Genomic DNA, 56,233 nt, shown 5'->3' on the forward strand with positions numbered 1-56,233 from the left:
CCCTGGCGCTGCACCGCCCTCCCACCTGCCAAGCTCCCGCCCTGGGCCCCGCGGTTCGCGCCAGCGATGACCCCGCACAAGGTGTATTCCTGCGTCCCCCGGGCACGGAGCCCGGATCGTTCGCATGGAGGCCCGCATGCCCAACCCCCTGTCTACCCACCTGCTCGCCCTGGCCCTTTGCCTGCCCGGCCTCGCCCTCGCCGCCGGCGCGTGCCCACCCTGGAGCGATGCCCACGCCAAGCGCGAGCTGCACGCCCTGCATGAACGGCTGTCGGGCTGGGAGCACAGCTACCACCGCGACCGCCTCTCGCCGGTCCCCGACGAGATCTACGACCAGGTGCGCTCGCGCTTCGCCGAACTGCGCCAGTGCTTCCCCCAGGCCGAGGCGCAGGAAACGCAGCCCCTGTCGACGGTGGGCGGCAAGCACCCGCACCCCGTCGCCCAGACCGGCCTCGACAAGCTGGAGGACGCCAAGGCGCTGCGCACCTGGATGCGCGGCCGCGACGACCTCTGGGTGCAGCCCAAGGTGGACGGCGTGGCGGTGACCCTGGTCTACCGTGGCGGCCGCCTGCAGCAAGCCATCAGCCGCGGCGATGGCGAGCGCGGCGAAGACTGGACGGCCAACGCCCGGCGCATCCCGGCCATCCCCGAGCGCCTCGCCGAACCGGGGGACCTGGTGCTGCAGGGCGAGCTCTACTGGTCGCTGCCCGGGCACGTGCAGGCGCAGGCCGGAGGACGCGGCGCCCGGGGCAGGGTCGCCGGGCTGATGGCCCGGCAACGCCTGGGGGATGAGGAGGCACGCGGCATCGGCCTGTTCGTCTGGGACTGGCCGGGCGGCCCCGGCGGCATGCTGCAACGCCTGGACGGACTGACCCGCCTGGGCTTCGCCGACACCCAGCGCCATACCCTGCCGGTGCGAAGCGCCGACCAGGTGGCGCACTGTCGCGAGCACTGGTACCGCAGCGGCCTGCCTTTCGCCAGCGACGGCGTGGTGGTCCGCCAGGGCGTGGTGCCCGCCGCGCGCAACTGGGAAGCACGGCCGCCGCACTGGGCCATCGCCTGGAAGTATCCCTTCGCCCAGGCCCTGGCCGAGGTGCGGCGGGTGGAATTCCTCGTCGGTCGCACCGGGCGCATCACCCCGCGCCTGCTGCTCTCGCCCGTGACCCTGGAGGACCGGCGCATCCAGCGGGTCAGCCTGGGTTCCCTGGAGCACTGGCGCGAACTGGACATCCGCCCCGGCGACCAGGTCGCCGTCGCCCTGGCCGGTCTGACCATCCCGCGCCTGGAGTCGGTGGTGCTGCGAGCAGGCGAGCGCGTGGAGCTGGAGGTGCCGGACCCGGCCGCCCTGCACGCCCTGAGCTGCTGGCACCCGACGCCCGGCTGCGAGGCGCAGTTCCGTGCACGCCTGGAGTGGCTGTCCGGGAGCGGTGGCCTGGCGATGCGCGGCGTCGGCCCCGGCACCTGGGAGCGACTGCTGGCGGCCGGCAGGATGGACGGCCTGCTGGACTGGCTGGAGCTGGAAGAAGAAGAGTTGGCCAGGCTACCGGGCTTCGCCCAACGCAATGCCCGGCGCTTCAGGGAGGCGACAGCCGAAGCCAGGCGCCAGCCCTTCGCCCGCTGGCTCAAGGCCCTCGGCCTGCCGCCCAGCGGCAAGGCCGACCTGGAAGACGGCTGGGAGGTCCTGGCCGCACGCAGCGAAGCGGACTGGCGAGCGACCCCGGGGCTGGGGGCCGAGCGGGCGCGTCAATTGCGGGCGTTCTTCGAACACCCCGAGGTGCAGGCGCTGCGCGAGCGCCTGGCCGAAGCGCAGGTGGACGGCTTCGCGGGCGCGCCTCAGTAGGCGCGGAATTCCTTGTGACAGGCCTCGCAGGCGTCCTCGGCCTTCTGCACCAGCGGTGCCATGGCGTCCGGGGCCAGGGGGCGCTTCGTCGTGGCGGCAGCCAGCTGGCCGGTAGCGGCCTCCAGTTCGCGGGCCAGGCTCTGGAAGCGCTCCTGCCGCTGCCAGACGTCGTCACGGGCGTCGCTGTCGCCTTCGTCACGCACCTTGGGGAAGTGCTGCCAGGGCTCATGGGACAGCTGGTCGAGCTTCACCGCGTTCTCGGCGAACTTCTGCTCGTTGAACTCGACGCGGCCACGCAGCATGCCGCCGAGGTCCTCGCTGGTGTGCAGCATCTGCTTGAAGATCGCCTGGCGCTTGCCCAGCGGCGAGTTGGGGTCGACGCCACCGCAGGCGGCGAGAGTCAGGCAGGCGCAAAGCAGGGTCAGGGCGGTCGTTCTTTTCATGGCGGATCACGGGGTACTGCGACGGGCGGGGCGCACAGTATCGATAGATGCCCGGCAAATACCAAGGGTGGCGACAGTTTGTCGCAGATCATGGAAAGCCCGATCAGCCATGTGGGACGGCGCATCCGCGGTCACAATGCAGGCAACCGACACCATCCAAGCGAGGTAGATCCATGCGCCATTCCACTGCATTCCTGCTAACCGCCGGCCTGGCCCTGGCGGGCATCGCCCACGCGGCCGAGGCGCCGCTCACCGGCTGCGCGGCGAAGCGCCAGGCCCTCGAAGCCCGCATCGAACAGGCGCGCGCCCATGGCAACGAGGCCCAGGTGGCCGGCCTGCAGAGGGCCCTGGCGCGCGTCCGGACCTACTGCACCGATGACGGCCTGCGCCGGGACCGCGAAGCCGCCGTCGAGAAGCGCCGCGCCGAGGTGCGCGAGCGCGAGGCCGAGCTCCGCGAAGCCCGGGCCAAGGGCGATGCCGGCAAGATCGCCAAGCGCGAGGCCAAGCTGGCCGAGGCTCGTCGCGAATTGAACGCCGCCGAGGCGCAGCTGCAACGCTGAGCCCCGGCGCGACCGATCAGGCGGCGACGAAGAAGAAGCTGGCGATCAGCCCCATGCCGGCGAACCAGACCAGCGAGCGCAACGCCGCCCAGTCGGCCAGGTAGCAGATGAAGTAGGCGATGCGGCTGGCCACGAAGGCGATGGCCAGGGCATCCAGCGTTCCCTGCTCGGCGCCCCCGGCGAGATGACCGATGACGACGGCGATGGCGAACGCCGGGGTGACCTCGAAGGCATTGAGCTGGGCGTTGTGGGCACGCTTGCGCCAGCCTTCGAGCCCGGCGAGGAAGGTACGCGGATCATGGTTCTGCCGAGGGCCGAAATCGCCTCCGGTGAACTTCGCCGCGGCGGTGGACAGGTAGGGCAGGAACAGCGCGATCAGCACGCACCAGTAGGCGATGGTCATGTGGACTCCAGGAACGAAGGGTGAGCGTAGAGCCTGGTGATTCCGACGGTCGGCGTCCATGGCTGCGGAAAACGTGGCGATCGGCACATCGGCCAATGGCCACGATTGTCCGCAGGGCGCATCGCCTGTACTAATGCGTGTTTTTCACGGACGAGAACCCCCCCATGCCTCGATTCGCCATCCTCCTGATGTCCCTGCTGCTGCTCAGCGGCTGTGGCTACAACGCCATGCAGAGCGCCGACGAGCAGGTCAAGGCCGACTGGGCCGAAGTGCTCAACCAGTACCAGCGCCGCGCCGACCTGATCCCCAACCTGGTCAGCACCGTGCAGGGCTACGCGACCCACGAACAGGCCGTGCTCGCCCAGGTCAGCGAGGCCCGCGCGCGGGTCGGCAGCGTCCACCTCGAAGCCGGCCAGCTCACGGATGAGCAGGCGGTGAAGAACTTCCAGAACGCCCAGGGCCAACTCAGCTCCGCGCTCTCGCGCCTGCTCGCGGTGAGCGAGAACTACCCGCAGCTGAAGGCCGACGGGCTGTTCCAGGACCTGCTGGCGCAGCTGGAGGGCACCGAGAACCGCATCACCGTGGCGCGCTCGCGCTACGTCAAGGCCGTGCAGGCCTACAACGTGCTGGTGCGCCAGTTCCCCGGCAACCTGACCGCGATGGCGTTCGGCTACGAGCCCAAGGCCAACTTCAGCGTCGCCAACGAGGCGGAGGTCTCGGTCGCACCCAAGGTCGACTTCGCCACGCCGCATCGCGAGGGCTGACCATGCGCGCCTCACTGTTCAGCCTGCTGCTGGTGCTGGTCAGCCTCGGCGCCGGCGCCGCGCAGCCGGTGCCGGCCCTCACGCAGCGGGTCACCGACCTCACCGCCACCCTGGACGCCGGCCAGAGTGCCGCCCTCGAACACCAGCTCGCTGCCCTGGAGAAGGAGAAAGGTGCCCAGCTCGCGGTGCTGATCATCCCCAGCACCGGCGAGGAAAGCATCGAGGCCTATGCCATCCGCGTGTTCGAGCAGTGGAAGCTGGGGCGCAAGGGCGTGGACGACGGCATCCTGCTGCTGGTGGCCAAGGACGACCGCGCGCTGCGCATCGAGGTGGGTTACGGGCTGGAGGGCGCGGTGTCCGACGTGCTGGCCTCGCGCATCATCCGCGAGCGCATCACCCCGGCCTTCCGCGAGGGCGATTTCTTTGGCGGCATCCAGGCTGGCACCGATGCCCTATCGGCCCTGGTGCGCGGCGAGGCGCTGCCGGAACCGGTTGGCGGCAACCGCCAGGCGGACAGCATCAACCTGTTCAGCCTGATTCTGTTCTTCGCCCAGTTTTTCATCGCACCGGCCCTGGTCAAACGCATTCCCAGGCCCTGGGCGCGGCAGCACAGCGGGCAGCGCTACTTCGCCTGCGTCGGCCTGGTGACGGTGGCGACCCTGGCGTATTGCCTGGTCACCCTAACGCCCACCGACCTGCTGCTGTTCTTCACCCTCACGGCGGGCTTCATCGGCCTGTTCGCGTTCATCTTCATCATCGCGCCGCTGTCGACCTGGCAGTTCGGCAGCGGCTCGGGCTCCTCCGGCAGCTCGTCGGACAGCAGCTCGGGCAGCTCGTCCGGCAGCTCCGGCGGCGGCTTCAGTGGTGGCGGTGGTTCCAGCGGCGGTGGCGGTGCCTCCGGCCGCTGGTAGCCGTCAATCCTTGAACTGGTCGCGGATGTAGGTGATTTCCGTCTTGCCGTGGGGGGCGGGCTTGCCGTCCTCGCCCAGGTTGACGAAGACCATGCGGTCGATGGTGAGGATGCTCTTGCGGGTGATCTTGTTGCGCACCTCGCATCGCATGGTCATGGAGGTGCGGCCGAACTCGGTGGCGGTGATGCCCAGTTCGATGATGTCGCTCTGGCGGGCCGAGCTGAGGAAGTTGATCTCCGACATCATCTTGGTCACCACGCGCTGGCTGCCGAGCTGGATGATGGCGTAGATCGCCGCCTCCTCGTCGATCCACTTCAGCAGGCTGCCGCCGAAGAGGGTGCCGTTGGGGTTGAGGTCCTCGGGCTTGACCCATTTGCGCGTATGGAAATTCATGCGTCCTTCTCCTTGCGTCGATGACGCCGGGGATCATGGCAGAGGCCCGACGCGCTGTCCCGGCAACGAAATCGATCGCCCTGATAGTTCGTTCGCCGGACGACGGAAAACCTTGGGCAGATCGCCTCGCGCAGCTATAATCCCCCGGCTTCACGCGGCCATCGGCCGCGCCCGCCACCTGTCCGAGGGGCGCTGCAGCAGGCCTGTTCTCCAAGGGGTCTGTCAGGCTCGGATGGGGCGTTATCCAAACGCATCAACGGCGCCCATTCGCACACAACGAATGGAGAGTACGCATGAGCGCTGTCATCACGCCTGCCGATTTCAACGACTACAAGGTCGCCGACATTTCCCTGGCCGCCTGGGGCCGTCGCGAGCTGATCATCGCCGAGTCCGAAATGCCCGCCCTGATGGGCCTGCGTCGCAAGTACGCGGCCAGCCAACCGCTCAAGGGCGCGAAGATCCTCGGCTGCATCCACATGACCATCCAGACCGGCGTGCTGATCGAGACGCTGACCGCCCTGGGCGCCGAAGTGCGCTGGTCGTCCTGCAACATCTTCTCCACCCAGGACCAGGCCGCTGCCGCCATCGCCGCCGCCGGCATCCCGGTGTTCGCCTGGAAGGGCGAGACCGAGCAGGAGTACGAGTGGTGCATCGAGCAGACCATCCTCAAGGACGGCCAGCCCTGGGACGCCAACATGGTGCTGGACGACGGCGGTGACCTGACCGAGATCCTGCACAAGAAGTACCCGCAGATGCTCGAGCGCATCCACGGCGTCACCGAAGAGACCACCACCGGTGTGCACCGCCTGCTCGACATGCTCAAGGCCGGCACCCTGAAAGTCCCGGCGATCAACGTCAACGACGCCGTGACCAAGAGCAAGAACGACAACAAGTACGGCTGCCGCCACAGCCTGAACGACGCCATCAAGCGCGGCACCGACCACCTGCTGTCGGGCAAGCAGGCCCTGGTGATCGGCTACGGCGACGTGGGCAAGGGCTCCGCCCAGTCCCTGCGCCAGGAAGGCATGATCGTCAAGGTTTCCGAAATCGACCCGATCTGCGCCATGCAGGCCTGCATGGACGGCTTCGAGCTGGTCTCCCCCTACAAGGACGGCATCAATGACGGCACCGAAGCCAGCGTCGACGCAGCCCTGCTGGGCAAGATCGACCTGATCGTCACCACCACCGGCAACGTCAACGTCTGCGACGCCGGCATGCTCAAGGCGCTGAAGAAGCGTGCCGTGGTGTGCAACATCGGTCACTTCGACAACGAGATCGACACCGCCTTCATGCGCAAGAACTGGGCCTGGGAAGAGGTCAAGCCGCAGGTGCACAAGGTCCACCGCACCGGCGCCGGTTCCTTCGACCCGGCCAACGACGACTACCTGATCCTGCTGGCCGAAGGCCGCCTGGTGAACCTGGGCAACGCCACCGGCCACCCGAGCCGCATCATGGACGGCTCCTTCGCCAACCAGGTGCTGGCGCAGATCTTCCTGTTCGAGCAGAAGTTCGCCGACCTCTCCGCCGAGAAGAAAGCCGAGCGCCTGACCGTGGAAGTCCTGCCGAAGAAACTGGACGAGGAAGTGGCGCTGGAAATGGTCAAGGGCTTCGGTGGCGTCGTCACCCAGCTGACCAAGCAGCAGGCCGACTACATCGGCGTCGACGCCTCCGGCCCGTTCAAGCCGGACAGCTATCGCTACTAACCAATAAAGCCAGAAGCTGGAAGCTGGAAGCCAAGCACGCAGGTGCTCCCACTTCCGGCTTCGAGCTTACGGCTTCAAGCTTGGAACTCTCCATGTCTCAAGAACGCCGCTACAGCTTCGAGTTCTTCCCCACCAAGACCGAAGCCGGGCATGAAAAACTGCTGAACACTGCGCGTCAGCTGGCCTCCTACAAGCCGGACTTCTTCTCCTGCACCTACGGTGCCGGTGGCTCGACCCGCGACCGTACCCTCAACACCGTGCTGCAGCTCGATGGCGACGTGAAGGTGCCGACCGCGCCGCACCTCTCCTGCGTCGGCGACAGCAAGGCCGACCTGCGCAGCCTGCTTGAGCAGTACAAGGCCGCCGGCATCAAGCGCATCGTCGCGCTGCGTGGCGACCTGCCCTCGGGCATGGGCATGGCCAGCGGCGAGCTGCGCCACGCCAACGAACTGGTCGAGTTCATCCGCGCCGAAACGGGCGACCATTTCCACATCGAAGTCGCCGCCTACCCGGAAGTGCACCCCCAGGCACGCAACTTCGAAGACGACCTGGCCAACTTCGCCCGCAAGGCTAAAGCCGGTGCCGACAGCGCCATCACCCAGTACTTCTTCAGCGCCGACTGCTACTTCTACTTCGTCGACCGCGTACGCAAGCTGGGCGTGGACCTGCCGATCGTCCCGGGCATCATGCCCATCACCAACTACAGCAAGCTGGCCCGCTTCTCCGATGCCTGCGGCGCCGAGATCCCGCGCTGGGTCCGCAAGCAGCTGGAAGCCTACGGCGACGACCTGGAGAGCATCCAGGCCTTCGGCGAACAGGTGGTCAGCGAGATGTGCGAGCGCCTGCTCCAGGGTGGCGCACCAGGGCTGCACTTCTACACCCTGAACCAGGCCGAACCCAGCCTGGCCATCTGGAACAACCTCAAACTGCCACGTTGAGGCGAAGGGCCGGCGGCAGGATGCGCCGGCTCCTTCACTCAAGGAAGAGACCATGAAGACCACCCTCCGCCTTGCCCCGCTCGCCCTCCTGATCGGCTGCGCCAGCCCCGGCGCCTTCGCCAGCTTCGACTTCGTCTGCAGCCCTACCTGGGCCATCGCCGGCGACCAGTTGCAGGGGTGCAGCAACCTGCCCTTCCTCAGCCCCGGCAACGACAGCCGCGCCAACCTGCAACTGCTGCTGGCCGACGCCGGCCGCCTGCGCCTGCCGGAGACGCTGAAGTCCACCAGCGGCTACGAGGATGGCTACGCCCAGGTGCCCTTCACCCTGGAAATGCTCGACCCGGCCGTGGCCGAGGCGGCCGAGCGTGAAAAGGCCAGCGAAGGCCAGGAGAACGACACCGAGAGCACCGAGACCGAACAGGAAGACCCGCGCAAGGAAAACCTGTCCCTGGCGCTCGAGCAGTTGGGGGTCGAACTGGGTGATACCGACCTGGCCGAGCACTACTTCGCCGAAGGCGAAGGCAATCGCTGCCGCAGCAACGACTTCGACAGCGCCCATGCCTTCGTCGACCAACTGGCCGGCACCGAGGCACTTTCGGCCGGCGAGCGCAAGGCGCTGGCCGACAGCCGCGTCAACCTGCTCACCGTCTGCGGCGAGGGCGACCCGCAACCCGACGAGGTGCTGCCCGCCGCGACCCTGCTCACCTCCCCCGTCGCCCAGGCCTTCGCCACCTACCTGGCCGGTGCCGACGCGTTCTACCGGGGCGACTTCGCCGGCGCCCGCCAGCAGTTCACCAGCCTCGCCAGCAGCGAGCAGCCCTGGCTCAGGGAAACCGCCCTGTACATGCAGGCGCGCGTCGCGCTGAACCAGGCCCAGCAGGACGCCTTCGACGAGTACGGCATCCCCGACCTGGCCAGGATCGACCGCAACGCCATGGCCAGCGCCGAGTCCGGCCTCAGGGTCTACCTGCAGGCCTACCCCGAAGGGCTCTACCACGCCTCCGCGCGCGGCCTGCTGCGCAAGGTCTACTGGCTGCTGGACGACCCGCGCAAGTTCGCCGCCGAGTACGCCTGGCAGTTCGCCCAGGACGAGGACAGCGCCCAGCGCAACATGAGCGGCCGCGCGCTGATCGAGGAGCTCGACGTCAAGCTGCTGCCGGCGCTCAAGCCCGAGGACGTGCAGGACCCGACCCTGCTCGCGGTGATGGACCTGATCCGCCTGCGCAAGCCCGGCAGCGAGCTCAGCCCGAGCATCAGCCTGGAGCAGTTGCAGGCGCAGAAGCAGCGCTTCGCCAGCCAACCCGGCCTGCACGACTACCTCGTCGCCGCCTGGCACTTCTACCGCGGCGGCGATGCCGCCAAGGCCCTGGCGGCCCTGCCCGCCGGCGACACCCAGGCGCCCATGAGCCTGCTGGTGTTCAGCCAGGAAACCCTGCGCGGCCTGGCACTGGAAGCGACCGGCAAACCCGACGCGGCACGCGAGCTCTGGCTGCAGCTGCTGTCCCGCCAGCCTTCCGCGCTGCAGCGTGGCCAGCTCGAACTGGCCCTGGCACTGAACCTCTCGCGCAATGGCAAGGTGGCCGAGATCTTCGCCGCCGACTCACCGATCCGCACCGCGCCGATCCGCGAGATCGTCCTGCGCAACCTCGCCTCCGCCGACCTGCTGCGCCAGCAGGCCAAGGACGGCGCCGCGCCTGCCACCGAGCGTGACACCGCCCTGTTCACCCTGCTCTACAAGGAGCTGGTGTTCGGCGACTACGCCCACTTCCAGCAAGACCTCGCCCTGCTGCCGAGCCCGGCGCCCAAGGTAGAGGAAGGTGCCACCTGGGCCCTCGGCCGCTTCGCCTGGGCCGGCCAGTCCGGTGCCGGCGAGTACGCCTGTCCATCGCTGGCCAAGGTCGCCGAGCGGCTGCAGGAGAACGACGGCGACGGCCTGGCACTCAACTGCCTGGGCGATTTCATCCGCACCAACGGCCTGGACGGTTTCAGCCTCAACGACCAGCCGCCGAAAGACGAGCTGGGCGGCTCGACCACCGACTTCCCCGGCTCGCCCTGGTCGCGCCTTGCCGGCTACCAGCGGACCATCGACGACCCCCACGCCAGCGCCGACGAAATGGCCTATGCGCTATTTCGCGCGGTGAACTGCTTCGCCCCCGCCGGCTACAACACCTGCGACGGCCAGGACATCGCCAAGTCCCAGCGCAAGCAGTGGTTCCAGGACCTGAAGAAGAACTACCCGGGCAACCCCTGGGCGCAGAAGCTCAAGTACTACTGGTAAGCGACGCGTGATCGCCAGGGCGCTGGCCCTGCTGCTGGCCCTGGCGAGCCTTCCCGGCTTCGCCGGGGAGCGGGTGGATGCCGCCGACTACGACGCCTTCTGGGTCTGGAGCGGCGTGCGTTCCCAGGCGGTACTGGCCGAGGCGCGCACGCTCTACATCCTCCAGGGCCAGATCGACGGGCCGCGCCAGAGTGGCGACCCGCAGGCGCGCTTCATCGCCCAGGGCATGGCGGTGCCGCGCCTGTCGCGGGGCCAGGTCTGGGTGGTGTACCGCGCCCATACCCTGCGCTGGACCGAGCCCGTCTACGCCACCCTCCTCGCCCAGCTCGAACGCTGGCGCCGTGCGGGCAACCCGGTGGTCGGCGTGCAGATCGACTTCGACGCCCGCACCCTGCACCTGGACGGCTACGCCGATTTCCTCGAGCAGCTGCGCCAGCGCCTGCCCCGCCAGTACCGCCTCGGCATCACCGGGCTGCTCGACTGGGGCAGCAACGGCGACCCGGCGGTGCTCAACCGCCTGGGCAAGGTGCTCGACGAGGTGGTGGTGCAGACCTACCAGGGCCGCCACAGCATCCCCGACAACGCCCGCTACCTGCCCCGCGTCGCCAGGCTGCAGCTGCCCTTCCGCATCGGCCTGGTCCAGGGCGGCGAATGGGAGGCCCCGGACCACCTGGAAGACAGCCCCTGGTTCCGCGGCTACGTGGTGTTCCTGCTCAATCGCTGAGCCATCGAGGAGCCGCTACGCTCACTTCCCAGCCTGGAGGGCGCCGCGTATTCTGGCCTTATGCCAGCATTCCGTCGCCTCCTCGCCCTGCTGCTGATCGCCTGCCTCGGCCCCCTTGCCCAGGCGGGGCCGCTGCGCATCGTCACGGATCCCTGGGCGCCCTATGTGTTCGAGGAGGACGGCCAGGCACGTGGCCTGGACCACGGCGCCGCCGAGGAGGTATTCCGCCGCCTGGGCGTGCAGGTGCAGTGGCAGTTCATGCCCTGGAAGCGCTGCCTTACCGAGATGGAGAACGGCCAGGCCGACGCGATCCTGGACATCTTCATGACCGCCGAACGCCGCACGCGCATGCATTTCGCCGAAGAGCCGCTGTCGCATACCGAGTTCGTGCTCTTCTACGACCGCTCGCGGCCCTACCCCTTCACCGGCCTGGAGGATCTCCAGGGCCTGAAGGTCGGGGTCTCACCCGGCTACTGGTATGGCGATACGGCCTTCCGCACCTCGCCGCTGTTCATCCGCGAGCCCGCGCCCAGCCATGAGGCCAACTTCGGCAAACTGGTGCGCGACCGCGTCGACCTGGTGGTCAACGACCGCCGCGCCGGGCTCTACCTCGCCGAACGGCTGGGGCTGTCGCGGCAGATCGCCCACCATCCCCTGCCCGTGGGTGAGGACGCCCTCTACATCGCCTTCCGCCAGGCACCGGAACTGCAGGAACTGGCCCGGCGCTTCGCCGAGGAATTGCGCCGTTTCAAGCAGGAGCCGGGCTACGCCGCGCTGCAGGCCCGCTACCTCGCACCCGGTCGGGCCGTCGCGGCGCGAACGCCGTTGAGCAGTCGATAGGCTGCACGCCGGAAATGCTCTGTTATACTCCCGGCTCCCGCCAGGCATACGCCCGGATGTTGGCCCCCCAGGCCAGCAGGACCGGACGGGAATCGCGCCTCCCCGCTGCGATTTTCTAGCCAGGCAGACACTCCCCCGGGCCAAGCCCTAACTAGACAGGATCTCCCATGTCCTTTGCCTCCCTCGGTCTCTCCGAGGCTTTAGTCGGTGCTGTGGAAGCAGCCGGCTACAACCAGCCCACTCCGGTGCAACAGCGGGCCATCCCCGCCGTGTTGCAAGGTCGCGACCTGATGGTTGCGGCACAGACTGGCACTGGCAAGACCGGCGGCTTCGCCCTTCCGGTTCTCGAGCGCCTCTTCCCCAACGGCCACCCGGACAAGTCGCACCGCCATGGCCCGCGCCAGGCCCGCGTACTGGTCCTGACCCCGACGCGCGAACTCGCCGCCCAGGTGCACGACAGCTTCAAGGTCTATGCACGCGACCTGCCGCTGGCCAGCGCCTGCATCTTCGGCGGTGTCGGCATGAACCCGCAGGTCCAGGCCGTAGCCAAGGGCGTCGACGTTCTCGTCGCCTGCCCCGGGCGCCTGCTGGACCTCGTGGGCCAGGGCAGCATCGACCTCTCCCACGTGGAAATCCTCGTGCTGGACGAAGCCGACCGCATGCTCGACATGGGCTTCATCCACGATGTGAAGAAGGTCCTCGCGCGCCTCCCGGCCAAGCGCCAGAACCTGCTGTTCTCGGCGACCTTCTCCAAGGACATCACCGACCTCGCCGGCAAGCTCCTGCACAACCCCGAGCGCATCGAAGTGACGCCGCCGAACACCACGGTCGAGCGCATCGAGCAGCGGGTGTTCCGCCTCCCGGCCAACCACAAGCGCGCGTTGCTGGCCCACCTGGTCACCGTCGGTGCCTGGGAACAGGTGCTGGTGTTCACCCGTACCAAGCACGGTGCCAACCGCCTGGCCGAGTACCTCGACAAGCATGGCCTGCCGGCTGCCGCGATCCACGGCAACAAGAGCCAGAACGCGCGCACCAAGGCCCTGGCCGACTTCAAGGCCAACAACGTGCGCATCCTGGTGGCCACCGACATCGCCGCCCGCGGCCTGGACATCGACCAGTTGCCCCACGTGGTCAACTACGAGCTGCCCAACGTCGAGGAAGACTACGTTCACCGCATCGGCCGCACCGGTCGTGCAGGCCGTAGCGGCGAAGCCATCTCCCTGGTCGCCCCCGACGAAGAGAAGCTGCTCAAGGGCATCGAGCGCCTGACCAAGCAGCGCATTCCCGATGGCGACATGCAGGGCTTCGACGCCTCCACCGTGGAAGCCGAACGCCCCGACGTGCGCCCGCCGCAACCGGCGCGCCAGCCGCGTGCCGACCGTCCGAAGCGCGAAGGGGCCACCCCGCCCGCTGCCGACGGCGAAGGCAAGCCGCGCAAGAGCCGCAACCGCCGTGGCAAGGGCAAAGGCAAGGAAGGCGAGAACGCCCAACCGGCCGCCGGCAACAACAGCCAGCCACAGCAGGCGCGTCCGGCACGCCCGCCACAGCCCACGCGTGATCGCGACCCGGAAGAGTTCCTCGACGACGACGTGGACAACTTCGGCAACCGCGCCGACTACGTCAGCCCCTACCCGGACAAGACCCAGAGCCGCAACCGCCGTGGCGGCCAAGGGCAGGGCCAGGTTCAAGGCCAGACCCCGGGCAGAAGCCAGGGCCAGGGCGCCGGTGCGCGCAGCCAGGGCGCAGGCCAGGGCAAGGCCCGCAGCGGCGGCGGTGGTTCCGGCCAGGGCGCCGGCAACGGCCAGCGCCGCAATGGCCAGGGCCAAGGCCGTGGTACCGGTGGTGGCCAGGGTCGTCGCGACGAGCAACGCAGCTCCCGCACCCGTGAAGAACCCGCCGTCCAGGAGCCGCGCAAGCCGCAGCCGAAGATCATCCACAAGGAATCCAAGGGTGATCGCTTCCCCACTGCGGAACAGCTGGACCAACTCTCCAGCAGCAACCGCCCCCGTGGCGAGAAGCCGGCGCTGCTGACCCGCAACCGCTGAGCTGCAACGCCATGGAAAACGCCGGCCCCTGGGCCGGCGTTTTCATTTGTGGCTCGGAGCGCCGTATCGTGGCCCGGGCTTCAGCCCGGGATGGGCGTTCAGTCCGACACGGCGCTGCGTGGTGCCGGAAATGAAAAACGCCGGCATCAGCCGGCGTTCTTCGTTATCCGCGCAGTCTTACTTGCGCACACCCTCGAAGGAGATGATCAGCTCGACTTCCTGGGAAGCCGGGCCGAGGTCCTTCTGGATGTCGAAGTCCTTCAGCTTCAGGGTGGTGGTGCCCTCGAAGCCGGCGCGGTAGCCGCCCCACGGGTCATCGCCTTCACCGATGAACTTGGCCTTGACCACGACCGGCTTGGTCACGCCGTTCAGGGTCAGGTTGCCGGTCACGTCGGCGGTGCCGTTGCCGGTGGATTTCACGCCAGTGGACTCGAAGGTGGCGGTCGGGTTCTTGCTCACATTGAGGAAGTCGCCGCTCTTGATGTGCTTGTCGCGTTCGGCGTGGTTGGTGTCGACGCTGGCGGTCTGCAGGGTGACCTTGATCTTGCTCGCTTCCGGCGCCTTGGCGTCGAAGCTGAAGGAGCCGTCGAAGTCCTTGAAGGTGCCGTACAGCCAGCTGTAGCCCAGGTGGCTGATCTTGAAGTTGACGAAGGCGTGCTGGCCTTGCTTGTCGATGGCGTAGTCGGCGGCCATGGCCTGGCCGGCGAACAGGGCGGCACCGAGGGTCAGCGCAGCGATGGATTTCTTCAGCATCGGTATTTCTCCTTGTGAGGGTGCAGCTTATTTGGCGGCGCGCCCGAACATGCGGGTCAGGGTGGCGTCGCGATCGATGAAGTGGTGCTTGAGCGCAGCGAGCGCATGGATGCCGGCGAAGATCACCAGGCACCAGGCAAGGTATTCGTGAATGACGCCGGCGACGTCTTCCTGGTCGGGAATGCTGGTCAGGGTGGCCGGCACCTCGAACAGGCCGAAGACGGCGATGCCGCGACCGTCGGCGGTGGAGATCAGGTAGCCCGAGACCATGATGGCGAACAGGCCCAGGTAGAGCGCCAGGTGGCCCAGCTTGGAGCCCAGGCGGGTGAGCTGGCCGTGGTTGGGCAGGGCCGGCGGCGGCGGGCTGACGAAGCGCCAGAGCACACGGGCGAGCATCACCAGGAACAGCAGGATGCCGATGCCCTTGTGGATGTCCGGGGCGGTCTTGTACCAGCCGCTGTAGTAGTCGAGGCCAACCATCCACAGCCCCAGGCCGAACAGGCCGAAGACGACCAGGGCGACGCCCCAGTGCAGGACGATGCTGACGAGGCCGAAGCGGTTGGGAGTATTGCGCCACTGCATCAGGAGGGTTCCTTGAAAAACGGATGGGCAAAGCCTAGCGGCAAAAATATCGAAGAAAAGTAGAAAATGTCGCTTTGAAATATCGGGCAATACGATAGGTAGGACGAATTGGCCCGGGCGGGAATTAGGCGTGGGAAGGTGCTTTAAGTTCTGTCCGAGGTGCACGAACGGCACCCCGGAGGCGACTGGAGGTCAGGGGCGTTGCGCCCGCGTCCCCGTCAGTTGAACAGGCGGGAGAAGAAGCCTTTCTTTTCTTCCTTGCCGTCGGCCTTGGCCGGGGCCGTCGGCGCGGCGGTGGCGACCTGCTCCACCGGCTCCAGGGTCTTGCCGGCGAACAGGTCACGGGCCTGGCCGGCGGCGCGCTGGCCGCTGCGCAGGGCGCCTTCGAGGGTGCCCGGGTACAGGGCGTCGGTGTGCTCGCCGGCGAAGATCACCCGCCCCAGGGGTTTCTCCCACATGCGCCAGTAGAGGCTGATCTCGCCGGGGCCGTAGGCCAGGTAGGCGCCGCCCACCAGGGAGTCCTTGCCGTAGCGGCGCAGCTCGTAGCCGGTGAACTGCTCGCGGGCACCGGGGAACAGCTTGTCGAAACGGATCAGCACCTGGTCGACCATCTGCCGATCGCCGAAGGCCTGCAGCAGGCGGGCGTTGTCGCCGGAGATGTTGACCAGCAGGTTGGCGCCGCCCTTGAGCGCGGGCTCGACCCACATCATGCCCAGGCCCTGGTCGCTGTAGACCTCGCCGGAGAGGCGCGATTTGCCCCACACGGGCTTCTTGAACTTGAGCAGCATCTGGTCGCGCCAGCCGTAGTTGATGTCCTTCAGCGAGCGCAGCTGCAGGGCCGACAGGGACGGTGTCAGGCTGATCTTGTCCAGCGCCGGCAGCGGCACGGCGAGCACCACGTAGTCGGCGCTGTAGCCGGCGCCGCCCACTTTCACGGTGACGCTGTCCTTGTCCTGGACGATGGCGGAGACCCGCGCATTGGTCTTGATGGTCTTGATCTTCTTGGCGAAGGCCTGGGCCAGGGCCGCACTGCCACCCGGCAGGCGGGCAGCGCGCAGGTCGCCTTCCGGCAGGCCGCGATAGACCCGGCCCTGCTGGGCGAGGTAGAGCAGCGACAGGCGCGAAGGCTCGTCGTAGCGCGAGCGGATGCGCTGGTCCACCAGCGCGCGGGCGGTCGGCGGCAGCGCCAGCTTGTCCAGCCAGCGTGCCACGCTGATGGAGTCGAGGGTCTTCAGGGTGGTGTTGACCAGCGGCTGCAGCGGGTCCTCGATGGAGGCCGCGAGGTCGTCCAGGCTCTTGTCGAATCGCTTGAGCCCCTCGATCGTGGTGGGTGCTTCCTTGAGCAGGTCGGCCTCGTTGAAATAGCGACCGGCGATCAGGTAGCCGGGGGCGCGCACGTATTCGGGCGCGGCCACGGTCGCCAGCTTGAAGTCCTTGAGGTAGGCATGCAGGGTCGGTTGCAGCTTGCCGGAGCCGATCCATTCGGTACTGGCCAGGCCCGAACGCCCGCCGATGCTCGGCTTGGCTTCCAGCAGGGTCACCTGCCAGCCCTGCTGCTGCAGTTCGTAGGCGGCGGTGAGGCCGGCCATGCCACCACCGACCACGATGGCGGCCGGTTGCTTTTCCTTGCCCTGCGCAACGGCACTGAGCACTCCCAACAGAATCAGCGCGCAGGTGCGCAGCCAGGCAGCAGACATTGGATTCCCCCGAGGAACGGTCGTATTTCTTGGATGGCGCGCAGGATACGCCAGGCACCCGGCAGCCACCAGAGATGCCCGTCGGCGCCCGTCATTGTGCCGGCGCGGCGCGCTTGTCCATCTCACCCCTATTGCATAGTCTTCCCCGACCCTTTCCGGAGACCACCCCATGGGCCAAAACGCCGACTGGATGCAGCGCGACCTCGCCGTGCTCTGGCATCCCTGCACCCAGATGAAGGACCACGAACGCCTGCCGGTGGTGCCGATCCGCCGTGGCGAAGGTGTCTGGCTGGAAGACTTCGAGGGCAAGCGCTACCTCGACGCGGTCAGCTCCTGGTGGGTCAACGTCTTCGGCCACGCCAACCCGCGCATCAACCAGCGCATCAAGGACCAGGTCGACCAGCTCGAGCACGTGATCCTCGCGGGCTTCAGCCATCAGCCGGTGATCGAACTGTCCGAGCGCCTGGTGAAGATCACGCCCCGGGGCCTGGACCGCGTCTTCTACGCCGACAACGGCTCCTCGGGCATCGAGGTGGCGCTGAAGATGAGCTACCACTTCTGGCGCAACCAGGGCCGCGAAGGCAAGAAGCGCTTCGTCACCCTGACCAACAGCTACCACGGCGAGACCATCGCGGCGATGTCGGTGGGCGACGTGGCGCTGTTCACCGAAACCTACAAGTCGCTGCTGATGGACACCCTCAAGGTGCCCAGTCCCGATTGCTACCTGCGCCCCGAAGGCATGTGCTGGGAAGAGCACTCGCGCAACATGTTCGCCCACATGGAGCGCACCCTCGCCGAACACCACGCGGAGGTCGCCGCGGTGATCGTCGAACCGCTGATCCAGGGGGCCGGCGGCATGCGCATGTACCACCCGGTCTACCTCAAGCTGCTGCGCGAGGCCTGCGACCGCTACGGCGTGCACCTGATCCACGACGAGATCGCCGTCGGCTTCGGCCGTACCGGAAGCATGTTCGCCTGCGAGCAGGCCGGTATCGCGCCGGACTTCCTCTGCCTGTCCAAGGCCCTCACCGGCGGCTACCTGCCGATGGCGGCGGTGCTCACCAGCGAGGCCGTCTACCAGGGCTTCTACGACGACTACCAGACCCTGCGCGCCTTCCTCCACTCGCACACCTACACCGGCAACCCGCTGGCCTGCGCCGCCGCCCTGGCGACCCTGGACATCTTCGAGCAGGACAAGGTGATCGAGGCCAATCGCGCGCTGTCCATGCGCATGGCCCAGTCCACCGCCCACCTCGTCGACCACCCGCACGTCGCCGAAGTGCGCCAGACCGGCATGGTGCTGGCCATCGAGATGGTCCAGGACAAGGCCAGCCGCGCCCCCTACCCCTGGCAGGAACGACGTGGCCTCAAGGTCTTCCAGCACGCCCTGGAACGCGGCGCCCTGCTGCGCCCGCTGGGCAACGTCGTGTACTTCCTGCCGCCCTACGTGATCACCCCGGAGCAGATCGACTTCCTCGCCGAAGTGGCCAGCGAAGGCATCGACATCGCCACCCGCGACTCGGTGAGCGTCAGCGTCGCCAGCGACCTGCATCCGAACCACAGGGATCCGGGCTGACGCAGCTGGAAGCCGGAAGCGCCGCGCAGGTAGACTTCCGGCTTTCAGCTTCAGGCTTCCAGCTCCCTTATGCGCCTCTCCCGCTTCTTCATCGACGCCCCCCTTTCCATCGGCCAGCATGCGCTGCCCGAGGCCCAGGCCCACTACATCGGGCGCGTGCTGCGCCTCGCCGTGGGCGATGCCGTGCAGCTGTTCGACGGTTCCGGCCAGGAGTACCTGGGCGAGCTGGTCGAAGTGGGCAAGAAGACCGTGAGCGTCGAGTTGCGCGAGGCCTTCGCCGGCCAGGCCGAGTCCCCGTTGCGGGTGCACCTGGGCCAGGGGCTGTCGCGGGGCGAGCGCATGGATTGGGCGATCCAGAAGGCCACCGAACTGGGCGCCGCCGAAATCAGCCCCATCGTCAGCGAACGCTGCGAAGTGCGGCTGAAGGACGAGCGCGCCGACAAGCGCCTGGCCCACTGGCGCCAGGTGGCGATCAGCGCCTGCGAGCAGTGTGGCCGCTCGGTGCTGCCGGTGATCCACGCCCCCCTCACCCTCACCGACTGGCTCGCCCAGGCCCAGGCGGACCTCAAGCTGGTGCTGCACCCGGTCGCCGAGCCCCTGGCCAGCCACGCCAAGCCGCAGACCCTGGCCTTCCTCATCGGTCCCGAAGGCGGCCTCAGCGACGCCGAAGTCGCCCAGGCGCAAGCCGCCGGCTTCCACTCGGCACGCCTGGGACCCAGGGTATTGAGGACGGAGACAGCACCGGTGGTGGCGCTGAGCGTGGCGCAGCAGTTATGGGGTGACTTTTAGCTGGAAGCGTTTTTAGCTTGAAGCTGGAAGCAAAAGCCAAGGCACCGCTTCCGGCTTCCGGCTTCCGGCTTCCGGCTAGATAATCCCCGCATCCTCGAGCATCTGCTCGAGTGCGATCAGGTCGGGGATGCGGGCGACGTCCTCGCCCAGTTGCACGGCATCCAGCTCCAGGGGGGCCAGGGGCACGGCGGCGCGGGGCAGGTCGGAGTCGACCTTCAGCGAACGCGGGATGCCCTGAACCAGCAGGGCGATGAATTTCACGTGGCCGCGCCCGCCGAGGGCGTTGAGCACCACCACGCGGGCGCCGGCGCCGACCTGGGGCTGGCCGCCGGAGGCGGCTTCGAAGGACAGCAGCGGCAGGCGCAGGTCGCGCCAGGCCACCTGGCCGAGGAACCAGGCCGGCATGCCCGCCGACACCTGCGGCGCGCGATAGGGGATCAGCTCGGCCACCGCCACGTTGGGCACCAGCAGGGTGCGATCGGACAGCGGCACCAGCAGGCCGGTGAGGCTGTTGGCGCTGTTCGTGTTGGCGACGGCTTGGCTCATGGTTCTTCCTTCAACGATTCTTCATTCCCGGCGCAACCGCCCGGAGCCCCTGGGGCTCAGGCGCACTGCTCCGCCAGGTGGTTCACCAGCGCCTGGGCCAGTTCACGGGGGTCGGCGCTGAACGTGCTGTAGCCACCTTCGCGCAGGCTGTCGGGCATGCTCGCGCAGGCGCAGCTGTCGCCGCGCTGGGTCCAGATCGGCGCGCCCTGGCGGCGCACGTAGGCGGCGGCGGCGCTGCCGTCGCTGCCCATGCCGCTGAAGGCGATGACGCCGCACTGGGCACCGTAGTGCTGGGCGAGGTTGAGCATGACCTGGTCGATGGACGGGCTGTAGGGCTCCGGCCAGGGGCGATCGCCGACTTGCATGGCGCCGCCTTCGGCGAAGCTGAGTTCGTGGCTGATAGGCACCACCACCACTTCACCGGCGCGTACCGCATCACCGGGGCGGGCCAGGTTGACCGGCCACTGGCTGTGACGGCCGACGGCCTGGGGCAGTGCCGTCTCGAAGGTCGGGTCGATGTGCTGGGCGTAGATGAAGCCGATGGGCAGGCCACCGGGCAGGGCGTCGAGGAACGCCTTAACCGCCGCCGGGCCCCCGAGGGAGGCGGCCAGCAGCCACACCTGGCGCGCCGGCTCGCCCGCCACCAATGGTGTGTCGGCCAGGGCGCGGGGCAGGTCCAGGCGCGCCGGGCGCTGGGCCTCGGCGAGCAGCGCCTCGAGGCTGGGGCCAACGGCCACCGCCGGGTCGCCGACCAGGCGCTTGAGCTTGCCGAACAGGCGGCGCTCCCAGCGCGGGTAGTTCTCCGAATGCCGCTCGGGGGCGTGGCCCTCGCCGAACAGCACCGGAGCACTGGCGCGCTCCATCAGGTTGTCGACCAGGGGCGAGTCATCCGACTGCGCCAGGTCCACCAGCCAGAGGTCCACTTCACAGGCGCTCAGGGTTTCCTCGTCCAGCCGGGCCGGATCGCTGTTGAGCACCACCTGGTAGCCGTTGCCCGCCAGCGCCTGCTGCAGCACATGGCGCTGCAGCGAGGTGTCGGCGATGACGGCGATACGCGCAGAGGTTTTCTCAGTCATTTCCCTTGACCAGTCGCTGGATGGTTTCAAGCAGCAGGGACTCCTGGTACGGCTTGCCCAGGTAGTCGTTGACGCCGATGGTCATGGCCCGCTCGCGGTGTTTCTCACCGGTACGCGAGGTGATCATGATGATCGGCAGGTCTTTCAGTCGCTCGTCGTGGCGCACCAGGGTGGCCACCTCGAAACCGTCCATGCGCGGCATCTCGATGTCCAGCAGCATGATGTCCGGGCGGTGTTCCTGCAGTTGAGAGATCGCGTCCACCCCGTCCTTGGCGGTGAGTACGTTCATGCCGTTGCGTTCCAGCAGGCGGCTGGTGACCTTGCGCACGGTGACCGAGTCGTCCACCACCATCACCAGCGGCGGACGGTCGTGGTCGAGTTCCGCCGGCAGCGCGGCCTGGGTCGCGGAGCGCGGCAGCATCTGCACCAGGTGCGCGTGCATGGCACGGATGGTCGCCAGCAGGTCGAGGATCACCACCACGCGGCCGTCGCCGAGGATGGTCGCGCCGGAGATGCCATGCACCCCGGCGAACTGCGGGCCGAGGCTCTTCACCACGATCTCGCGGGAGCCCGCCAGGGAGTCCACCTGGACCGCCACGGCGTGATCGGTGGAGCGCACCAGGATCACCGGCAGCGGCAGGCTCTGGCCCACCAGCTTGGGTTGCTGGCCGTTGTTCAGCAGGTCGCCCAGGTACTTCAGTTCATAGGCCTGACCGGCGTATTCGAAGCGCGGTGCGTCCGGCTGGTAGTAGGCCTCCAGCTCGTACGGGGAGACCCGCACGATACCTTCGATGGTGTTCAGCGGGATGGCGTACAGGTCTTCACCGGAGAGCACCATCAGCGCGCGGTTCACCGAAACGGTGAACGGCAGGCGGATGAGGAAGCGGGTGCCCTCGCCCGGCGTCGAGTCGATGCTCATGGAGCCGCCGAGCTGTTTCACCTCGGAGTGCACCACGTCCATGCCCACGCCACGACCGGAGATCTGCGTGACCTTCTCGGCGGTGGAGAAACCGGCCTCGAGGATGAACTGCAGCACGTCGTAGTCGGAGAGGTCGGAATCGGCGTCCATCATCCCGCGCTCGATGGCCTTGCGGCGCACGGCGTCGAGGCGGATGCCACCGCCGTCGTCGGCCAGGGCGAGGACGATGTCGCCGCCCTCGCGGCCGAGGGTCAGGCGGATGGTGCCAGCCTCGGACTTGCCGGCGGCGCGGCGAACCTCGGCCGGCTCGATGCCATGGTCGACGGCGTTGCGCAGCATGTGCTCCAGCGGCGCGACGATGCGTTCGAGCACGGTACGGTCCATCTCGCCCTCGGCGTTGCCGACGACGAATTCGACCTGCTTGCCCAGCTCGCTCGCCACCTGGCGGACGATCCGGCGCAGGCGCGGCACCAGGCGGTCGAAGGGCACCATGCGCGTGCGCATCAGGCCTTCCTGCAGCTCGGTGTTGACCCGCGCCTGTTGCAGCAGCAGGGTTTCGGCGTCGCGGTTACGCGCCGCCAGGGTTTCCTTGAGGTCCAGCAAGTCGGACGCGGACTCGAACAGCGCACGGGAAAGCTGCTGCAGTTGCGAGTGACGGTCCATCTCCAGGGGGTCGAAGTCCTCGTAGCCGGCACGCTCGGCCTCGGCCTGGTAGCGGCTGAGGATCTGCGCCTGGGTCTCGGTGTCGAGGCGACGCAGCTGGTCGCGGACCCGCTCGATGGTGGCTTCCATCTCGCTCAGGGTGAAGCTGAAGTCGCTCACCTGCTGTTCGACCCGACCGCGGAAGATCGAGGTCTCACCGGCCAGATTGACCAGGCCTTCCAGCAGGTCCGCCGGGACCTTGACCAGCTCCTGGGGCGCGCGACGGGACGCGGCGTCCTGGGCGGCTTCCTGGGCCTTGCGGACGAAGGGCAGGACCTTGTGCTCGGCGACCGCCTGCGGCAGTGCGCTGGCGGCGACTATGGGCGCGGCCAGGCTCGGCGCCGGCGGCTGGGCGGCCGGTGCCGGCTCGGTGGCCTCGGGCTCCTGGGCCTCTTCGGCCAGCACGGCGTCGAGACGCTCGCGCAGCTGGTCGAGTTCGGCCTGCAGGCCTTCGAAGCCGGATTGCACGTCGAGGAACAGGCTGTCCGGCCAGGGCGCACCCTGCTGCTGCGCCTCGGTCAGGTGTTGTTCGAGGTCATGGCTGAGGTCACCCAGGCGCTTCTGCCCGGCCAGGCGCGCGCCCCCCTTGAGGGTGTGCAGCAGGCGCAGCAGTTCATCGATCTGGGCACCGTCTTCGCGACGTTCTTCCCAGCGGCCGATGGTGCGTTCCATGGCTTCGAGCAGGTCGTCGGCTTCCTCGAGGAAGATGTCGAGGATGTCGTCGCTCTCGGCCGCGTCATCCTCGACGGCCTGGGCGGCCGGCTGCAGGTGCACGCTGGAGGGCATGCTCAGTTGCTCGTCCGGGTTGGCGCGGAAACGCTTGATCGCCTCGATCAGCGCGTCGCCACTGGGCACGCCGCGCTTGTCACGCACCGCCTCGAGCATTTCGGCGAGCCGGTCATGGCAGGCCTGGAGCAGGGTGAACAGGCCGGGGCTGGCGCGCAGGCGCCCGCCGCACAGGCCTTCGTAGAGGAATTCCAGCTCATGGGCGAGGTCGCCGATCTCGCGGATCTCGGCCATGCGCGCCCCGCCCTTGAGGGTGTGCAGGTCACGCTGCAGGGCTTCGACTTCGAGGATGTTGTTGACGTCGTCCATCCAGCGCTGCAGCGACGCGCCAGCGCTGTCGATGATGTCGAAGCCTTCCTCGAGGAAGATCTCCACCAGCTCCGGATCACGATCGTCGAAGGCACTGGTCGCGGGCTCGGCGGCGCGCGGCGGCTCGATCAGCGGTGCGGCTGTCGGCTCGGGCTCGGGCTCGGGCTCGATGGCAGCAGGCGCGTCGATGCCGGACAGGTCCAGCACCTCCGGCTCGGCCTGCAACTCGACGTCCGGCTCGGCTCCGGCTTCGGCTTCGGCTTCGGCTTCGGCGGCAGCGGGCGTGCTTTCCAGCGCTTCGTCCAGCAGCCATTGGTCGAGTTCGGGCTCGTCGTCGTGCACCGGCTCGGCATGCAATACGTGCAGCTCGGGGTCGACATCCAGCGGCGCTTCCGCAAGCGGCTCGCCCACGGCTTGCGCCGGCAGATCCTCCACCACCGTTTCGATGGCCTCCAGGGCTTCGACGGTGTCCAGCGGGTCGGTTTCGGCGATCAGCGCCAGGGGGGGCTGCTCTTCGTCGATGGCGATGCTCTCGCCGAGCTCGGCGCCGGGGGCGTCGTCTGCGGCCAGATCGATCTCCTCGACCTCGGCGACCCCTTCGATGTCCTCGAGCGGCAGCGAGGCCGCTGCGGCGGACAGGCTCAGCCCACCGTTCTGGCGAAAGGTGCGGATGGCCTGGATCAGCTGCCGGGGGTCGTCCAGGGGCAGGCGCGCCTGCAACTGGTCGAGCAGTACCGCGAGGCTGTCGTGGCTCTGCTGCAGCAGGCCGCCGAGCGCCGGCGAGTAGCTGAAGCGGCGATCCACCAGGCCTTCGTAGAGGGACTCGAGTTCATGGGCGAGATCACCGATCGGGGCGATCTCGGCCATGCGCGCGCCCCCCTTGAGGGTGTGCAGGTCACGCTGCAGCGAGAGCAGCGAGGTGTGGTTGTCGGGCTCGCCCAGCCAGCGGTCGAGGGATTGGCCGGCGCTTTCCAGGATGTCCACGGCCTCCTCGAGGAAGATGGCGACCATCTCCTCGTCGAGGGATTCGTAGGCGCTGGGCGCGGCGACGGCGTCTGCCACTACCACCGGAGCGGGCTCGGCGGGCGGGGCGGACAGGTCGTCCTCCAGGCCGGCACCGGTCAGCTCGGGGAGGGAGACCTCGTCGAACACCGGCGGCTCTTCCACCAGCTCGGCCAGGGGCGGCAGCTCGGTGTCGGTGGCATTCCAGTCGATCAGGTCCGCCAGCGGGGCGTCGTCCAGCTCTTCAACGGTCAGGCCGCTGGTCAGCTTGGGGTCGAGCAGCGCCAGGGCGGCGGGGTCGACCACTTCCTGCAGCAGCTCGCGCAGGGCCTGCACGCGCTCGGGCTGGGGCGTGACCTGTAGGGCGGCGGCCACCTGGTCCATCATGCCGATCAGCGCCTCGTGGGCACGCTCGGCTTCGGCGAAGAAGCGCTCGCTGACGGCGAGGCTGCCTTCTTCCACCGCACCATAGGTGTCCAGCAGGGCTTCGCAGAGCTCTTCGATCTGCGGCAGCTCGGCCATCTCGGCGCCACGGCCGAGGGTGTTCAGTTCTTCCAGCAGGGCGCCCAGTTCCTGGCGCTCGGACGGGTGCTCGCGCCAGCGGCGCAGCAGATCTTCGGCGTCCAGCAGGATGTCCATGCCCTCGGCGAGGAAGATGGAGATCAGTTGCGGGTCGCGTACCGTCTCGCCCTGCTCGCCCAGGCGGGCCGCTTCGGCGGCGCCAAGGCGATCCAGGTGCAGCTGCTGCACGCGCTCGAGGAATTCGGCGGTGCCGGGGATGCGGACCAGGGGCGTGGTCTCGAGCTGTTCGAGGCCGGCACGGAACAGGTGCTCGGCATCACGCAGCAGCTCGGCCTCGGCCAGGTCCATCTGCACCAGGTTGGTCTTGTATTCCTTGGCCAGCTTCTCCAGGGGCGTGGCGATCTCGGCGATCGGCAGGATGCCCGCCATGTGCGCACTGCCCTTGAGGGTGTGCAGGGCGCGCTGGAGGCTGTCGGTCACCGGCTGCGGCAGGGACTGGGCGCAATCGGCGAGGAAGCCCACCAGGCTGTCCAGGTGCGTTTCGGCTTCGTTGCGGAAGATCTCCAGCAACTGCGGGTCGAGCGGCTCCTCGTCGCTTTCGACGGCGACGGGGGCTTGCGCGACGACGGTGGGCTCCGCGACGACCTGCGCTTCCGGCTCGCCCTCGGGCTCGACTGGCTGTGCTGAGTCCGGGGCGTCAGATTTTGGGAGTCGCTGCCCCTTCGCCAGGGCATGCGCCTCGGCGGCGAGGTGGTCGACATCGTCGCGTTGGCGCTGGGCCTTGGCGGCGAATTCGTCCACCAGTTGCGGCAGCAGGGCGACCACGTCCTGGATCACGCCACGGACATCGTCGTCGGGCTGGATGCTGCGATCCAGCACGCGGTTGAGCAGGTTCTCGATGGCCCAGGACAGTTCGCCGATGACCAGCGCGCGCACCATGCGACCACTGCCCTTGAGGGTGTGGAAGGCGCGGCGGATCTCGGTCAGGGCGTCCTTGTTCTCGGTGTCGGCCAGCCACTGGGGCAGGAAGTCGCCGATGGTTTCCAGGACCTCGCCGGCTTCTTCGATGAAGACTTCCAGCAGTTCGTCGTCGACCGGCTCTTCGTCGGCGGGCGGCGGCAGCAGGCTGGGCGGCACGTCGCGGGCGGGCGGGTTGATGGCCTGGGTCGGCGCCGCCATGACATCGGCCATGGACAGCGGCTTGTCCTCCTCGGCCACGGGCGCCGGCTGCTCGACGGGGGCGGCGGGCAGTTCGACTTCCGGCAGGTCGAGCCCGGCGAGCTCCACGTCGTCCCAGCTCATGGAGGATTCGGGCAGCGGTTCCAGGCTGAGGACTTCACCTTCGAGCGGTTCGAAGCGCTCCAGCGGCGTGGCGTCCGGCAGCGGCTCCAGGTCGTCCAGGTCGAAGCTCTGCAGGGGCTCCAGGCTGTCCTGGGGCTCCTGGGCGGCGTGCAGTTCCAGCGGCACGTCGAGGCTGAAGTCGATGACCTCGGGCGCCTCGCTCGGCAGCTCGCCGAGGTTCCAGTTGTCGTCCGAGACCAGCAGTTCGCCGGCGTCGGCAGCCGTCTCTTGCGGAGTGAGCGCGTCGAGGGCCGGCAGGGACTCCAGATCGCCCAGCGCAGCGGGCTCATCCAGGGCATCCAGCTCGGGCAAGGGTTCGAGGTCCGGCAGCTCGTCGGCGGCCGGGATCGGAGCGGCAACGGGCTGGGGCTCGATCGCGGCGACCGGCTCCAGCTCGGGCAGGGGGTCGAGTTCCGGCAGCGCATCGAGGCTGGCCGGGGGCGCCTCTTCGGCGACCACCGGCTCGGCGAACTCGGCAGCGACCGTCACGTCTTCGTGCGGTTCCAGGGGCTCCAGGTCCAGCGGCTCCGACAGCTCCGATTCCTCGGCGGCCAGCACTTCGATTTCCTGCAGCGGGTCGGCCAGGGGCAGCGGCTCCTCTTCCGGCTCGATGCGATCGAGGATCGAGGGCTTTTCCTTGAGCGGATAGCCCAGGGCCTCCAGGCTTTCCTCGGCCACGTCGAGAATCAGGTCGCCCTGGGTCGCATGGTCCTCGGAGAGGCGTTCGAGGTAGTACTCGACGCTGGTGATGGCGTCGGCGAGGGTATCCAGGCTCTGCCAGTTGGGCACGGCCTTGCGCGCCAGGAGCTGTTCCTGGATGTAGCGGTTGCAGGCTTCCAGCAAGGTCGCCGCGCGGCTCAGCGGGATCATCGCCAGGCCACCACGGACCTGGGTCAGCAGCTCGGGGACGCGAGCCAGGTGCTCGTGGTTCCACTGCGAGGCGATGAACTCGATGATCGCGTCCTTGGCCTGCTCCAGGCCATTGCGCGCTTCCTTGATCACCAACTGGTGGATCTGCGCCACGTCGGTGGTGGGCAGGTGGCTTTCTTCGGCGCGGCCATCATCGGCCGGGCCGACCATGCCGTTGAGCGTGGCTTCGACGTACAGCAGCGCTCCGGCGACGTCCATGAGGACGGCGTCATTGGGCTCGCGCTGGCCGAGGGAGAGGCTGTGGACCACATCGATCTGATCGAGGATCACCCGGCGCGGCTGGCCGAAGCCGAGCACGGCGAGGGTGTCGGCGATCTGCTTGAGCGGGGCCAGCAGGCCGTCCAGCTCGGTGACGCCGCGACGATCGCTGCGTACGAAGATGTCCAGGCTGTCCTTGACCCGCACCAGTTCCTCGCACAGGGCGGCGACGACGGAGCGCATGGCATCGCGGTCGGGGCCGGCGAGCCGTGCACGCTCCTCGTCCACCACGTCGGTGTCGTGCAGCGCTTCGTCGAGGCGGTACTGTTCCTTCAGCGCGCGGATGCGCGGCGACTGCGCGGGAGCCTTGGCGATGTAGAACAGCAGGTTCTTCACCAGCTCCTCGGGAGCCGGCTGGTTGATGCCGTCGGCGCCCTGGTCGAGCAGGCGCTTGAGTTCCTTGTCGATCTGCCGCAGCAGGGTGCGCACGGAAGTGCCGTTCACCACACTGCCGTTGGCCAGGCCTTCGACCATGCCGGAGGCGATGGGCCAGAGCGGGCCGAGCGGCGCCTCCTTGCACAGCGACTCGAGGCGGGCGAAGACGCGCGCCATGTAGCCGAGGTTGGTGGCCAGGTCCTGGTTGCGGATGATCCCGACCAGGGCCAGCTGCAGCATCTGCCGCAGCTTGCGCAGCAGCACCGGCAGCTCGGCGGTGCGCATCTGCGCCAGGGCGTCCATGGACAGCGCGGGCAGGCGACCGGAGAGGTCCGGGGAGAACAGGCTGGTTTCCGACAGCAGCTTCTCGCCGCGCGCGGCGCGCAGGTCGTTGAGCAGCGGCAGCACCACCATGGGCAGGTCGCGGCGCGCGCTCTGGATGCGGTCGAGGTAGACCGGCAGTTGCAGGATGGCCTGCATCAGCACTTCCAGGGCTTCGCCCTGGTTGGTCACGCGGCCTTCCATCAGCGCCTGGGCGAGCTGCTCCATTTCCTCGGCGAGCAGGGCCGCGCCGTAGAACTCGACCATCTGCAGGGTGCCGTGGACCTGGTGCACGTAGGTCAGGCAGAAACGCATGCGGGTCGGGTCCTGGGTGTTCTCGACGAACGCCTCCAGAGCCTGTCGCGCCTGCTTCAGGGTTTCCGCGATCTCGCCCTTGACCCACTCAAGGGCGACATAATCGTGCCGATCACTCATAGCCGTCTGCTATCCCTTCCGGGTGAATGCCAGAACCTGATCGTCGGCGACCGGAACCAGGTCCGGGTGATGCCAACCCACTACTTCGCCCACGCCCACCACCATCAGGCCCCCCGGCGCCAGGCGCTCGGCCAGGCGATTGAGGATTTCACGGCGACGCCAGCGGCGAAAATAGATCAACAGGTTCTGACAGAAGATTACGTCCATGCCGGACATTGGCGCCTTCGCCAGTTCCAGCACATTGAGCCGGGCGCAGCAAACGCGCGCGGCCAGGCTCTCAACAACTTTCAAGCGGCCATCGTCCATGACCTGGAAATAACGTTCGGCCTGGTCAGCGTCCAGCTGTTCCAGGCGGCGTGCGGCAAAGACACCCTGCCGCGCCTTGTTGAGGGCGCTGAGGCTGATGTCGGTACCGGTCACACCGAAGAATTCCGGCCGGTCGCTGCCCTGCAGCGCTTCGGCGGCGGCAATCGCCAGCGAATAGGGCTCCTCGCCGCTGGAGCAGCCGACGCTCCAGAGCGCCAGCGGGTTTTCCAGGCCCGCGGCGACCCGCTCACGCAGGTAGGCATCGAGCAGGTCGAAGGAGGGGCGGTGGCGAAAGAACCGGGTCTCCTGAACGGTGAGGCGATCCAGCAGGGTCGACCACTCGACAGCACCACGCGGGCCATCGGTGACCTGCCGGTAGTAGCTGCTGTAGTCATCCATGCCCAGCTCGCGCATCCGTGCAGTGAGATTGGTCTGCAGGAAGGAGCGACGCTGTTCGTTGATCACCACGCCCGTGCGTTCCTCGAGCAGCGACTGCCAGTCGTGGAACTGCGCGGGCGTCATGTCGGCCAGGGGTTTCAAGGCCCACACGCCGCTTGGCTGCATGCTGTCGTGCCTCTCGCTCATGGCCGCTGCGCCGCGGCTTCAAGCCGCGGCACCTCCCTTGGTCAGGCCTGTTCCGGAGCGTCCGGCAGGTTGAAGCCGGATACCGATTTGCGCATCTCGCTGGCCATCTTGGCCAGGTTACCAATGCTCTTGGCGGTAGCAGTGGTACCTGCGGAGGTCTGCGAGGTGATCTCCTGGATCACGTTCATGGTGTTGGAGATATGGCCCGCCGAGGAGGCTTGCTGACGAGCGGCGTTGGAGATGTTCTGGATAAGGGCCGCGAGGGTCTTGGATACCTTCTCGATCTCTTCCAGTGCCACACCGGCGTCCTGTGCCAGGCGAGCACCACGGACCACTTCGGAAGTGGTCTGCTCCATGGAGATAACCGCTTCGTTGGTGTCGGTCTGAATGGTCTTTACCAGGGCCTCGATCTGCTTGGTCGCGGCAGAGGAACGTTCCGCGAGTCGCTGTACCTCGTCCGCTACCACGGCGAAGCCGCGGCCCGCATCACCGGCCATGGACGCCTGGATCGCGGCGTTCAGTGCGAGGATGTTGGTCTGGTCGGCAATGTCGTTGATCAGGCTTACGATGTCACCGATCTCCTGGGACGATTCACCGAGGCGTTTGATCCGCTTCGAGGTGTCCTGGATCTGCTCACGGATGTTATCCATGCCGGTGATGGTGTTGTGCACCACTTCGTTGCCCTTGTTGGCGATGGCTACGGAACGTTCCGCTACCGCGGAGGATTCCGAGGCGTTCGCCGATACCTGGTCAATGGACACCGCCATCTCGTTGATCGCCGCGGAGGCGCCGGCGATTTCCTGCGCCTGGTGCTCGGACGCTTCGGCGAGGTGCATCGCGGTGGCCTGGGTTTCCTGGGCCGCCGCCGCTACCTGCACGGCGGTCAGGTTGATGGTCTCTACGAGGTCGCGGAGCTGGTCGATCGAGTAGTTGATCGAGTCCGCGATCGCACCGGTGAAGTCCTCGGTCACGGTCGCGGCCACCGTCAGGTCACCGTCCGCGAGGTCGGCGATCTCGTCGAGCAGTCGCAGAATCGCCGCCTGGTTGCGTTCGTTCTTCTCGGCGGTCTCGGCCAGTCGGCTGCGGGTGGTCTGAACCATGACCAGGCCGATCAGGATGATCGAGCCCAGGGCCAGGGCGCCCAGCACGTAACCGGCGAGGGTGTTGAAGCTACGACCTTCGGCCTGCTTCTCGAAGCCGCCGGCCAGGGTGGAAGCCTTGTCCAGCAGGGTCTGCGAACCGGTGAAGATGGTGTTGGCGGACTCACGGACCTGGAACAGTTCGGGCGAGGTTTCGAGGATCTCGTCCACGGAACCGGAGACGAACTCGAACAGCTCGGAAATCTCTTGCAGGCGCTCCAGGGCTTCGTTGTCGGTCACCTTGGAGATTTCCATCGCCGCGTTGCCTTCCAGCATCGCGTTCAGTACGCGACCGAAGAGGCTGGCGTCACGACCGAACATGTCGGCGGCCTGGACGGAGTCTTCGTCACCGGCAAGCACCTTGTTCACCGAACCGAGGATACGTTCGGCCAGCAGCGACTGGCGCTGGGCGACCGAGACCTGGTCGGCGGGCGCGCCGCTTTCCAGCAGGATGTCGACCACTTCCTCGTACTCGACCTGCAGCTGCGGAATGGTTTCCGCCAGGGTGGCGGCTACCTGGTGCAGGGACAGAACGGTCTGCTCGCTGGCGAGGATGGCGTCGGAGTTCTGGCGCAGGCTGTTCCAGTCGGCCTGCACCGCATCCATCTCGGCCTTGACGCCTTCGGGAGCGGGCGGCAGCCCCGTGCTCTCGTCGCCGTTGAGGAGGATGTTCCAGCGCTTCTCGAAGTCGTTCCGGGCGTCTTTCAACAGGGCGAAGGCCTCTGCCTTGCCCGCCGCCGCTTCGGTGGCGTTCTTGGCGATACGCTGGGACAGTACGCGCAGTTCACCGGAGTGACCGAGGTATTCCTTGTCGTAGTTCGCCTGGGTGTTCAGGTATGCGAAGTTGGCGAACAGCAGCACGATGGACACGATCAGGACTACGAAGAGCCCCGCGATCAACGTACTACTGCGCGTTCCCGCAAGTAGATTGCCTGCGTTAAGTTTTTTCATTATCGGGCCCCCGCCTGGACCAACAACACAACGATTTCCATGTAACGCCAAAGGGCCGGCATGAACCGGCCCAACCTTGAATCAGCGGCACCACCGGTGCCGCGCACGCGACGGGGAGTCGCCCCGCCACGCTGGATCGCCCCTCCCGGCAACGATCCGCCGCACCAGGCCGTTGAGCCTGGCGCGGATGAAGCTATACCGCCACGTCGAGGAACACCTGGTGCTGCGCCAGCACGTGTGGGCTGAACACCAGCCAGGGCTGTTCACGCTGGAACACGCCATGGATGAACGGCTGGATCGACGCCTCCAGCGGAGGCAACTCCTCGGAGAAGGCATCCACCGGGAAATGCTGCATGCCGAAGACTTCATCGACGATCAGGCCGGCGAATATCTCCTGGTGATCCACCACCAGCACCCGGCGCTGCTTGCGCAGGGGAGACAGCTCGCCACCGAAGAAGCCGCACAGGTCCATGATCGGCAGCAGCCGGCCACGCACGTTGGCCACGCCCTTGACCCAGGTCTTCACACCCGGCAGCAGCGTATGCCGCGGCTCGTGAAGCACTTCGCCGACTTCACCCATGGGCGCCACGAACAGGCGCTCGCCCATGCGGAAACCGATGCCACTCCAGGTCTGCACGGTTTCCTGCTGCGCAGGAAGACCTGCCGCCAGCGCACGGCAACGCTGGTCGATCTCGAGGAGAAGCTGGAAAGGGGTCTGCGTGTCCGACATGCCGGCCAGGGCCTTCTTTCTTCTAGTTATCAGCAGGCTGAGCCGGCATCAGCCGGCCAGCACCGCATTGAGGGTTTTCAGCAGGGTGTCTTCGTCGATCGGCTTGGTCAGGTAATCCTTCGCGCCCTGGCGCTTGCCCCAGACCTTGTCGGTTTCCTGATCCTTGGTGGTGACGATGATCACCGGGATGTGGCTGGTCTCGGCGTCCTTGGTCAGCTGGCGCGTGGCCTGGAAGCCGTTGAGGCCGGGCATGACGATGTCCATCAGCACGGCATCGGGTTTTTCCTGGCGCGCCAGGGCTACGCCGTCGGCGCCATTCTCGGCCTTCAGCACCTGATGGCCGTGCTTCTCGAGCATGGCGGTCAGTTTGTACATCTCGGTCGGCGAGTCATCAACAATCAGAATACGAGCCATGTTTGTCCCCAATACGGAAAGGCATCACCGGCCATGGGAGGCCGGACTTCAGGAGGCTTGTTCCACCGGGGTGAAATCAGGCACGTGAGTCTTGATCGCGCCGAGCAACTCTTCCTTGCTGAAAGGCTTGGTGAGGTATTGATCGGAACCGACGATGCGACCCTTGGCCTTGTCGAACAGGCCGTCCTTGGAGGACAGCATGATCACCGGGGTGGACTTGAAAGCACTGTTGTTTTTGATCAGGGCGCAGGTCTGATAGCCATCGAGCCGCGGCATCATGATGTCGACGAAGATGATATTGGGGTGGGTGTCGGCGATCTTTGCCAGCGCGTCGAAACCGTCGACGGCCGTGATGACTTCACAACCCACCTTCTTCAGCAGAGTTTCAGCGGTGCGACGAATCGTTTTCGAATCGTCGATCACCATGACCTTCAAACCCTCGGAATGCTGTTCCATGTTCGCCCTACCATCGCCTCGGTGAGTCGTTATTTTGCTTAGTTCAGTGCGCCTGAGGCCCTGTCAGCGACGGGCTACGACCCAATCGTCGGGCCTTTTTAGCACACTCTCCGGACGCAAGCTACAAAGCGCCAGCCTCCGGGAATCCTAGTTCATACGGCGAGGTTTCCCTTGACCGCGACAACCTCCAGCGCCAACCTGAGCGCCTCGTTACCGGGCCTGGAATTCTCCAGCGCCCCTCATCTATTACCAGTCGCGGAGAACACACCCATGAGCGTTCGCCTCGGGATCGTCATGGACCCCATTGCGCACATCTCCTTCAAGAAGGACAGCTCCCTGGCCATGCTGCTGGCAGCCCAGGCCCGCGGATGGTCCCTCTACTATATGGAGCAGCAGGACCTGTACCAGAAAGCCGGCGAGGCCCGCGCCCGCATGCGGCCGCTGAAGGTGTTCGCCGATCCGCAACACTGGTACGAGCTGGAAGACGAGAGCGACGCTCCGCTGAGCGAACTGGACGTCATCCTGATGCGCAAGGACCCGCCCTTCGACAACGAGTTCGTCTATTCGACCTACCTGCTGGAACAGGCCGAACGAGCCGGCGTGCTGGTGGTGAACCGCCCGCAGAGTCTTCGCGACTGCAACGAGAAGTTCTTCGCCACCCTGTTCCCTCAACTGACCCCACCGACACTGGTCAGTCGCAGGGCTGACATTCTGCGCGAGTTTGCGAAAGAGCAGCGTGACATCATTCTCAAACCCCTTGATGGCATGGGCGGATCGATGATCTTTCGTCACCGCGAGGGGGACCCGAACCTTTCCGTCATCCTCGAGACCCTGACCCGTCACGGCGCCGAGCAGATCATGGCCCAGCGCTACCTGCCCGCGATCAAGGACGGCGACAAGCGCATTCTGATGATAGACGGTGAACCGGTGCCCTACTGCCTGGCACGCATCCCCGCCGCTGGCGAGACCCGGGGCAACCTGGCGGCCGGCGGTCGAGGCGAGGCCCGCCCGCTGTCCGAGCGCGACCGCGAGATCGCCGCCACCGTCGGCCCGGCGCTGCGCGAGCGCGGCCTGCTGTTCGTCGGCCTGGACGTGATCGGCGACAGCCTCACCGAGATCAACGTCACCAGCCCGACCTGCATCCGCGAGATCGATGCCGCCTACGACACGCGCATCGGCGAACGCCTGATGGACAGCATCGCCAGCAAGCTCTCCGCGAACGGGCGCAAGCCCCAAGCTTGATGCAGCTAACAGCTTTGGACATGCAACTTGCAGCCTGCCGCCCCAGTTCGGCAGACTGCGCGCCATCCTGAGCAGACCCGATGTGCGATGAACGCAGCCGCTGACTTTCCCGACTTCCCGTCCTCCGGCGTGCGCCCGGCGGACCGGCTGGGTTTCACCCTGTTCCTCGCGGCCGTCCTGCACGTCGCCTTGATCCTCGGGGTCGGCTTCACCTTTGCCGACCCCAGCCAGATCAGCAAGACGCTGGAAGTCACCCTCGCCACCTTCAAGAGCGACAAGAAGCCCGAGAAGGCCGACTACCTGGCGCAGATGAACCAGCAGGGCAGCGGCACCCTGGAGCACAAGGACACGCCCAAGACCACCGAGCAGGCGCCGTTCCAGGACCAGGAGATCAAGAAGGTCACGCCGCCGGCCGCGCCGCAGCAGGCCGCACGCCAGGAAGCCCCCAAGGCCGCCGTCGCCACCACCGCGCCCAAGGTGCAGAAGACCCCGGTCAAGCACGAGGAAGCCAAGCCCGAGCCCGAGGCCCGCCCGGCGCCGGTATTCGACAGCACCCAGCTGTCCTCGGAGATCGCCAGCCTCGAGGCCGAACTGTCCCAGGAGCGCCAGCTCTATGCCAAGCGCCCGCGCATCCACCGCCTCAACGCGGCCTCGACCATGCGTGACAAGGGCGCCTGGTACAAGGACGACTGGCGCAAGAAGATCGAACGCGTCGGCAACCTCAACTACCCCGAGGAAGCCCGTCGCCAGCGCCTCTACGGCAGCCTGCGCCTGCTGGTGTCGATCAACCGCGACGGCACCCTCTATGAAGTGCAGCTGCTGGAGTCATCCGGCCAACCGGTGCTGGACCAGGCCGCCATGCGCATCGTCCGCCTCGCCGCCCCCTTCGCCCCCTTCACCGGCGACCTGGCCGATATCGACCGCCTGGAAATCATCCGCACCTGGCGCTTCGAGCGCGGCGACCGCCTGTCGAGCAACTGACGGGCCTGGACGGCCGCTCCCGCCCTTGAAGCTTGCGGCGCGAAGGTCGAAACTAGCGCCCATGAAAAGCACCGCGCCCAGCTACCTCAAGCACCATTTCCTGATCGCCATGCCGCACATGGACGATCCCAACTTCGCCCAGACCGTCACCTACCTCGTCGAACACAACGAGCAAGGCGCCATGGGCCTGGTGATCAATCGCCCCAACGGCCTCAGCCTCAGCGACGTGCTCGAACAGCTGCGCCCCGAGGTCGACCCGCCAGCCCGCTGCCAGACCCTGCCGATCTATGCCGGCGGCCCGGTGCAGACCGACCGCGGCTTCGTCCTCCACCCCAGCGGCCTGACCTTCCAGGCCACCCTGGAGCTGGGCGAACTGGCGCTCTCCACCTCCCAGGACGTGCTCTTCGCCATCGCCGAAGGCCAGGGCCCGGAAAAGAGCCTGATCACCCTCGGCTACGCGGGTTGGGACGCCGGCCAGCTGGAGGCCGAACTGGCCGACAACGCCTGGCTCACCTGCCCGGCCGACCCGGCCATCCTCTTCGACACCGCCGCCGATCAGCGCCTGGCCGCTGCCGCCGCGCGCCTCGGCGTCAACCTCAACCTGCTCACCGCCCAGGCCGGGCACGCCTGATGGCCGCCAAGCCCCTGCGCCTGCTGCTGGGTTTCGACTACGGCACCAAGCAGATCGGCGTCGCCGTCGGCCAGGCCGTCACCGGCCAGGCCCGTGAACTCTGCGTGCTCAAGGCACAGAACGGCGTGCCGGACTGGCAGAAGGTCGAGGCCCTGCTCAAGGAATGGCAGCCGGACGCCATCGTCGTCGGCCTGCCCCTGAACATGGACGGCACCCCCAGCGACATGAGCGAGCGCGCCCAGAAGTTCGCGCGGCGCCTCAACGGCCGCTTCAACCTGCCGGTCTTCACCCACGACGAACGCCTGACCACCTTCGAAGCCAAGGGCCAGCGGCTCGCCCAGGGCCAACGCGGCAGCTACCGCGAGAACCCCGTCGACGCCCTGGCCGCCGCCCTCCTGCTGGAAGGCTGGCTGGCGGAACACCCCGGACACGAATAGCGAGGAACGCCCATGACCCTGCCCAACCCGGCCGAACTGCTGCCGCAGATGGCCCGCGCGCTGAACGCCCACCTGGCCGCGCGCGGCATCGCCACACCCCGCTTCATCGGCATCCGCACCGGCGGTGTCTGGGTCGCCCAGGCCCTGCTGGCGGAACTGGGCAGCGACGAGCCCCTGGGCACCCTGGACGTCTCCTTCTACCGCGACGACTTCACCCAGAACGGCCTGCACCCGCAGGTGCGCCCCTCCGAGCTGCCGTTCGAGATCGAAGGCCAGCACCTGATCCTCATCGACGACGTGCTGATGAGCGGCCGCACCGTGCGCGCGGCCCTCAACGAGCTGTTCGACTACGGCCGCCCGGCCAGCGTGACCCTGGTCAGCCTGCTCGACCTCAACGCCCGCGAGCTGCCGATCCGCCCGGACGTGGTCGGCGCCACCCTGTCGCTCGCCGCCGATGAACGGGTAAAATTGCTCGGCCCCGCGCCGCTCGCCCTCGAGCGCCAGGTCCTCACCCCCGCTTCCTGAAACTCCCGACCCCCAGGGCCTGCCCCATGCCGACAGACGCCAAGCGCCCGCTGCAGCTCAACGACCAGGGCCAGCTGCGCCACTTCCTCTCGCTCGACGGCCTGCCCCGCGAGCTGCTGACGGAAATCCTCGACACCGCCGACTCCTTCCTCGAAGTCGGCGCCCGCGCCGTGAAGAAGGTCCCGCTGCTGCGCGGCAAGACCGTGTGCAACGTGTTCTTCGAGAACTCCACGCGCACCCGTACCACCTTCGAACTGGCGGCCCAGCGGCTGTCGGCGGACGTGATCACCCTCAACGTCTCCACCTCCTCCACCAGCAAGGGCGAGACGCTGTTCGACACCCTGCGCAACCTGGAGGCGATGGCCGCCGACATGTTCGTGGTGCGCCACGCCGACTCCGGTGCCGCCCATTTCATCGCCGAGCACGTGTGCCCGGACGTGGCCATCATCAACGGCGGCGACGGCCGCCACGCGCACCCGACCCAGGGCATGCTCGACATGCTCACCATCCGCCGCCACAAGGGAGGGTTCGAGAACCTCTCGGTGGCCATCGTCGGCGACATCCTGCATTCGCGCGTGGCGCGCTCGAACATGCTCGCGCTCAAGGCCCTGGGCTGCCCGGACATCCGCGTGATCGCACCCAAGACCCTGCTGCCCATCGGCATCGAGCAGTACGGCGTCAGCGTCTACACCGACCTGGCCGAGGGCCTCAAGGACGTCGACGTGGTGATCATGCTGCGCCTGCAGCGCGAGCGCATGCAGGGCGGCCTGTTGCCCAGCGAAGGCGAGTTCTACCGCCTCTACGGCCTCAGCACCCAGCGCCTGGCGCTGGCCAAGCCGGACGCCATCGTCATGCACCCCGGCCCGATCAACCGTGGCGTGGAGATCGAATCGGCGGTGGCCGACGGCGCCCACTCGGTGATCCTCAACCAGGTCACCTACGGCATCGCCATCCGCATGGCCGTGCTGTCCATGGCCATGAGCGGCCAGAACACCCAACGCCAGATCAATCAGGAAGCCGAGGTGCAGAACTGATGCGTACCCACATCATCGGCGCCCGCCTCATCGATCCCGCCAGCGGTACTGACCAAGTCACCGACCTCTACCTGGAGGCCGGCAAGGTCGCCGGCATCGGCCAGGCGCCCACCGGCTACGAGGCCGAGCACAGCATCGACGCCAAGGGCCTGGTCGCCGCGCCCGGCCTGGTGGACCTGAACGCCGCCCTGCGCGAGCCGGGCTACAGCCGCAAGGGCAACATCGACAGCGAGACCCGCGCCGCCGCGGCCGGTGGCGTCACCAGCCTGTGCTGCCCGCCACTGACCCGCCCAGTGCTGGACACCCCCGCCGTGGCCGAGCTGATCCTCGACCGTGCCCGCGAGGCCGGCCACACCAAGGTCTTCCCCATCGGCGCACTGAGCAAGGGCCTGGCCGGCGAACAGCTGGCCGAACTGGTGGCCCTGCGCGACACCGGCTGCGTCGCCTTCTCCAACGGCCTGGCCAGCTTCGACAGCAACCGCACCCTGCGTCGCGCCATGGAATACGCGGCCACGTTCAACCTGACCCTGGTGTTCCACGCCCAGGACGCCTCGCTCGCCGACGGCGGCATGGCCCACGAGGGCGCCACCGCCGGCTTCCTCGGCCTGGCCGGCATCCCCGAGAGCGCGGAGACCGTGGCCCTGGCCCGTGACCTGCTGCTGGTGGAACAGAGCGGCGTGCGCGCGCACTTCAGCCAGCTCACCAGTGCCCGTGGCGCGCAGATGATCGCCGACGCCCAGGCCCGCGGCCTGCCGGTGACCGCCGACGTCGCGCTCTACCAGTTGCTGCTCACCGACGAGGCGCTGATCGACTTCTCCAGCCTCTACCACGTGCAACCGCCGCTGCGCACCCGCGCCGACCGCGACGGCCTGCGCGAAGCGGTGAAGAGCGGTGTGATCAGCGCCATCGCCAGCCACCACCAGCCCCATGAAGCCGATGCCAAGCTGGCGCCCTTCGCCGCCACCGAACCGGGCATCAGCAGCGTCGAACTGCTGCTGCCGCTGGCCCTGAGCCTGGTGGAGGACGGCCTGCTCGACCTGCCCACCCTGCTCGCCCGCCTCACCGCCGGCCCGGCCCGTGCCCTGCGCCTGCCGGTGGGCCGCCTCGCCGTGGGCGCGCCGGCCGACCTGGTGGTGTTCGACCCGGCCGCCCGCACCCGTGCCGGGGAGCAATGGCTGTCCAGGGGTCGCAACAGCCCCTTCATCGGCCAGGACCTGCCGGGCAAGGTGCGCTACACCCTGATGGACGGGCACCTCACCTACCAGGCCTGACCGCCCGTGCACGAAGAAGCCCGCCATCCGGCGGGCTTCTTCGTTCCTGGCCGCTAGACCCGCGCCAGCGCCCGGGCCAGGTCGGCGCGCAGGTCCAGGACATCCTCCACGCCCACCGAGAGGCGCACCAGGCTGTCGCCGATGCCCAGTTCGGCGCGGGTCCCGGCGGGGATGGTGGCATGGGTCATGATCGCCGGATGCTCGATCAGGCTTTCCACACCCCCCAGGCTCTCGGCCAGGGCGAACAGCTCGACGGCCTCGAGGAAGCGCCGTGCACCGGCCAGGTCGGTGGCCAGCTCCAGGGAGATCATCCCGCCGAAGGCGCGCATCTGCCGCCGCGCCAGTTCGTGCTGCGGGTGGCTTTCCAGGCCCGGGTAGTGCACCCGCGCCACCTGGGGCTGGCGCTCCAGCCAGCGCGCCAGCTCCAGGGCGTTGGCGCAGTGGCGCTCCATGCGCAGGGCCAGGGTCTTGACCCCGCGCAGGGTGAGGAAGGCATCGAAGGGCCCGGCGATGGCACCCACCGCGTTCTGCAGGAAGCCCAGCCGCTCGCGCAGCGCATCGGCGCGGGCAGCGCCACTGACCACCGCCACCCCGCCGATCACGTCCGAGTGGCCGTTGAGGTACTTGGTGGTGGAGTGCACCACGACGTCGAAGCCCAGCTCCAGCGGGCGCTGCACCCAGGGGCTGGCGAAGGTGTTGTCGGCGACGCTGATGATGTCGCGCTCGCGGCACAGCGAGGCGATGGCCTCCAGGTCCGCCAGGCGCAGCAGCGGGTTGCTCGGCGTCTCGATCAGCACCATGCGCGTGTCCTCGCGCAGGGCCGCTTCCAGGCGACCGATGTCGGTGAGGTCGGCGAAGGCGAAGCGGTGCCCGGCGCTGCGCTGGCGCACCTTGTCGAAGAGGCGGAAGGTGCCGCCGTAGAGGTCGTTGCCGGAAACGACGTGCGAGCCGGCATCCAGCAGTTCCAGCACCGTGGAGATGGCCGCCAGCCCCGAGGCGAAGGCGAAGGCCTGGGCGCCGCCCTCCAGGTCCGCCACGCAGCGCTCCAGGGCCCAGCGCGTGGGGTTGTGCGAGCGCCCGTAGTCCAGGCCCTTGTGCACGCCGGGGCTCTCCTGGATGAAGGTGGAGTTGGCGTAGATGGGCGGCATGATGGCCCCGGTGGAGGGGTCCGGCGCCTGCCCGGCATGGATCACCCGGGTGGCGAAGGCGCGCCCGGCGCCCTTGTGGTCGTGGCTCATGGCAGTGTCCTCCGCAGGTGGTTGAGCAGGTCGAAACGGGTGATGAGGCCGTGGAAGCCGGCGGCATCGGCGACGATCGCCACCAGGCCGCGATCCAGCACCGCCTCCAGCTCCACCAGGCTGGCGCCCGGCGCCAACGTCTGCGGCGCGTCGGTCATGGCATCGGCGACCGGAGCGCGGAAGCGTTCGGCGTCGGCGTGCACGCTGAGCAGGATGTCCGACTCGTCGATCACCCCCACCAGGCGTGCGCCCTCCAGCACCGGCAGCTGCGAGACATCGGCCAGGCGCATGCGCTGGAAGGCGGTGAGCAGGGTGTCGCGCGGGCTGACGCTGACCACCCGCCCCTCCTCGAAGCGCCGCGAGATGAGGTCGCGCAGGTCGCCGTAGCGCTTGCGCGCCAGCAGCCCCTGGTCGCTCATCCACTGGTCGTTGTAGACCTTCGACAGGTAGCGGGTGCCGGTGTCGCAGACGAAGCTGACCACGCGCCTGGGCGTCGTCTGCTCACGGCAGTAGCGCAGTGCGGCAGCCAGCAGCGTGCCGGTGGAGGAGCCGCCGAGGATGCCCTCGTTGCGCAGCAGTTCGCGGGCGTGGGCGAAGCTCTCCTCGTCGCTCACGGTGTAGGCACGGCGCACGCTGGAGAGATCGGCGATGGCCGGGATGAAGTCCTCGCCTATGCCTTCCACCGCCCAGGAGCCGGGCGTGCCCAGCTCGCCGCTGCGGCTGTACTCGGCGACGATCGAGCCTTGCGGGTCCGCCAGTACCATCTCCAGCTCAGGCTGCACCCGCCGGAAGTAGCGGCTGAGCCCGGTGAGGGTGCCCGCCGAGCCGACCCCGACCACGATGGCGTCGACGTCCTGGCCGGTCTGCTGCCAGATCTCCGGCCCGGTGGTGCTCTCGTGGGCCAGGGGGTTGGCGGGGTTGTTGAACTGGTCGGCGAAGAAGGCGCCGGGTATCTCCGCCGCCAGGCGCGCGGCCTGGTCCTGGTAGTACTCGGGGTGGCCCTTGCCGACGTCGGAGCGGGTGATGTGCACCTCGGCCCCCATGGCCTTGAGGTGCAGCACCTTCTCGGTGGACATCTTGTCCGGCACCACCAGCACCACCCGGTAGCCCTTGGCGCGCCCCACCAGGGCCAGCCCAAGGCCGGTGTTGCCGGCGGTGGCCTCGACTATGGTGCCGCCCGGCTTCAGCCGTCCGTCGCGCTCGGCCGCGTTGATCATGGCGATGCCGACGCGGTCCTTGATCGAGCCGCCGGGATTCTGCGATTCCAGCTTGAGGAACAGGGTGCAGGGGCCGGTATCGAACCGGCTGACCCGCACCAGCGGTGTGTTGCCGATCAGGTCCAGCACTGCGGGACGCGTCGCGCTCTGCCCAGCCATTCTCTTCTCCTCATGGGACGGCCACATCGGTTTGGACGAGGCGGTCGCACCTGGGTTCAGGGATTGCTGAACATAGACGCCGCAAGGCAGCCCCGCAAAGCGGGGCGCAGGTTCAGCGGCGGGCGTTGAGTACCGAGACCTGGGTGTTCAGGGTCCAGAAGTCGTAGAGCACGCCGAGCAGGAAGAAGCCGCCGGTGAACAGGTAGAGGATGCCGGTGATCCACTTGCCCTGGTACATGCGATGCACGCCGAAGACGCCGAGGAAGGTGAGCAGGATCCAGGCGAGGGTGTAGTCGTAGGAGCCGGCGTTGAAGCGCAGCGACGCCTCGCGGTCCATGGACGGGATCAGGAACAGGTCGATGATCCAGCCGATGAAGAACAGGCCCAAGGTGAAGAACCAGATCGTGCCGCTCACCGGCTTGCCGTAGTAGAAGCGGTGGGCGCCGAGGAAGCCGAAAATCCACAGCAGGTAACCGATGAACGTGCTGTGCGTGTCTGGGCGTTGCATGTGTACTCCTTGAGGTCGCGACCATCCGTCGTTGACGGGCTTGCGCAGGTTTCGAGGGCGGAAAATACTGTATGCACATACAGTCACTCATGGCCCCCTCCATGGAACTCATCGACAAGCTAACCGTGCTGGCCGACGCCGCCAAGTATGACGTTTCCTGCGCCAGCAGCGCCGCCCCCAAGCGCAGCTCGGCAGGCAAGGCCGGCGTCGGCGCCACCAATGGCATGGGCATCTGCCACAGCTTCACCCCCGACGGGCGCTGCGTGGCGCTGCTGAAGATCCTGCTGACCAATTTCTGCCTCTACGACTGCCAGTACTGCGTCAACCGCCGCTCCAGCGACGTGCCCAGGGCGCGCTTCACCCCCGAGGAGGTGGTAACCCTGACCCTGGACTTCTACCGGCGCAACTGCATCAGCGGGCTGTTCCTCAGCTCCGGGATCATCCGCTCCTCCGACTACACCATGGAGCAGCTGATCCGCGTCGCCCGCCTGCTGCGCGAGGAGCACCAGTTCCGCGGCTACATCCACCTCAAGACCATTCCCGACGCGGCGCCGGAGCTGATCGCCGAAGCGGGGCGCTACGCCGACCGCCTCAGCGTCAACATCGAGCTGCCCACCGAGGACGGCCTCACCCGCCTGGCCCCGGAGAAGCGCGGCGCGCCGATCCGCCGCGCCATGGGGCGCATCCGCCTGGGCGTCGAGGAGGCCAGCGCGGAGAAGCACGCCCCGGCCTTCGCCCCCGCCGGGCAGAGCACGCAGATGATCGTCGGCGCCGACGACACCGACGACCGCACCATCCTCGACACGGCGCAGACGCTGTACGGCGCCTATCGCCTCAAGCGCGTCTACTACTCAGCCTTCAGCCCCATCCCGCAGAGCCCGAAGACCGTGCCCTTCGAAGCCCCGCCGCTGCTGCGCGAGCACCGCCTGTACCAGGCCGATTTCCTCCTGCGCGGCTACGGCTTCGCGGTGAACGAGCTGATCGCCACCCCCGGCAACCTGCCGCTGGACATCGACCCCAAGCTGGCCTGGGCCCTGGCCAACCGTGCGCAGTTCCCGCTCGACCTGAACCGCGCGGAACCCGCGATGATCGCCCGCGTGCCCGGCATCGGTGTGCTCAGCGCCAACCGCCTGGTGGAACTGCGGCGCGAACGGCGCATCCGCTACGCCGACGTGGCCCGCCTGCGTTGCGCCATGGAAAAGGCCAGGCCCTTCATCGTCACCCAGGACTACCGCCCCCGCGACGCCACCCTGGAGTCCGCCGTGCTGCGCCAGCGCCTGGGCGATGCGCCGGCCCAGCAGATGGCGCTCTGGTGATGCGTGCCATCCGCTTCGACGGCAGCTTCGCCGGCTGGCGCGAACAGGCCCGGCAGCTGCTGCTCGAAGGCGTGGAGCCCCAGGCCGTCGACTGGGCGCCCGGGTTGTTCGACGGCGTCGAGCCGACGCCCGCTCCCGCCGGTGCGGCCACGGTCTCCATTCCCCGCGAGCTGCCGGGGTTGCTGGCCGATGCCGCGCGCTTTCGCGCGGGCGACCGCTGGGCACTGCTCTACCAGGTGCTCTGGCGCGTGGCCCAGGGGGATCGCAGCGCCACGCTGGCCGGCGATCGCGACGGCTCCGAGCTGCAGCGGCGAATCAAGGCGGTGCGCCGCGAGGCCCACCATATGCACGCCTTCCTGCGCTTCCGGCCGGGTGACAAGGCACGGGGCGCACCGGACTACCTGGCCTGGCACGAACCCGCCCACGACGTGCTGGACCTGGGTGCCGAACACTTCGTGCCGCGCATGGGCCGCCACAGCTGGCTGATCGGCACCCCCGAGGGGCTGGCGCATTTCGATGGCGAACGGCTGATCTACCAGTCGCCCTGCCCGCCCGGGCTGCGCGAGGCCATCGAAGGCCAGGACGACCCGAGCGAGGCGCTGTGGACGGCCTACTACCGCAGCACCTTCAACCCGGCCCGGCTGAATCCCGAGGTGATGCGCAGCCATATGCCGGCACGCTTCTGGAAGCACCTGGCCGAAGGCCCGCTGATTCCGCAACTGGTGGCCGATGCGCGCAGCGGTCGGCAGCGCCTGGCACAGGCCCCCGAGGTCGGCGCCCGGCAAGGCAAGGAAGTGCTGATCGCCAGCGATGCCGCGCAGCCGGAGCGGGCGGCCGACACGAACCTGGACCAGTGCCGGCGCTGCGATATCTGGCGCAACGCCACCTGCGCGGTACCGGGCGAGGGGCCGGCCCAGGCGCGGATCATGCTGGTGGGCGAACAACCCGGCGACCAGGAGGACCTGGCTGGTCGCCCCTTCATCGGCCCTGCCGGGCAGGTGCTGCAACGCGCCCTGGCCGAAGCTGGGCTGTCCCGGCAGGACATCTACCTGACCAACGCGGTGAAGCACTTCAAGTGGGAGCCCAGGGGCGGCGCGCTCGGCCGCGCGGCGACCCGCTGGCACGCCACGCCCAAGCCGGCGGAGATCCGCGCCTGCCATCCCTGGCTGGCCCAGGAGCTCGACGAACGGCAACCACAGTGGGTGGTGGCGCTGGGGCGCACCGCCCTGGCCTCGCTGCTGGGCCTGCACGACCCGCAGCGCGTACGCCTGGCGGACTTCGTCGGCAGGCCGCTGCGCCATGGAGACAGGTGGATAGTGGTGGCGCCGCATCCTGCGGCGGTGTTGCGCAGCCGCGAGGGCGGCCAGCAGTTGTACGAGGAGTTGGTGGACGCCCTGCGGCAGGCGCGGCAGGGCGATGGGCCGGTCAGCGGAAGCGACGGCCCGGGTCTTCCTCCGACACTTCCAGCGACAGGCCACCGCTCATGCTCGTGAGGTGGTCGCCGTCGGTCTCGGAGCCGAGCTTGATCATCAGGCGCAGGTCGTTCGCCGAGTCGGCGTAGAGCAGTGCGTCTTCGTAGGTGATCTCGCCCTGGGAGTAGAGGGTGTACAGCGCCTGGTCGAAGGTCTGCATGCCCTGCTCGGTGGAACGCTTCATCAGCGGCTTGAGCTCGTGGACCTCGCCCTTGCGGATCAGGTCGGCGGCCAGCGGGGTGTTGATCAGCACCTCGATCACCGCGCGGCGTCCCTTGCCGTCCGGGGTCGGTACCAGTTGCTGGGCGACGATGGCCTTGAGGTTGAGGGACAGGTCCATCCACACCTGCTGCTGCCGGTCGGCGGGGAAGAAGTTGATGATCCGGTCCAGCGCCTGGTTGGCGTTGTTGGCGTGCAGGGTGGCCAGGCACAGGTGGCCGGTTTCGGCGAAGGCCACGGCGTGGTCCATGGTCTCGCGGGTCCGCACCTCGCCGATGAGGATCACGTCCGGCGCCTGGCGCAGGGTGTTCTTCAGCGCCACCTCGAAGGATTCGGTGTCGATGCCCACTTCGCGCTGGGTGACGATGCAGTTCTGGTGCTGGTGGATGTATTCGATCGGGTCTTCGATGGAGATGATGTGGCCGCTGCTGTTCTTGTTGCGGTAACCGATCATCGCCGCCAGCGAGGTGGACTTGCCGGTGCCGGTGGCGCCGACGAAGAGCACCAGGCCACGCTTGGTCAGCGCCAGCTTCTTGAGGATCTCCGGCAGCTTGAGGTCATCCAGGGTGGGGATGTTGGTCTCGATGCGGCGCAGCACCATGCCCACCAGGTTGCGCTGGTAGAAGGCGCTGACGCGGAAGCGGCCGATGCCACGGGCGCTGATGGCGAAGTTGCACTCGTGGTTCTCGGCGAAGTCGCGGCGCTGCTGCTCGTTCATCACCGCGAGGACGGTCTCACGGGTCTGCTCCGGGGACATGGCGTTCTTGGTCACGGGCATGATCTTGCCGTTGACCTTCATCGACGGGGGGACGCCGGCGGTGATGAACAGGTCGGAGCCGCCCTTCTCGACCATCAGGCGCAACAGTTTCTCGAATTCCATGGTCTTTCTCGCAGTGAACGTGCCGGTCGCCTGGGGGCGACGCCGAAAGCCCCGATGACCGGGGTTGCCGTCGCGGCGCGAGGCCGCGCTACGGCGAAACGGGCACCCCGACCGGGGCACCCGCCGCAGGTTAGAAGTTTTCCGGGCTCTTGGCCTTCTCGCGAGCGCTTTCGCGGCTCACCAGGCCCTTGGCCACCAGCCCCTTGAGGCAGCTGTCCAGGGTCTGCATGCCGAGGCCACCGCCGGTCTGGATGGCGGAATACATCTGCGCCACCTTGTCCTCGCGGATCAGGTTACGGATGGCCGGGGTGCCGATCATGATTTCGTGGGCCGCCACGCGACCACCGCCGATCTTCTTCAGGAGGGTCTGGGAAATGACCGACTGCAGGGATTCGGAGAGCATCGAGCGAACCATCGACTTCTCCTCGGCCGGGAACACGTCGACCACGCGGTCGATGGTCTTGGCGGCGGAGGTGGTGTGCAGGGTGCCGAACACCAGGTGGCCGGTTTCCGCGGCGGTCAGCGCCAGGCGGATGGTCTCCAGGTCGCGCATCTCACCCACCAGGATGATGTCCGGGTCTTCCCGCAGGGCCGAGCGCAGGGCTTCGTTGAAGCCGAGGGTGTCGCGGTGCACCTCGCGCTGGTTGATCAGGCACTTCTTCGATTCGTGGACGAACTCGATGGGGTCCTCGACCGTGAGGATGTGGTGGTACTTGGTGCCGTTGAGGTAATCGAGCATCGCCGCCAGGGTGGTGGACTTGCCCGAACCGGTCGGCCCGGTCACCAGCACCAGGCCGCGCGGCACGTCGGAGATCTTCTTGAAGATCTCGCCCATGCCCAGGTCCTCCATGCTCAGCACCTTGGAGGGAATGGTACGGAACACGGCGCCGGCGCCACGGTTCTGGTTGAAGGCGTTGACCCGGAAACGCGCCACGCCAGGGACTTCGAAGGAGAAGTCGGTCTCGAGGAACTCCTCGTAGTCCTTGCGCTGCTTGTCGTTCATGATGTCGTAGATCAGCGCGTGCACCTGCTTGTGGTCCATGGCCGGCAGGTTGATGCGGCGCACGTCACCATCGACGCGGATCATCGGCGGCAGGCCGGCAGAGAGATGCAGGTCGGATGCGCCCTGCTTCGCGCTGAAGGCGAGCAGCTCAGTAATATCCATGGGACTCCCCAATTCCAAGCGGTTAGAATGCCGCAGACCCACTCAGGCCGGGCTGTAGAGCGCAGGTAATGTCCACGATAGCAGAGAATATTGCAAAGGTTCGCACGCGTATCCGTGAGGCGGCGCAAGCCTCGGAGCGTGATTTTTCAGCCATCGGCCTGCTGGCCGTGAGCAAGACCAAACCGGCGACCGCGATTCGCGAAGCACACGCCTGTGGCGTCGTCGATTTCGGTGAGAACTACCTGCAGGAGGCCCTGGCCAAGCAGCAGGAACTCACGGACCTGCCATTGACCTGGCATTTCATCGGCCCCATCCAGTCGAACAAGACCAAGCCCATCGCCGAACACTTCCACTGGGTGCACTCGGTGGACCGCCTGAAGATCGCCGAGCGCCTCTCCGCGCAGCGCCCCACCCACCTGCCGCCACTGAACATCTGCCTGCAGGTGAACGTCAGCGGCGAGGCGAGCAAGTCCGGCTGCGCCCCCGAGGACCTTTCGGCCCTGGCGGCGGCGGTCTCTACCCTGCCGAACCTGCGCCTGCGCGGGCTGATGGCCATCCCCGAACCCACGGAGGACAGGGCCGAGCAGCACGCCGCCTTCGCCCGCCTCCGGCAGCTAGCACACACACTGGACCTGCCACTGGACACCCTGTCCATGGGCATGAGCCACGATCTCGAAGCGGCCATAGCCGAGGGTGCCACCTGGGTCCGCATCGGTACGGCCCTGTTCGGCGCCCGCGACTACGGCCAGCCCGCACAGCAATAAGGAAGGAAACATTCATGAGCACTACCCGCATCGCGTTCATCGGCGCCGGCAACATGGCCGCCAGCCTGATCGGCGGCCTGCGCGCCCAGGGCGTCCCGGCCAGCCATATCCGCGCCAGCGATCCCGGCGCCGAGCAGCGCGCCAAGGTGGCCGCCGAGCACGGCATCGAGGTGGTGGAAAGCAACGCCGAGGCGGTGCGTGACGCCGACGTGGTGGTCCTGGCCACCAAGCCCCAGGTGATGAAGGCCGTGTGCGAAACCCTCGCGCCGAGCCTGTCCGCCGGCCAGTTGATCGTTTCCATCGCCGCCGGCATCCCCTGCGCCAGCCTCGCGCGCTGGCTGGGCGTCGACTCCATCGTGCGCTGCATGCCCAACACCCCGGCACTGCTGGGTGAGGGTGCCAGCGGCCTGTACGCCACCGCCGCGGTGAGCGCCGAACAGCGCCAGCAGGCCGAGCAGTTGCTAAGCGCCGTGGGCATCGCCCTGTGGCTGGACGAGGAGAAGCAGATCGACGCCGTCACTGCGGTTTCCGGCAGCGGCCCGGCCTACTTCTTCCTGCTCATGGAAGCCATGACCGCCGCCGGCGAGAAGCTCGGCCTGAGCCCGGACGTCGCCGCCCGCCTGACCCTGCAGACCGCCCTCGGCGCCGCGCGCATGGCGGTGGCCAGCGATGTCGGCCCGGCCGAACTGCGCCGCCGCGTGACCTCGCCCAACGGCACCACCGAGGCGGCCATCAAGTCCTTCCAGGGCAACGCCTTCGAGTCCCTGGTGCAGCAGGCGCTGCAAGCCGCCGACCAGCGCTCCGCCGAGCTGGCGGAACAGCTGGGCCAGTGACCGCCATGCGCCCGCCGTCGCAGCGACATCCGCGCTCCCCGCTGGAGCGCGCCACTGCGGGCGCAGCCTTGCTGACCCTGGCCGCCTTCTTCGGCAACACCGCACAGGCTGCCGACTGCCCCGCCCCTGCGGCATCGGAACAGACGGTGGCCGCCGCCCAGCAGGAACTGCAACGCCGCCTCGACGAGCGCACGGGCGAACTCGACGACGCCCTCGCCGCGCCCCTGGTGGCCGCACTCGACGCCTACAAGGAAGCGCTCGCCAGCGCCATCGACGCGCAACTGGCCTGCAGCGACGCAGCCGTCGACCCTGCCGCCCTGCAGGCGCAACTCGCCTCCCACCTGGCACCTCGCGACGGCGAGACCGGGACGGGCGAGGAAGGCACCGTTTTCGTGGTTCGCCGCGAGGACGCCCCCGATCCCATGTTGCTGGTCAACGCCGGTTTCGGCATCCCCTGCGGGGACGACAACCTGCTGCTCGGCTACAGCCGCGAGGACGGCCACTGGGTGCGTAGCCTGGACTGGCGCAGCAAGGGCTATACCGAGATTTCCGGAGCCAACGGCGACTTCTTCCGCTTCCTGCGCCTGGCCGGCGGGCAGCTGGTGATCGCCCACGGCACGCCCTGGTGCACCTCGCGCTGGAGCCGCCTGGCCATCGATGTCGTCCAGCCGCGCCAGGGCGATCAGCCACAGCGCGTCCTCGACCACGTCGAGCACGGCTATGTGCGCGACGAGGTGGAGACCCGCCTCAAGCCCACCCCGGATGGTTTCGAGCTGCGCACCGAAGTGGGCATGCTGGATGTGGACCTGCTCACCCGTCCCGGCATCCTCCGCTACCGCCTGGACGGCGAGGCGCTGCACCGGGTGCAACCCGCCGCCAGGAGCGGCCGCGACTTCGTCGACGAGTGGCTGCAGGTGGGGGCGGAAACCGCCCGCGAATGGAGCGACCCGGACACCGCCAGCGACGCCCTCGCCGCCCGCGAGCGCCTGCTGGCCCTGGAAGCGCGGCGCGACGTGACCCTCAACTACGGCGCCGTGCGCGGTTGCAAGGCCGCGCCGGAGCGCTTCCAGGTGGAAGTGGAGCTGAGCAGCGAGCAGCCCCTGGAGGGCGGCGACCACCGCTACCTGACGATCCGCCAGGAGCCCGGCGGCTTCACCCTGCTGTCGGTGAACGACGCGGCGGACCCGGGTTGCCAGGGGCCCAACCTGATGGCGGGACGCTGAGAAGACCGCCATGCATACAGCCCGCAACAGATTTTCGCGACTGCCGGTAACGAATTCCCTACATTATCCCCACGCAAACCCATGGCTCGCCGAGCGCGCCATGCACCCCGTGCTCCTCCACGGGGTCCCAACGCCCACAAGGAACGCCTAATGACCGGACTTTCCACCGCCGCCATCTACGTCATCCAGACCCTCGGCAGCCTGTACCTGCTGATTGTCCTGCTGCGCTTCATCCTGCAACTGGTGCGCGCCGACTTCTACAACCCGCTCAGCCAGTTCATCGTGCGTGCCACCAAGCCGCTGCTGAACCCCCTGCGCAAGGTCATCCCCGGCTTCGCCGGGCTGGACGTGGCCTCCCTGGTGCTGGCCATCCTGATCCAGTTGCTGCTGATGATCGTGACCCTGGTCCTTATGGGCTACGGCGTCGCCGGCTACGTGCTGCAGCTGCTGGTCTGGTCGCTGATCGCGGTGACCTCGCTGTTCATCAAGGTGTTCTTCTTCGCGATGATCATCAGCGTGATCCTCTCCTGGGTCGCCCCCAACAGCTACAACCCCGGCGCCCAGTTGGTCAACCAGATCTGCGAGCCGCTGCTGGCGCCCTTCCGCAAGCTGCTGCCCAACCTCGGCGGCCTGGACATCTCGCCCATCTTCGCCTTCATCGCCCTGCGCCTGATCGACATGCTGGTGATCGGCAACCTGGCGGTGATGACCGGGATGCCGAAGATCCTCAGCCCCTTCATGTGATGAGCTTCTTCCGCTGGGACGGCGAGGACCTGATCCTCGACGTCCACCTGCAGCCCAAGGCGAGCCGTGACGAATTCGCCGGGCTGCATGGCGAACGCCTGAAGATCCGCCTTACCGCGCCTCCGGTCGAAGGCAAGGCCAACGCCCACCTGCTGGCCTTCCTCGGCCAGGCCTTCGGCGTCGCCAAGAGCCTGGTGAACCTGGAGAGCGGCGAGCTGAACCGGCAGAAGCGCGTGCGCATCCGCAACCCGCAGAAGCTGCCGGACCTGCCCGGACTGACCGCTCGGCCCCTCTGACAGACCTTAAGGCGGGTGGCCGGGCAGGCCGATTGACGGCATCGCCAGGCCCCGGATAATGCAAGCCATTCCTCCGCTCGCGCCACTCAGGGGCGGGCCGCCCGGCCAGGGCAAGCGGCAGCCGCCAGGTCGCCGTCGCATCGATATCGAGTTCCCACATTTCTGTACGCAGGACGCGCTACCGGAAGGAGAGCCAGGATGAGCATGGAACGTCTCAGTCAACAGGTCGATGCCTACGTGGCCTGGAAGCGCGAGCTGGTCCGCGAGATCACTCGCTACCGCAGCTGGCTGGAGCACAACCGCCTCAATTCCGCTGCGGTGCAAGACAAGCTCGAGCGTGCCCTGCGCCTGCTGCGCACCGACCACATCACCCTGGCCTTCGTCGGCGAGTTCTCCCGCGGCAAGACCGAGCTGATCAACAGCCTGTTCTTCTCCGAGTTCGGCCAGCGCATGCTGCCCTCCCACGCCGGGCGCACCACCATGTGCCCCACCGAGCTGTTCTTCGACCCGCGCTCGGAACGTTCCTATATCCGCCTGCTGCCGATCGAGACGCGCACAGCCTCGGCCAGCGTCGCCCAGTTCAAGCGCATCCCCCGGCACTGGGTGAACATCCCGCTGGACACCAGCGACCCGGACAACATGGTCCAGGCCTTCACCCAGGTGGCCAAGACCAAGCCGATGCCGGTGGAGCAGGCGATCCAGCTGGGCTTCCACCCCGACGCCCTCGAATCCGCCGGCCGCCCCGGCATGGTGCTGGTGCCGGCGTGGCGCCACGCGATGGTCAACTTCGACCACCCGCTGCTGCGCCAGGGCCTGCGCATCCTCGACACCCCGGGCCTGAACGCCCTGGGCAGCGAGCCGGAGCTGACCCTGTCGATGCTGCCCAGCGCCCAGGCGATCATTTTCCTGCTGGCCGCCGACACCGGCGTCACCGCCAGCGACATGGACATCTGGCAGCAGCACATCCGCCAGCTCGACGAGGACACCCAGACCAGCCTGTTCGCCGTGCTGAACAAGATCGACGTGCTCTGGGACGACCTGGCCGGCGAAACCTTCGTGCAGAACGCGATCCGCCAGATCCAGGAGTCCACCGCCCGACAGCTCGGCATCCGCCGCGAGGACGTCTTGCCGCTGTCGGCCAAGCAGGCGCTGCTGGCCAAGGTACGCAAGGACCACGAACTGCTCGAGCGCAGCCAGATGGCCAACCTCGAGACCCTGCTCTGCGAGCGCATCGTCGCGCAGAAGGAGCGCCTGCTCGAAGTCCGCGTGGTCAACCAGGTGCTGGCCCTGCTGCAGAACAGCCAGCACGTCCTGAGCCTGCGCCTGGAGAAGGTGCGCGAGCAGCAGGAGCTGCTCAGCAATCACCAGCAGGACAATGGCCAGATGCTCTTCGAGCTCACCGCCCGCACCAAGGAAGACCATGCCCGCCACCACCGCCGGCTGCTCGGCCTGAAGACCAACCAGCGCCTGCTCAAGCGCCAGGGCGACACGCTGCGCGCCGCCGCGCGCCCCGAACGCCTGGAGGAACACCTGGCCAAGGTGCGGCGCAACCTCACCAGCAGCTGGACGACGGTCGGCATCAACCAGGCCATCCTGCATTTCTTCCGTTCGGTGGAGGCCGACCTGCACAGCCTCGAACACGAGGCCGACATGGCCAACAAGATGGTCCTGGCCATCTACCGCCGGCACAACGAGGAGAACCCGCTGCAGGGCGTCGACGCTCCGCAGTTCGATGTCTTCCGCTACCAGCGCGAGCTGCGCCAGCTGCGCGGCAAGGCCGACCAGTTCCGCCTGCACCTCAAGACCCTGCTCACCGAGCAGCGCCTGCTGACCCGCCGCTTCTTCGCCACCCTGGTGCAGGAAGTGATCGGCATGCACCAGCGCCTGCGCCAGGACGCCGCGCAGTGGGCCAACGAGGCGCTGATGCCGCTGATGCAGAACACCCTGGAGCACAAGCAGCTGCTGGAAACCCACATGCTGCGCCTCAAGGCCCTGGCCCAGGACACCCAGCAGGCACGCCAGCGCGTGCTGCAGCTATCGCGCTACATCGACGAGCTGGAGAAGCAGCTGGCCCAGGCCAACGACATGCTCCGCGCGCTGCGTCGCCCAGCGCCCATCCAGCGCCAGGGCAAGGTGGTCAGCCTGCCCGGACTGGTGCGCCAGCAACACGAGGCCTGAGCCTTTCGATTCAAGGGTTTGGCCGCCGTTCCGCCTGCTTGCCGGGTGGGACGGTGCTCTTTAGACTGGCGCCCTTCCCAGATAAAGAGCAGCGGCTGCGATGCCCACCGTCATCCCCGAAGATTCCGTCGGCCTGGTCACGCCCCAGGTGCAGCGTTTCAGCGAACCGCTGCCGCTGGCCTGCGGTCGCAGCCTGGCCGAGTACGAGCTGGTCTATGAAACCTACGGCGAGCTGAACGCCAGCCGCAGCAACGCCGTGCTGATCTGCCACGCCCTCTCCGGCCATCACCACGCCGCCGGCTACCACAGCATGGAAGACCGCAAGCCGGGCTGGTGGGACAGCTGCATCGGCCCCGGCAAGGCCATCGACACCCGCCGCTTCTTCGTCGTCAGCCTGAACAACCTCGGCGGCTGCAACGGCTCCACCGGCCCCTCCAGCACCAACCCGGCCACCGGCAAGCCCTTCGGCGCCGACTTCCCGGTGATGACGGTGGAGGACTGGGTGCACAGCCAGGCACGCCTGGCCGACACCCTGGGCATCGGCCAATGGGCCGCCGTGGTCGGCGGCAGCCTCGGCGGCATGCAGGCCCTGCAATGGACCATCAGCTACCCCGAGCGCGTGCGCCACTGCCTGGCCATCGCCTCGGCGCCCAAGCTGTCTGCCCAGAACATCGCCTTCAACGAGGTGGCGCGCCAGGCCATCCTCACCGACCCGGAATTCCATGGCGGCCATTTCCAGGACCAGGGCGTGATCCCCAAGCGCGGCCTGATGCTGGCGCGCATGGTCGGCCACATCACCTACCTCTCCGACGACGCCATGGGTGAGAAATTCGGCCGGGGCCTGAAGAGCGAGAAGCTCAACTACGACTTCCACAGCGTCGAATTCCAGGTGGAGAGCTACCTGCGCTACCAGGGTGAGGAATTCTCCGGCCGCTTCGACGCCAACACCTATCTGCTGATGACCAAGGCCCTGGACTACTTCGACCCGGCCGCAGCCCACGACGGCGACCTGGCCAGGACCCTGGCCGGCGCCACGGCGGACTTCTGCGTGATGTCCTTCACCACCGACTGGCGCTTCTCCCCGGCCCGCTCGCGGGAGATCGTCGACGCCCTGACCGCCGCGCGGAAGAACGTCTGCTACCTGGAGATCGACGCGCCGCAGGGCCACGACGCCTTCCTCATGCCGATCCCGCGTTACCTGCAAGCCTTCAGCGGTTACATGAACCGCATCGCCGTCTAAGGGAGCCACCGTGCGCGCCGACCTCGAAATCATCCAGGACTGGATCCCCGCCGGCAGCCGCGTGCTCGACCTCGGCTGCGGCGACGGCGAACTGCTGGCCTGGCTGCGTGACCACAAGCAGGTCACCGGCTACGGCCTGGAGATCGACCCGGACAACATCGCCCAGTGCATCGGCAAGGGCGTCAACGTCATCGAGCAGGACCTGGACAAGGGCCTGGGCAACTTCGCCAGCAACAGCTTCGACGTGGTGGTGATGACCCAGGCACTGCAGGCCGTGCACTACCCCGACCGCATCCTCGAAGAGATGCTGCGCGTCGGCCGCCAGTGCATCATCACCTTCCCCAACTTCGGCCACTGGCGCTGCCGCTGGTACCTCGCACGCAACGGCCGCATGCCGGTGTCCGAGTTCCTGCCGTACACCTGGTACAACACGCCGAACATCCACTTCTGCACCTTCAAGGACTTCGAGGCCCTGTGCCGGGACATGAAGATGAAGGTGCTCGACCGCCTGGCGGTCGACCATGAGCACCGCCACAACCTGGGAAGCCGTCTATGGCCTAATCTCCTGGGTGAGATCGGCATCTATCGCGTCAGCGGCCCCAGCGTGCTGGAAAGCCGTATCGCGATCTGACTGGAGACCGCCACCATGCGCCGCCTGACCCTTTTCCTCTTCGCCCTGTGCCTGGCCCTGCCGGCCGTGGCCGAACGCAAGCAGACCTTCGGTGACCTGGACGTGCACTACAGCGCGTTCAACTCGAGCTTCCTGCAGCCCGATGTCGCCGCGGCCGTCGGCCTGATCCGCAGCAAGACCCAGGGCGTGGTCAACATCGCCGTGCTCAAGGCCGGCAAGGCCAGCACCGCCCAGGTCAGCGGCCAGGTCAAGGACCTGCTCGGCAAGGTCACCCCGCTCACCTTCAAGCAGGTCAACGAGGGCGGCGCCATCTACTACCTGGCGCAGTTCCCCTTCAGCCAGCGCGAGATGCTCAACTTCACCCTGACGGTGCAGCAGGGCGGCGGCGCGCCGAACACCTTCAACTTCGACCAGGAATTCTTCCCAGACGAATGATGCCCTTCAAAGAACTGGTGCTGGCCAGCCACAACGCCGGCAAGCTCAAGGAACTCCAGGCCATGCTCGGCGACAGCGTGCGTGTGCGCTCGATCGGCGAGTTCAGCGACATCGAGCCCGAGGAAACCGGCCTGACCTTCGTCGAGAACGCCATCCTCAAGGCGCGCAACGCCGCCCGCGTGTCCGGCCTGCCGGCCCTGGCGGACGACTCCGGCCTGGCCGTGGACGTCCTCGGCGGCGCCCCCGGCATCT

General features: G+C 67.8%; 50 protein-coding genes and 1 riboswitch (1 of these 51 cut by a window edge). Of the genes, 31 read left to right on the top strand and 19 right to left on the bottom strand.

Annotated features, from left to right (window positions below; genetic code table 11):
* The first annotated feature begins 136 nt into the window (after positions 1-136).
* Positions 137-1,840, top strand: coding sequence for an NAD-dependent DNA ligase LigB (gene ligB, locus DMX10_RS19280; RefSeq protein WP_111262566.1), 1,704 nt, complete (start codon positions 137-139; stop codon positions 1,838-1,840).
* Here the strand turns inward: ligB and DMX10_RS19285 are convergent.
* On the bottom strand, positions 1,834-2,283 hold the full coding sequence (locus DMX10_RS19285; RefSeq protein WP_111262567.1) for a cytochrome c: 450 nt from the start codon (positions 2,281-2,283) through the stop codon (positions 1,834-1,836). The two genes, ligB and DMX10_RS19285, sit on opposite strands and share 7 nt — an antisense overlap.
* A 173-nt stretch (positions 2,284-2,456) precedes the next feature.
* On the opposite strand from DMX10_RS19285, the gene DMX10_RS19290 reads away from it, so the two are divergent.
* Positions 2,457-2,843 carry a DUF1090 domain-containing protein gene (locus tag DMX10_RS19290; protein ID WP_111262568.1) on the top strand — a complete coding sequence of 129 codons (387 nt, stop codon included), beginning with the start codon at positions 2,457-2,459 and terminating at the stop codon, positions 2,841-2,843.
* A gap of 16 nt (positions 2,844-2,859) precedes the next feature.
* On the opposite strand, the gene DMX10_RS19295 is transcribed toward DMX10_RS19290, so the two are convergent.
* Positions 2,860-3,246 (bottom strand): MAPEG family protein, encoded by a 387-nt coding sequence (locus tag DMX10_RS19295; RefSeq protein ID WP_111262569.1) that lies wholly within the window; start codon positions 3,244-3,246, stop codon positions 2,860-2,862.
* A 164-nt stretch (positions 3,247-3,410) separates the two neighbouring features.
* On the opposite strand from DMX10_RS19295, the gene DMX10_RS19300 reads away from it, so the two are divergent.
* Positions 3,411-4,010, top strand: coding sequence for a LemA family protein (locus DMX10_RS19300; RefSeq protein ID WP_111262570.1), 600 nt, complete (start codon positions 3,411-3,413; stop codon positions 4,008-4,010).
* 2 nt (positions 4,011-4,012) lie between these two features.
* Positions 4,013-4,921 (top strand): YgcG family protein, encoded by a 909-nt coding sequence (locus DMX10_RS33460; protein WP_111262571.1) that lies wholly within the window; start codon positions 4,013-4,015, stop codon positions 4,919-4,921.
* Positions 4,922-4,924: 3 nt separating this feature from the next.
* Here the strand turns inward: DMX10_RS33460 and DMX10_RS19310 are convergent, their stop codons facing one another.
* A complete protein-coding gene (locus DMX10_RS19310; RefSeq protein ID WP_111262572.1) occupies positions 4,925-5,314 on the bottom strand; it encodes an acyl-CoA thioesterase in 390 nt (129 codons plus the stop codon).
* 178 nt (positions 5,315-5,492) lie between these two features.
* A riboswitch (S-adenosyl-L-homocysteine riboswitch) is annotated at positions 5,493-5,586 on the top strand.
* A gap of 21 nt (positions 5,587-5,607) precedes the next feature.
* Between DMX10_RS19310 and ahcY the strand changes: the two genes are divergently transcribed.
* The 6 genes from ahcY (at position 5,608) to DMX10_RS19340 (ending at position 13,842) form a co-directional block, all read left to right on the top strand.
* Positions 5,608-7,017, top strand: coding sequence for an adenosylhomocysteinase (gene ahcY / locus DMX10_RS19315; RefSeq protein ID WP_111262573.1), 1,410 nt, complete (start codon positions 5,608-5,610; stop codon positions 7,015-7,017).
* Positions 7,018-7,109: 92 nt separating this feature from the next.
* Entirely contained in the window at positions 7,110-7,955 is an 846-nt protein-coding gene (gene metF / locus DMX10_RS19320; protein ID WP_111262574.1) for a methylenetetrahydrofolate reductase [NAD(P)H], read from the top strand.
* Between the two features lie 52 nt (positions 7,956-8,007).
* The gene (locus tag DMX10_RS19325) at positions 8,008-10,233 is read left to right on the top strand and encodes a hypothetical protein (RefSeq protein WP_111262575.1); all 2,226 of its coding nucleotides are present in this window, start codon (positions 8,008-8,010) and stop codon (positions 10,231-10,233) included.
* Positions 10,234-10,243: 10 nt separating this feature from the next.
* Positions 10,244-10,957 (top strand): DUF3142 domain-containing protein, encoded by a 714-nt coding sequence (locus tag DMX10_RS19330; RefSeq protein ID WP_371921709.1) that lies wholly within the window; start codon positions 10,244-10,246, stop codon positions 10,955-10,957.
* Between the two features lie 60 nt (positions 10,958-11,017).
* Positions 11,018-11,797: an ABC transporter substrate-binding protein gene (locus tag DMX10_RS19335; RefSeq protein WP_111262577.1), complete on the top strand. Its 780-nt coding sequence runs from the start codon at positions 11,018-11,020 to the stop codon at positions 11,795-11,797.
* A gap of 167 nt (positions 11,798-11,964) precedes the next feature.
* The gene (locus DMX10_RS19340) at positions 11,965-13,842 is read left to right on the top strand and encodes a DEAD/DEAH box helicase (protein WP_111262578.1); all 1,878 of its coding nucleotides are present in this window, start codon (positions 11,965-11,967) and stop codon (positions 13,840-13,842) included.
* Between the two features lie 177 nt (positions 13,843-14,019).
* Here DMX10_RS19340 and DMX10_RS19345 read toward each other — a convergent pair whose 3' ends face one another.
* From DMX10_RS19345 to DMX10_RS19355, 3 genes are all read right to left on the bottom strand, one after another.
* Positions 14,020-14,595 carry a YceI family protein gene (locus tag DMX10_RS19345; RefSeq protein WP_021218384.1) on the bottom strand — a complete coding sequence of 192 codons (576 nt, stop codon included), beginning with the start codon at positions 14,593-14,595 and terminating at the stop codon, positions 14,020-14,022.
* A gap of 27 nt (positions 14,596-14,622) precedes the next feature.
* Positions 14,623-15,177, bottom strand: a complete 555-nt coding sequence (locus DMX10_RS19350) for a cytochrome b (protein WP_111262579.1) — start codon at positions 15,175-15,177, stop codon at positions 14,623-14,625.
* A 218-nt stretch (positions 15,178-15,395) separates the two neighbouring features.
* Complete coding sequence (locus DMX10_RS19355; RefSeq protein ID WP_111262580.1) at positions 15,396-16,874, bottom strand: flavin monoamine oxidase family protein; 1,479 nt, start codon at positions 16,872-16,874, stop codon at positions 15,396-15,398.
* 169 nt (positions 16,875-17,043) lie between these two features.
* Between DMX10_RS19355 and DMX10_RS19360 the strand changes: the two genes are divergently transcribed.
* Positions 17,044-18,450: an adenosylmethionine--8-amino-7-oxononanoate transaminase gene (locus tag DMX10_RS19360; protein ID WP_111262581.1), complete on the top strand. Its 1,407-nt coding sequence runs from the start codon at positions 17,044-17,046 to the stop codon at positions 18,448-18,450.
* Between the two features lie 69 nt (positions 18,451-18,519).
* The gene (locus tag DMX10_RS19365; protein WP_111262582.1) at positions 18,520-19,239 is read left to right on the top strand and encodes a 16S rRNA (uracil(1498)-N(3))-methyltransferase; all 720 of its coding nucleotides are present in this window, start codon (positions 18,520-18,522) and stop codon (positions 19,237-19,239) included.
* Between the two features lie 75 nt (positions 19,240-19,314).
* Here DMX10_RS19365 and DMX10_RS19370 read toward each other — a convergent pair whose 3' ends face one another.
* The 8 genes from DMX10_RS19370 to pilG form a co-directional block, all read right to left on the bottom strand.
* Complete coding sequence (locus tag DMX10_RS19370; RefSeq protein ID WP_111262583.1) at positions 19,315-19,785, bottom strand: chemotaxis protein CheW; 471 nt, start codon at positions 19,783-19,785, stop codon at positions 19,315-19,317.
* 56 nt (positions 19,786-19,841) lie between these two features.
* Entirely contained in the window at positions 19,842-20,861 is a 1,020-nt protein-coding gene (locus DMX10_RS19375) for a chemotaxis protein CheB (protein ID WP_111262584.1), read from the bottom strand.
* Complete coding sequence (locus DMX10_RS19380) at positions 20,854-28,761, bottom strand: Hpt domain-containing protein (protein ID WP_111262585.1); 7,908 nt, start codon at positions 28,759-28,761, stop codon at positions 20,854-20,856. The genes DMX10_RS19375 and DMX10_RS19380 overlap by 8 nt, the downstream gene beginning before the upstream one ends.
* Before the next feature lie 9 nt (positions 28,762-28,770).
* On the bottom strand, positions 28,771-29,631 hold the full coding sequence (locus DMX10_RS19385; protein WP_111262621.1) for a CheR family methyltransferase: 861 nt from the start codon (positions 29,629-29,631) through the stop codon (positions 28,771-28,773).
* Between the two features lie 62 nt (positions 29,632-29,693).
* Positions 29,694-31,742 carry a methyl-accepting chemotaxis protein gene (locus DMX10_RS19390; RefSeq protein WP_111262586.1) on the bottom strand — a complete coding sequence of 683 codons (2,049 nt, stop codon included), beginning with the start codon at positions 31,740-31,742 and terminating at the stop codon, positions 29,694-29,696.
* Between the two features lie 193 nt (positions 31,743-31,935).
* A complete protein-coding gene (locus DMX10_RS19395) occupies positions 31,936-32,472 on the bottom strand; it encodes a chemotaxis protein CheW (RefSeq protein WP_111262587.1) in 537 nt (178 codons plus the stop codon).
* Between the two features lie 48 nt (positions 32,473-32,520).
* Positions 32,521-32,886, bottom strand: coding sequence for a twitching motility response regulator PilH (pilH, locus tag DMX10_RS19400; protein WP_003458790.1), 366 nt, complete (start codon positions 32,884-32,886; stop codon positions 32,521-32,523).
* Positions 32,887-32,934: 48 nt separating this feature from the next.
* Entirely contained in the window at positions 32,935-33,342 is a 408-nt protein-coding gene (pilG, locus tag DMX10_RS19405) for a twitching motility response regulator PilG (protein ID WP_021218373.1), read from the bottom strand.
* Positions 33,343-33,612: 270 nt separating this feature from the next.
* Here pilG and gshB point away from each other — a divergent pair, with 270 nt between their 5' ends.
* The 7 genes from gshB to DMX10_RS19440 all read left to right on the top strand — a co-directional run bounded on the left by gshB (position 33,613) and on the right by DMX10_RS19440 (position 39,463).
* On the top strand, positions 33,613-34,584 hold the full coding sequence (gshB, locus tag DMX10_RS19410) for a glutathione synthase (RefSeq protein ID WP_111262588.1): 972 nt from the start codon (positions 33,613-33,615) through the stop codon (positions 34,582-34,584).
* An 87-nt stretch (positions 34,585-34,671) separates the two neighbouring features.
* The gene (locus tag DMX10_RS19415) at positions 34,672-35,565 is read left to right on the top strand and encodes an energy transducer TonB (protein ID WP_111262589.1); all 894 of its coding nucleotides are present in this window, start codon (positions 34,672-34,674) and stop codon (positions 35,563-35,565) included.
* A gap of 61 nt (positions 35,566-35,626) precedes the next feature.
* Positions 35,627-36,196, top strand: coding sequence for a YqgE/AlgH family protein (locus tag DMX10_RS19420; RefSeq protein ID WP_111262590.1), 570 nt, complete (start codon positions 35,627-35,629; stop codon positions 36,194-36,196).
* Positions 36,193-36,633, top strand: coding sequence for a Holliday junction resolvase RuvX (gene ruvX / locus DMX10_RS19425; RefSeq protein ID WP_111262622.1), 441 nt, complete (start codon positions 36,193-36,195; stop codon positions 36,631-36,633). The genes DMX10_RS19420 and ruvX overlap by 4 nt, the downstream gene beginning before the upstream one ends.
* 12 nt (positions 36,634-36,645) lie before the next feature.
* Positions 36,646-37,158 (top strand): bifunctional pyr operon transcriptional regulator/uracil phosphoribosyltransferase PyrR, encoded by a 513-nt coding sequence (gene pyrR / locus DMX10_RS19430; RefSeq protein WP_111262591.1) that lies wholly within the window; start codon positions 36,646-36,648, stop codon positions 37,156-37,158.
* Between the two features lie 26 nt (positions 37,159-37,184).
* Positions 37,185-38,192 carry an aspartate carbamoyltransferase catalytic subunit gene (locus DMX10_RS19435; RefSeq protein ID WP_021218367.1) on the top strand — a complete coding sequence of 336 codons (1,008 nt, stop codon included), beginning with the start codon at positions 37,185-37,187 and terminating at the stop codon, positions 38,190-38,192.
* Complete coding sequence (locus DMX10_RS19440) at positions 38,192-39,463, top strand: dihydroorotase (protein ID WP_111262592.1); 1,272 nt, start codon at positions 38,192-38,194, stop codon at positions 39,461-39,463. The genes DMX10_RS19435 and DMX10_RS19440 overlap by 1 nt, the downstream gene beginning before the upstream one ends.
* Before the next feature lie 53 nt (positions 39,464-39,516).
* Here the strand turns inward: DMX10_RS19440 and DMX10_RS19445 are convergent, their stop codons facing one another.
* The 3 genes from DMX10_RS19445 to DMX10_RS19455 all read right to left on the bottom strand — a co-directional run bounded on the left by DMX10_RS19445 (position 39,517) and on the right by DMX10_RS19455 (position 42,585).
* The gene (locus DMX10_RS19445; protein ID WP_111262593.1) at positions 39,517-40,701 is read right to left on the bottom strand and encodes a PLP-dependent aspartate aminotransferase family protein; all 1,185 of its coding nucleotides are present in this window, start codon (positions 40,699-40,701) and stop codon (positions 39,517-39,519) included.
* A complete protein-coding gene (locus DMX10_RS19450; protein WP_111262594.1) occupies positions 40,698-42,077 on the bottom strand; it encodes a pyridoxal-phosphate dependent enzyme in 1,380 nt (459 codons plus the stop codon). The genes DMX10_RS19445 and DMX10_RS19450 overlap by 4 nt, the downstream gene beginning before the upstream one ends.
* Positions 42,078-42,189: 112 nt before the next feature.
* Complete coding sequence (locus DMX10_RS19455) at positions 42,190-42,585, bottom strand: TM2 domain-containing protein (RefSeq protein WP_111262595.1); 396 nt, start codon at positions 42,583-42,585, stop codon at positions 42,190-42,192.
* 101 nt (positions 42,586-42,686) lie between these two features.
* Between DMX10_RS19455 and DMX10_RS19460 the strand changes: the two genes are divergently transcribed.
* Together DMX10_RS19460 and DMX10_RS19465 are read left to right on the top strand one after the other, a co-directional pair.
* On the top strand, positions 42,687-43,901 hold the full coding sequence (locus tag DMX10_RS19460) for a putative DNA modification/repair radical SAM protein (protein WP_021218364.1): 1,215 nt from the start codon (positions 42,687-42,689) through the stop codon (positions 43,899-43,901).
* On the top strand, positions 43,901-45,394 hold the full coding sequence (locus DMX10_RS19465) for a UdgX family uracil-DNA binding protein (protein ID WP_111262596.1): 1,494 nt from the start codon (positions 43,901-43,903) through the stop codon (positions 45,392-45,394). The genes DMX10_RS19460 and DMX10_RS19465 overlap by 1 nt, the downstream gene beginning before the upstream one ends.
* Here DMX10_RS19465 and DMX10_RS19470 read toward each other — a convergent pair.
* Together DMX10_RS19470 and pilT are read right to left on the bottom strand one after the other, a co-directional pair.
* Positions 45,327-46,472 (bottom strand): PilT/PilU family type 4a pilus ATPase, encoded by a 1,146-nt coding sequence (locus tag DMX10_RS19470; RefSeq protein WP_111262597.1) that lies wholly within the window; start codon positions 46,470-46,472, stop codon positions 45,327-45,329. The genes DMX10_RS19465 and DMX10_RS19470 overlap by 68 nt on opposite strands.
* Positions 46,473-46,602: 130 nt before the next feature.
* Complete coding sequence (pilT, locus tag DMX10_RS19475; protein WP_111262598.1) at positions 46,603-47,637, bottom strand: type IV pilus twitching motility protein PilT; 1,035 nt, start codon at positions 47,635-47,637, stop codon at positions 46,603-46,605.
* A gap of 68 nt (positions 47,638-47,705) precedes the next feature.
* Between pilT and DMX10_RS19480 the strand changes: the two genes are divergently transcribed.
* The 10 genes from DMX10_RS19480 to rdgB form a co-directional block, all read left to right on the top strand.
* Entirely contained in the window at positions 47,706-48,401 is a 696-nt protein-coding gene (locus DMX10_RS19480) for a YggS family pyridoxal phosphate-dependent enzyme (RefSeq protein ID WP_111262599.1), read from the top strand.
* A gap of 14 nt (positions 48,402-48,415) precedes the next feature.
* On the top strand, positions 48,416-49,234 hold the full coding sequence (proC, locus tag DMX10_RS19485; RefSeq protein WP_111262600.1) for a pyrroline-5-carboxylate reductase: 819 nt from the start codon (positions 48,416-48,418) through the stop codon (positions 49,232-49,234).
* Positions 49,235-49,239: 5 nt separating this feature from the next.
* Positions 49,240-50,457, top strand: a complete 1,218-nt coding sequence (locus DMX10_RS19490) for a hypothetical protein (protein WP_146603034.1) — start codon at positions 49,240-49,242, stop codon at positions 50,455-50,457.
* 150 nt (positions 50,458-50,607) lie between these two features.
* Entirely contained in the window at positions 50,608-51,201 is a 594-nt protein-coding gene (locus DMX10_RS19495) for a YggT family protein (RefSeq protein ID WP_111262602.1), read from the top strand.
* Positions 51,201-51,497, top strand: a complete 297-nt coding sequence (locus tag DMX10_RS19500; protein WP_111262603.1) for a DUF167 domain-containing protein — start codon at positions 51,201-51,203, stop codon at positions 51,495-51,497. Before DMX10_RS19495 ends, DMX10_RS19500 begins: the two co-directional genes overlap by 1 nt.
* A gap of 198 nt (positions 51,498-51,695) precedes the next feature.
* Positions 51,696-53,675 (top strand): dynamin-like GTPase family protein, encoded by a 1,980-nt coding sequence (locus DMX10_RS19505; RefSeq protein ID WP_111262604.1) that lies wholly within the window; start codon positions 51,696-51,698, stop codon positions 53,673-53,675.
* A 100-nt stretch (positions 53,676-53,775) separates the two neighbouring features.
* Complete coding sequence (locus DMX10_RS19510) at positions 53,776-54,915, top strand: homoserine O-acetyltransferase (protein WP_111262605.1); 1,140 nt, start codon at positions 53,776-53,778, stop codon at positions 54,913-54,915.
* A gap of 10 nt (positions 54,916-54,925) precedes the next feature.
* The gene (gene metW / locus DMX10_RS19515; protein WP_111262606.1) at positions 54,926-55,546 is read left to right on the top strand and encodes a methionine biosynthesis protein MetW; all 621 of its coding nucleotides are present in this window, start codon (positions 54,926-54,928) and stop codon (positions 55,544-55,546) included.
* A 15-nt stretch (positions 55,547-55,561) separates the two neighbouring features.
* Positions 55,562-55,981 (top strand): DUF4426 domain-containing protein, encoded by a 420-nt coding sequence (locus DMX10_RS19520; protein ID WP_111262607.1) that lies wholly within the window; start codon positions 55,562-55,564, stop codon positions 55,979-55,981.
* On the top strand, positions 55,978-56,233 hold the 5' end (the start) of the coding sequence (gene rdgB / locus DMX10_RS19525; protein ID WP_111262608.1) for an RdgB/HAM1 family non-canonical purine NTP pyrophosphatase. 338 nt of this gene lie beyond the right edge of the window; only the first 256 of its 594 coding nucleotides appear in the window; the start codon lies at positions 55,978-55,980; its stop codon lies beyond the right edge, outside the window. Before DMX10_RS19520 ends, rdgB begins: the two co-directional genes overlap by 4 nt.

This window comes from Pseudomonas sp. 57B-090624 (genome assembly GCF_003234055.1).
GTDB lineage: Bacteria > Pseudomonadota > Gammaproteobacteria > Pseudomonadales > Pseudomonadaceae > Metapseudomonas > Metapseudomonas tohonis.

Bases quoted from the DNA above. Each gene is read 5' to 3' on its own strand.
- DMX10_RS19385 (WP_111262621.1), bottom strand. From the start codon at position 29,631: ATGCAGCCAAGCGGCGTGTGGGCCTTGAAACCCCTGGCCGACATGACG.
- DMX10_RS19300 (WP_111262570.1), top strand. From the start codon at position 3,411: ATGCCTCGATTCGCCATCCTCCTGATGTCCCTGCTGCTGCTCAGCGGC.
- DMX10_RS19355 (WP_111262580.1), bottom strand. From the start codon at position 16,874: ATGTCTGCTGCCTGGCTGCGCACCTGCGCGCTGATTCTGTTGGGAGTG.
- DMX10_RS19440 (WP_111262592.1), top strand. From the start codon at position 38,192: ATGCGTACCCACATCATCGGCGCCCGCCTCATCGATCCCGCCAGCGGT.
- DMX10_RS19480 (WP_111262599.1), top strand. From the start codon at position 47,706: ATGTCCACGATAGCAGAGAATATTGCAAAGGTTCGCACGCGTATCCGT.
- DMX10_RS19455 (WP_111262595.1), bottom strand. From the start codon at position 42,585: ATGCAACGCCCAGACACGCACAGCACGTTCATCGGTTACCTGCTGTGG.
- DMX10_RS19285 (WP_111262567.1), bottom strand. From the start codon at position 2,283: ATGAAAAGAACGACCGCCCTGACCCTGCTTTGCGCCTGCCTGACTCTC.
- DMX10_RS19335 (WP_111262577.1), top strand. From the start codon at position 11,018: ATGCCAGCATTCCGTCGCCTCCTCGCCCTGCTGCTGATCGCCTGCCTC.
- DMX10_RS19365 (WP_111262582.1), top strand. From the start codon at position 18,520: ATGCGCCTCTCCCGCTTCTTCATCGACGCCCCCCTTTCCATCGGCCAG.
- DMX10_RS19325 (WP_111262575.1), top strand. From the start codon at position 8,008: ATGAAGACCACCCTCCGCCTTGCCCCGCTCGCCCTCCTGATCGGCTGC.
- DMX10_RS19470 (WP_111262597.1), bottom strand. From the start codon at position 46,472: ATGGAATTCGAGAAACTGTTGCGCCTGATGGTCGAGAAGGGCGGCTCC.
- ligB (WP_111262566.1), top strand. From the start codon at position 137: ATGCCCAACCCCCTGTCTACCCACCTGCTCGCCCTGGCCCTTTGCCTG.
- DMX10_RS19450 (WP_111262594.1), bottom strand. From the start codon at position 42,077: ATGGCTGGGCAGAGCGCGACGCGTCCCGCAGTGCTGGACCTGATCGGC.
- ahcY (WP_111262573.1), top strand. From the start codon at position 5,608: ATGAGCGCTGTCATCACGCCTGCCGATTTCAACGACTACAAGGTCGCC.
- DMX10_RS19435 (WP_021218367.1), top strand. From the start codon at position 37,185: ATGCCGACAGACGCCAAGCGCCCGCTGCAGCTCAACGACCAGGGCCAG.
- DMX10_RS19510 (WP_111262605.1), top strand. From the start codon at position 53,776: ATGCCCACCGTCATCCCCGAAGATTCCGTCGGCCTGGTCACGCCCCAG.
- pyrR (WP_111262591.1), top strand. From the start codon at position 36,646: ATGACCCTGCCCAACCCGGCCGAACTGCTGCCGCAGATGGCCCGCGCG.
- DMX10_RS19505 (WP_111262604.1), top strand. From the start codon at position 51,696: ATGAGCATGGAACGTCTCAGTCAACAGGTCGATGCCTACGTGGCCTGG.
- DMX10_RS19420 (WP_111262590.1), top strand. From the start codon at position 35,627: ATGAAAAGCACCGCGCCCAGCTACCTCAAGCACCATTTCCTGATCGCC.
- DMX10_RS19360 (WP_111262581.1), top strand. From the start codon at position 17,044: ATGGGCCAAAACGCCGACTGGATGCAGCGCGACCTCGCCGTGCTCTGG.
- DMX10_RS33460 (WP_111262571.1), top strand. From the start codon at position 4,013: ATGCGCGCCTCACTGTTCAGCCTGCTGCTGGTGCTGGTCAGCCTCGGC.
- DMX10_RS19380 (WP_111262585.1), bottom strand. From the start codon at position 28,761: ATGAGTGATCGGCACGATTATGTCGCCCTTGAGTGGGTCAAGGGCGAG.
- proC (WP_111262600.1), top strand. From the start codon at position 48,416: ATGAGCACTACCCGCATCGCGTTCATCGGCGCCGGCAACATGGCCGCC.
- pilH (WP_003458790.1), bottom strand. From the start codon at position 32,886: ATGGCTCGTATTCTGATTGTTGATGACTCGCCGACCGAGATGTACAAA.
- metF (WP_111262574.1), top strand. From the start codon at position 7,110: ATGTCTCAAGAACGCCGCTACAGCTTCGAGTTCTTCCCCACCAAGACC.
- DMX10_RS19395 (WP_111262587.1), bottom strand. From the start codon at position 32,472: ATGTCGGACACGCAGACCCCTTTCCAGCTTCTCCTCGAGATCGACCAG.
- DMX10_RS19415 (WP_111262589.1), top strand. From the start codon at position 34,672: ATGAACGCAGCCGCTGACTTTCCCGACTTCCCGTCCTCCGGCGTGCGC.
- DMX10_RS19490 (WP_146603034.1), top strand. From the start codon at position 49,240: ATGCGCCCGCCGTCGCAGCGACATCCGCGCTCCCCGCTGGAGCGCGCC.
- DMX10_RS19445 (WP_111262593.1), bottom strand. From the start codon at position 40,701: ATGAGCCACGACCACAAGGGCGCCGGGCGCGCCTTCGCCACCCGGGTG.
- DMX10_RS19500 (WP_111262603.1), top strand. From the start codon at position 51,201: ATGAGCTTCTTCCGCTGGGACGGCGAGGACCTGATCCTCGACGTCCAC.
- pilG (WP_021218373.1), bottom strand. From the start codon at position 33,342: ATGGAACAGCATTCCGAGGGTTTGAAGGTCATGGTGATCGACGATTCG.
- DMX10_RS19465 (WP_111262596.1), top strand. From the start codon at position 43,901: ATGCGTGCCATCCGCTTCGACGGCAGCTTCGCCGGCTGGCGCGAACAG.
- DMX10_RS19495 (WP_111262602.1), top strand. From the start codon at position 50,608: ATGACCGGACTTTCCACCGCCGCCATCTACGTCATCCAGACCCTCGGC.
- DMX10_RS19340 (WP_111262578.1), top strand. From the start codon at position 11,965: ATGTCCTTTGCCTCCCTCGGTCTCTCCGAGGCTTTAGTCGGTGCTGTG.
- DMX10_RS19460 (WP_021218364.1), top strand. From the start codon at position 42,687: ATGGAACTCATCGACAAGCTAACCGTGCTGGCCGACGCCGCCAAGTAT.
- DMX10_RS19390 (WP_111262586.1), bottom strand. From the start codon at position 31,742: ATGAAAAAACTTAACGCAGGCAATCTACTTGCGGGAACGCGCAGTAGT.
- DMX10_RS19295 (WP_111262569.1), bottom strand. From the start codon at position 3,246: ATGACCATCGCCTACTGGTGCGTGCTGATCGCGCTGTTCCTGCCCTAC.
- DMX10_RS19290 (WP_111262568.1), top strand. From the start codon at position 2,457: ATGCGCCATTCCACTGCATTCCTGCTAACCGCCGGCCTGGCCCTGGCG.
- DMX10_RS19375 (WP_111262584.1), bottom strand. From the start codon at position 20,861: ATGACTGAGAAAACCTCTGCGCGTATCGCCGTCATCGCCGACACCTCG.
- DMX10_RS19350 (WP_111262579.1), bottom strand. From the start codon at position 15,177: ATGCAGTGGCGCAATACTCCCAACCGCTTCGGCCTCGTCAGCATCGTC.
- DMX10_RS19310 (WP_111262572.1), bottom strand. From the start codon at position 5,314: ATGAATTTCCATACGCGCAAATGGGTCAAGCCCGAGGACCTCAACCCC.
- DMX10_RS19370 (WP_111262583.1), bottom strand. From the start codon at position 19,785: ATGAGCCAAGCCGTCGCCAACACGAACAGCGCCAACAGCCTCACCGGC.
- DMX10_RS19520 (WP_111262607.1), top strand. From the start codon at position 55,562: ATGCGCCGCCTGACCCTTTTCCTCTTCGCCCTGTGCCTGGCCCTGCCG.
- DMX10_RS19345 (WP_021218384.1), bottom strand. From the start codon at position 14,595: ATGCTGAAGAAATCCATCGCTGCGCTGACCCTCGGTGCCGCCCTGTTC.
- pilT (WP_111262598.1), bottom strand. From the start codon at position 47,637: ATGGATATTACTGAGCTGCTCGCCTTCAGCGCGAAGCAGGGCGCATCC.
- gshB (WP_111262588.1), top strand. From the start codon at position 33,613: ATGAGCGTTCGCCTCGGGATCGTCATGGACCCCATTGCGCACATCTCC.